Consider the following 56,779-nt stretch of genomic DNA (forward strand, 5'->3'; position numbering starts at 1 on the left):
CACGGTGGCGGCGACCTTGCTGCCCGGGTCGGTGCCGGTCAGCTTCTCCTCCATATGGTGGAAGAAGGCGTCCTCGGCGGGGCTGGTGGGGTGCGCACGGCCCGTACGGACGGTCCATCAACCCCGGCTGGAGCTTGCGGCATGCCCACCACCTTTCCGGACGTCACGATCAGCACGGAACGGCTGGTGCTGCGCCCCTTCGAGGACGCCGACCTCCCCGCGTACACCGAGATGGCAGCCGATGAACTCCTTGTCGCCTGGACCCCCGTACCCCACCCCTGCACCCCCGCCGACGCCGAGCGCTTCATCCACCGCACCGCCCCCGCCCAGCGCACCACCGGCCGCGGACTCGCCTTCGCCGTCACCGAGTTCCTCACCCAGCGCCTCGTCGGCACCGTCCAACTCAGCCGCACCGACTGGCACATCCGCGCCACCGAGATCAGCTACGCCACCGCCCCCTGGGCCCGCGGCGAGGGCTACGCCACCGAGTCCCTGCTCGCCACCGCCCAGTGGCTCTTCACCGACCAGCGCTTCGAACGCCTCGAACTGCGCACCGCCGCCGGCAACACCGCCGCCCAGCAGGTCGCCCAGAAGGCCGGCTGCCTCAGCGAGGGCGTGCTGCGCAACGCCTCCATAGCCCGCACCCGCACCGCGGACGGGGGCTGGACCGACATCCGCACCGACCTCATCGTCTGGAGCCTGCTCCCCGAGGACCTCGAAGGCAGCGACGACCCCATGGCCGAGGCCGGATATCCCTCCTACACCGAGTGGAACTGACACCACCGCCCCGCGCCCCGCCCCCCACCCGGTACGCTCACCGGACCCCCTCCCCACCACCCCCTTCCCACCACCAGGAGACACACGACGATGGCCGACCGGGTCACGGTGATCGGCTGGGACGGCTCACCCCTCACCGCTGCCGCCCGCTCCGCCCTCGCCGCCGCCACCCTGGTGGCCGGAGCCGGCCACCACCTGGCACTCCCCGAGATCCCGCCGACCGCCGAACGCGTCCGCCTCGGCAGCCTCGACCTCGCCGCCCGCCGCATCGCCGGCCACCGCGGCACCGCGGTCGTCCTCGCCGACGGCGACCCCGGCTTCTTCGGCATCGTCCGCACCCTGCGCGCCCCCGAACACGGCCTGGAAGTCGAGGTCGTCCCCGCCGTCTCCTCCGTCGCCGCCGCCTTCGCCCGCGCCGGAATGCCCTGGGACGACGCCCGGGTCGTGGTCGCCCACAGCCGCACCCTGCGCCGCGCCGTCAACGTCTGCCGCGCCCACCCCAAGGTCGCCGTGCTCACCTCACCCGGCGCCGGACCCGCCGAACTCGCCCTCCTGCTCGAAGGCGTCCACCGCACCTTCGTCATCTGCGAGGAACTGGGCACCGACCGCGAACAGGTCACCGTCCTCACCTCCGACAAGGCCGCCGACCACGTCTGGCGCGACCCCAACGTGGTCATCTCCATCGGCGGCGCCGGCCTCACCGAAGGCCCCGGCTGGCTGCTCGGCGCCGACCCCGGTCCGGTACGCGGCTGGGGCCTCGCCCCGCACGCCTACGGCGGCGCCCTCGGCACCGGCGAGGGCACCGCCCTGCGCACCGAGCAGCTGGCCCGCCTCGGCCCCCGCACCGGCGATCTCGTCTGGGACATCGGCTGCGGCGCCGGCGCGCTCTCCGTGGAGGCCGCCCGCTTCGGCGCCGCCGTCATCGCCGTGGACGCCGACCCGGCCGCCTGCGCCCGCACCGAGGCCGCCGCCCGGCACTTCGGCGTCCAGCTCCAGACCGTCACCGGCCGCGCCCCGCACATCCTGGAACGGCTCCCCGAACCCGACGTCGTCCGCATCGGCGGCGGCGGCCCCGAGACCGTCGCCGCCTGCGTGGACCGCCGCCCCGAGCGGATCACCACCCACGCGGCCACCCGCGACCAGGCCGAGGCCACCACCGCCGTGCTCGCCGCAGGCGGCTACACCACCGAGTGCGTCCTGCTCCAGACCGTGGACCTCGACCCGGCCACCTGGACGGAACGCGAACGCGCCACCGTCTTCCTGCTCACCGGCCGCCGCCCCGCCCCCGCCCCGTGACCACCCGGCTACGGCCCGCCGGGTAGGCTGGCCGACCGTCGTACCGCGGCCGCGGCCGCGGCGGCGCGACCGGGGGGTGCGCAACGTGGCGCAGTCCACAGCCCGCGGCGGCGCAACCCGCTGCCAACACGGAACGGGCCCGCGACAATACGTGAGGACGTGACGTCGGCGGGCCCTTTCCGCCGACGGGCGGAACGACGAGCACAACCGATGGGCGAGGGGTACGCATGACTGACACCGGCCAGGTCCCGGGCGACGGGCAGCCGCACGGCGCGGGCACGGTGGAGCAGCCGGGCACCCCCGCACCGGGCGCCTACACCTACCTCGACGCCGAGACCGCCCCCGAGGACGACGACCTGCTCCTCATGCCCGGCTCCCAGGGCGCCTGGAGCGAGCACCCCGCCCCCGAGCAGCCCCACCCCCGGCCCGCCTACGGCTACCCGCACCCCACCAGCCACGAGCAGCCGCTCCCGCCCCAGGCGTACGAGCAGCCCGCCCCGCAGCCGTACCAGCCGGCCGCCCACGAGACCGACGGCCGCGACTCCGGCGCCGTCGACCTGGGCGCCGTCCGCCTGCCCGAGCCGCCCCCCGCCCCGGCCCCGGCGGCCCCCCAGGCCCCCTCGGCCCCCCGCCGCCCCCTGCACCTGGGCCCGCCCGTGCCCGACCCCACCGCCGGCGTCGTCCGCTCCCTCGCCGACCGCGGCCCCGCCACCCCCGGCCCGGCCACCTCCGGCGGCCTGGAGTACCTCGACGTCCCCCGCGAGGACCCCCCGCACCCGGCCCCCCTCAGCGACCTCCCGCCCCCCAGCGCCGAACCCTGGTCCCCCGCGCCTCAGCCGGCCCAGGCGGCCCCCGCAGCAGAAACGGTCGTTCCCGACATCCCGGCCCCCGCCGCCGCACCGGAGTTCGTCCCCGTCGAAGGCACCGTCCCGGCCCCGCCCCACCTCGCCCCCGAGCCCTCCCCGGCCCCGGCGGCCCCCGAACCCCCGGCCGCCCCTGTGGTGGAGCCCCCCCTCCCCGACGCCACGTCCGCCACCCCCCTGCCCGCCGAAGCGGCCCCCTCGACCCCGGAGCCCCCGGCCGCCGAGCCCGTCGCCGAAACGGCCGCCGTCGAGGCGCCCGCCCCCGAGGTGACCGCCCCCGAGGTGACCGCCCCGGAGGCGACGGCTCCCGAGGTCGCCCCCGAGCAGGCCCCGCAGCCGGTGGCCCCCGAGCAGCTGCCGCCTGCGGCCGTCACCCCGGCCCAGGACCCCGCCCCCATCGCCGAACCGGCCCCCATCGCCGAACCGGCCCCCGTAGCCGAACCGGCCCCCGTAGCCGAGCAGGCCGTGGCCGCCGAGCCGACCCCCGTAGCCGAGCAGGCGGTGGCCGCCGAGCCCGCGACCGTACCGGCGCCCGCCACCGACCTCATCGAGCCGACCCCCCAGCCCACCGAGGCACCGACCGAGACCGCTCCCGCACCCGAGCCGGAATCCGTGCCCGTGTCCGAGTCCGTGTCCGAGTCCGAGCCCGCCCCCCAGGCCGAATCCGCCCCCGAACCGGCGACCGAACACATCCCCGCCCCCGCGCCCGAGGCAGAGCCCCTGCTCACCGCCGAGCAGCCGCACCCCGCCCCGGTGGAGTGGCCCGAGCCCGCCCCCGCCGACCCCGAGCCGGCGCCGGCGGCCACCGCCCCCGAGAACACGCCCCCCGCAGCGGTCACGCCCACCGAAGAGGCACCCACCGAAGAGGCACCCACCCACGAGGCACCCACCGAAGAGGCACCCACCCACGAGGTACCCACCGAAGAGGCACCCGCCGAAGAGACGGCGACCGTGGAACCCACCCCCTCAGCGGTCACCGAGGAGGTGCCCACCGATGAGGTGACCGCCCCCGAGTCCGAACCGGCCGAACCCGCCACATCGGTGGCCACCCCCGCCGCCCCGCCCTACGACGACGCCGAACGCGAGGCGATCCTCCGCGTCATGCGCGAGCGCCGCGACATCCGCAACGGCTTCCGCCCGGACCCCATCCCGCACGAGGTGCTGCTCCGCGTCCTGGAGGCCGCGCACACCGCGCCGAGCGTCGGCCACTCCCAGCCCTGGGACTTCGTGGTCATCCGCTCCGCCGAGACCCGGCGCACCATGCACGAACTGGCCCAGCGGCAGCGCGAGGCCTATGCCCGCTCCCTCCCCAAGGGCCGCGCCAAGCAGTTCAAGGAACTGAAGATCGAGGCCATCCTCGACACCCCGGTGAACATCGTCGTCACCGCCGACCCCACCCGCGGCGGCCGCCACACCCTCGGTCGGCACACCCAGCCGCAGATGGCGCCCTACTCCTCCGCCCTCGCGGTGGAGAACCTCTGGCTCGCGGCCCGCGCCGAAGGGCTCGGCGTCGGCTGGGTCAGCTTCTTCGACGAGCGCGAGATGGTCCGCAGCCTCGGCCTTCCCGACCACCTCGAAGTCGTCGCCTACCTCTGCGTCGGCTATGTCGACGAGTTCCCCGAGGAGCCCGAGCTCGCCCAGGCCGGCTGGTCCAAGCGGCGCCCGCTCTCCTGGGTGGTCCACGAGGAGACCTACGGCCGCCGGGTGCTGCCCGGCGCGGAACCGCACGACCTCCTCCAGGAGACCGTCGCCGGTATCCGCCCCCTCGACGCCAAGGCGCTCGGCGAGGCCTGGGAGCGCCAGAAGCGGATGACCAAGCCGGCCGGCGCGCTCGGCATGCTGGAGATCATCTCCGCGCAGCTCTCCGGGCTCTCCCGGATGTGCCCGCCGCCCATCCCGGAGCCCGCCGCCGTGGCGATCTTCGCCGGCGACCACGGGGTGCACGCCCAGGGCGTCACCGCCTGGCCGCAGGAGGTCACCTCCCAGATGGTCGCCAATTTCCTGGGCGGCGGCGCGGTGTGCAACGCCTTCGCCAACCAGGTCGGTGCCGAGGTGTGCGTGGTGGACGTCGGCGTGGCCTCCGAGCTCCCGGCCACCCCCGGACTGCTGCCGCGCAAGATCCGCCCCGGCACCTCCGATTTCACCACCGGTCCCGCGATGACCCGCGAAGAGGCGATGGCCGCCGTCGAGGTGGGCATCGAGACCGCCCGCGACCTGGTCGCCGCGGGCAACCGGGCGCTGCTCACCGGTGAGATGGGCATCGCCAACACCACCGCCTCCGCGGCCCTCATCTCCGTCTACACCGGCGCCGACCCCGCCGAGGTCACCGGCCGCGGCACCGGCATCAACGACGAGATGCACGCCCGCAAGGTCGACGTGGTCCGCCGCGCCCTGGACCTTCACCGCCCGGACCCGGCCGACCCGCTCGGCGTCCTCGCCGCGCTCGGCGGCCTGGAGCACGCCGCGCTCGTCGGCTTCATCCTGGGCGGCGCCTCCCTGCGTACCCCGGTCGTCCTCGACGGCGTCAGCGCCGGGGCGGCGGCCCTGGTGGCCCGCGCCATCGCCCCGGAGGCCCTGGCCGCCTGCATCGCCGGCCACCGCAGCGCCGAGCCCGGCCATGTCGCCGCGCTCAACAAGCTCGGCCTGCGCCCCCTGGTCGACCTCGACCTCCGCCTCGGCGAAGGCACCGGCGCCCTGCTGGCCCTCCCCGTCATCCAGAGCGCCGCCCGCGCCATGCACGAGGTAGCCACGTTCGACTCCGCCGGAGTCACCGAGAAGTAGCCGTGGGCGGCTGGCGCCGCCGGTGCCCGGGCCCGCCCGCCGCGTTCGCCGCCGCGGTCGGGCCCGTCCCGGTTGCGGTCCGCTAACCTCCCGCAGGCCCCTCGGTCGGTCCTGCTCTCCGGCGGGTGGGGGGCGTGGGCACTCCGGCCGACCAGTGCCCGTAGTTACCGCCTGGGCTGTTTCCCGGCCTATGGCCGGGCAGTCGTGCCACCGGGGGTGCAGTCGCCCTCCGGACGTTGGGTGGGGTATGCAGGGTCGCGCGCGCAGCCGACGAGCGTGATGAGGCGGTGCGTGTGACGTCTGACGGTGAGCGCGAGCGGCGAGCACGTGAGCCCGGAGTGCCCCGCCCCCCACCCACCGGGCAGAGTGCACACCCACCGAACCGGCAAACCGCCACCGGACCGCAACCACCGCAGACCCACCCGCGATGGGGGTACCCCCTGGACGGAGTCCTTGGGGGAGAGGCCACCGGCCAGACCGGGCCACTGGCGGCGCCAGCCGCCCCCACGGCTATCGTTGGCCAGAACGCCCCACCCCCTCCGACCAGCCCCGACCCCCCGACCAGCCGCTCCACCGCCGCAGCGGCCCACACCACCGCACCGCGCCCCGCGCTGCCCCGCAGCGCCCCCGCGCCCCGCCGAGGAGCCGCATCGAGCATGGCCGAGAACGCCGACCACCCCGCCTACCCCGTCGGACTGCGCCTGTCCGGGCGCCGCGTCGTCGTCATCGGCGGCGGCCAGGTCGCCCAGCGCCGGCTCCCGGCCCTGGTCGCCGCGGGCGCCGACGTCACCCTGGTGTCGCCCTCGGCCACCCCCTCCGTCGAGGCCATGGTCGAGGCCGGCGAGCTCCGCTGGGAGCGCCGCCGCTACGAGGAGGGCGACCTGGCCGGAGCCTGGTACGCCCTGATCACCGCGAGCGACCCGGCGGCCTGCGCCCGGGCCTCCGCCGAGGCCGAGCGGGAGCGCGTGTGGTGCGTGCGCTCCGACGACGCGGCCGCCGCCACCGCGTGGACCCCGGCGACCGGCCGTAGCGAGGGTGTCACGGTCGCCGTGCTCACCGGCCAGGACCCGCGCCGCAGCGCCGCCGTCCGGGACGCCATCGTGGAGGGCCTGCGCGAGGGCTCGATCGCCGCCCCGCACCACCGCGCCCGCACCCCCTTCGTCGCCCTCGTCGGCGGCGGCCCCGGCGACCCGGACCTGATCACCGTCCGGGGACGGCGGCTGCTCGCCGAGGCGGACGTGGTCATCGCCGACCGCCTCGGCCCCCGGGACCTGCTGGACGAGCTGCCGCCGCACGTCGAGGTGATCGACGCGGCGAAGATCCCGTACGGCCGCTTCATGGCCCAGGAGGCCATCAACAACGCGCTGATCCAGCATGCCAAGGCGGGTAGGTCGGTGGTCCGGCTGAAGGGCGGCGACCCGTTCGTCTTCGGCCGCGGCATGGAGGAGGCACAGGCACTCGCCGCGGAGGGCATCGCCTGCACGGTGGTGCCGGGCATCTCCAGCTCGATCAGCGTCCCGGGCGCGGCCGGCATCCCGGTGACCCACCGAGGGGTGGCCCATGAGTTCACCGTGGTCAGCGGGCATGTCGCGCCCGAGGACCCGCGCTCCCTGGTGGACTGGGCCGCGCTGGCCCGCCTCACCGGCACCCTGGTGATCCTGATGGGCGTCGACAAGATCGGCGCGATCGCCGCCGCGCTGGTCGCCCACGGCAAGGATCCCGCGACGCCGGTGGCACTGGTCCAGGAGGGCACCATGGCCGCCCAGCGCCGGGTGGACGCCACCCTGGCGACCGTGGGGGAGCGGGTGGCGGCCGAAGGCGTCCGCCCGCCGGCCGTGATCGTCGTCGGCGAGGTGGTCGCCGAGGGCCCCACCAAGCTCCCCGCCGAAGTGGTCACCGAAGGCCCCACCAAGCCCCCCGTCCAGGACGCCGACGGTCAGGAGGAGGCCCCCCGTGGCTGAACCCCTGCTCCTGGACGACCCCGCCGACCCGCGCCTGGGTGACTACACCGGCCTCACCGACGTGGAGCTGCGCCGCCGCAGGGAGCCGGCCGAGGGCCTGTTCATCGCCGAGGGCGAGAAGGTCATCCGCCGCGCGGTGCGGGCCGGGTACGGCATGCGCTCGATGCTGCTGTCGGCCAAGTGGGTCGAGGTGATGGCCGATGTGATCGCGGCGGCCGACTGCCCGGTGTACGTGGTGGAGCCGCGCCTCGCCGAGCAGGTCACCGGCTACCACGTGCACCGCGGGGCGCTCGCCTCGATGGGCCGCGAGCCGCTGCCGGAGGCGGCCGGGCTGCTGGCCGGGGCGCGGCGGGTGGCCGTGCTGGAGGGCGTCAACGACCACACCAACATCGGCGCCATCTTCCGCAGCGCCGCGGCACTCGGCATGGACGCGGTGCTGCTCTCGCCCGACTGCGCCGACCCGCTGTACCGCCGCTCGGTGAAGGTGTCGATGGGTGCGGTCTTCTCGGTGCCGTACGCCCGGCTCGACCCCTGGCCGGCCGGTCTTCAGACGGTACGGGAGGCGGGCTTCCGGCTCCTCGCCCTCACTCCGGCCGAGGGGGCCGTGGCCATGGACGAGGCGGCCCCGCACCGGCTGGAGCGGGCGGCGCTGATGCTCGGCGCGGAGGGCGAGGGGCTCAGCCGCCGGGCGCTGGCGGCGGCCGACACCCTGGTGCGCATCCCGATGGCCCACGGGGTGGACTCGCTGAACGTCGGCGCGGCGGCCGCGGTCGCCTTCTACGCGGTGACCACCGGCCGCCCCGAGCAGTAGCGAGCCCTACCCCTGGAGCGCCTGCGCCGCCGCGATGCCCAGCAGCACGATCAGGGTGACGACGACGAAGACGAACAGCCGCTGACGGAGCAGCCGGGGGTTGGCCGGGCGCAGCCCGCCCGTCCCGGTGCGCGAGCCGGACCCGGTCCGTGCGCCCGGGCCGGTCCGCGCCCCGGATCCGGTGCCGGGGCCGGTACGGGATCCGGAGCCGGTACGGGACCCGGTTCCGGGTCCGGTACGCGCCGGGGCCGCCCCACGCGCCGCGTCACCCCGCCCACCGGTACGGGCGGGACCGCGGGGCGGAGCCGGCCGGGCACCGCCCTGGGGCCCGCGGGGCGCCGGGGTGCCCTGCGCCCCGCGGCCCTGGGTGTCCTCCCGTTCCAGGCCCCGTTCACCGACCCGTTCCGCGCCCCGTTCACCGACCCGCTCGGCGGCGGCCCGTTCGACGGCCTGCTCGGGGTAGCGCTCGGTGAGCCGGCCGGTGGGGCGCTCGTCCGCCGCGCGGCGCGGCCGGGGGGTGGCGGGGCGGCCGCCCGACAGCCCCTGCGCCTCCCGCGCGGCGATCTCCTTGAGCCGCATGGACAGCTGGAGGGTGGAGGGCCGCTCCTCCGGTGTCTTGGCCAGGCAGGCCCGTACCAGGGGGGCGAGCGCGTCCGGGACGCCGTTCAGCTGCGGTTCCTCGTGCACCACCCGGTAGAGCATGACCTCGGAACTGCCGTGCCCGAAGGGCGAGTCCGCCATCGCCGCGTACGCGAGGGTGGCGCCCAGCGCGAAGACGTCGGTCGCCGGGGTGACCGCCGCCCCGCGCACCTGCTCGGGGGCGAGGAAGCCGGGGGAGCCCACGGCGGTGCCGACATGGGTGAGGGTGGAGGCGCCCGTCGCCCAGGCGATGCCGAAGTCGATGATCCGCGGGCCCTTGGGGGAGAGCAGGATGTTGGAGGGCTTCAGGTCCCGGTGGACGACCCCGGCCTCGTGCACGGCGACCAGTCCCTCGGAGAGCGCGGCCCCGATCGCCGCCACGTCCGCGGCGACCAGCGGACCCTCCTCGGCGACCTTGTCGTGCAACGAGGGCCCGGGCACGTACTGGGTGGCGAACCAGGGCCGGTCCGCCTCCAGGTCGGCCGCCACCAGCCTCGCGGTACAGCCGCCGCGGATGCGCCTCGCGGCCGACACCTCGCGGGCGAAACGGGACCGGAACTCCTGGTCCTCCGCCAGGTCGGGGCGGATCACCTTCAGGGCGACCCGCTGCCCCCGCCGGTCGGAGCCCAGATAGACGACCCCCATCCCGCCGGCCCCCAGCCGCCGGTGCAGCCTGAACGAGCCGACGACACGCGGGTCCTCGCGCCGGAGCCGCATCATCGCCATGTCCGTCCCCTACCTTCGGTGGGGAGCTGCCCCCACCCCCGCAGTCGCGGTAATCCGTTTGACTGGGCACAGCTTACGTATCCATGTCCCGGCGCGCTCATAGGCCGCGCCCTCCCGCGCGGACCGATTGGCGGGCCGGAAAGCGCATATGAGACGCGCTCAGCAAGCCGCATCCACGAGTGCCCCGCCCCCACCCGAACAACCCCGCTACTGCTCAACCTTTTTGACGCACCGTCTGATAAAGCTCCCCTCCCCACCGCCCCGGACTCGGCCGTCCCCTCCCGTCCGCACCGGACCCGCCCCGCGCGTCAACATCACGAACGCCGGGCGCCGAGCGCCGGCGAAGGCGTGAGACATGTCACCCGACCCTCCACCCCGCCCGCGCCACCCTCGTCGCCGCCTCGGGGAGTGCCCTCACGGCTTCCGGACGCACCCTCCGCAGGGCCCCGGAAGGCCTGCCCCCTCCGGGAAGACCCGCACTCCTCGGGGGACGTCTCCACCCAGGGGAGTACGCCGCCGGTCGTGGGCTCATCCTCGGGGAGGCCCGCCGATCGGTACGCGGGCATGACGACCAGAGGTGTTCGTTTCCCTAAGTTGGTAGGCAAGCGGCGGGCGACGCACTCGTCCCCCGAGGCAAGGACGCCCGCCGCTGCCAACTCGATGGGAGAGGGACCATGGCGGACACGGCAGCGCGAAGCATCAGCCGTACCCGGGCCGGCGAGGCGTTCGCCTCGTTCGGTGTCCGTCCGTCCGGTCGCCGGCATCCGCTGGCGGCGGCCGCCATGGTCCTCCCTCTGGCCGCCGTCCTGTTCGTCGTTTTCGGCGGCTGGGACCAGGTGGTCGCACAAGCGTCGTCCGTGGGCGTGATGCTGGGGCGCTGATCGGCGCTCCGGGTCCGGGAGAGCGGCCCGGGCCAAGGACATCCGGCCCGACCCCGTGGGGACGGGGGTGCGGCGGACGGCAGCGGTGGCCGGCAGCTGGGGAGCTGCCGGCCACCGCTTTTTCTCTGCCCTCACCCGCGCATGTCCGTTCCCGCACGGCGGCACGTAGGGTCGCCCCGTGCAGCAGGACTCCCACCCCCGCGACTCCCACCCCCGCGACTCCGACACCCTCCTCCGTACCCTCGCCGGGGTCGCCCGGTCCGCCGCGCATCCGCCCCGCCCCCGCACCCCCTGCGCCGCCTGCGGCGCCCTGCCCGTCGCCCCGGGCCGGGGCGACCCCGCCGCCGGGGTGCTCGCCGACCGGCCCGACGGCACCGTGGTCCGGCACGGCCGCGCGGTGGCCAAGGCGCACGCACCGGGCGCCGGTTCGCCCGAGCACCGGGCCCGTCTCGCGGTGGCGGCCCATCCGCTGCTGACCGGCATCCTGCTGCCGCCGCTGCCGGTCGCCCTGGACGAGGTGCGGGGGCGGCCGGTGTCGGCGTGGCCGTACGGGGTGCCGGTCGACCCGGAGGACCCGGCGGCGGCGCCCTGGGAGGAGGCGGCCGTCCTGCTGGCCCGGCTGCACCGCACACCGCTCACCGCGCTGGGACCGCTGCCGCCGATGCGCGGTCCCGCCAAGGCGGCGCTGGCGGTGGAGCGGATGCGCGCGGTGGGCCCGCATCCGGCCGCCGCCCCGGTGGAGGCGGCCTGGCGGCGGCTGCCGCCCTGGGCCCGGGGCGGCACGGCCGCCCCGCTGCCCGCCGCAGGGCGGCCCGCCCTCTGCCACGGCGATCTCCATCTGGGCCAACTGGTGCGCCACCCGGTGCCCGAGGGGGCGTGGCTGCTCATCGACGTGGACGACCTCGGCACCGGTGATCCGGCCTGGGACCTGGCCCGCCCGGCCGCCTGGTTCGCGGCCGGGCTGCTGGCCCCGGACATCTGGGAGCGGTTCCTCGGCGCGTACCGGGCGGCCGCCGGCCCGGCCGTACCGGCGGACGGCGATCCCTGGCCCCGGCTGGACGTTCCGGCCCGCGCCCTGACCGTGCAGACGGCGGCCCTGGCGATCGCCAAGAGCACGGCCGAGGGGCGGGAGTTGGACGAGGTCGAGTCGGAAGTCGTCGCGGCCTGCGCCCGGATGGCCGCCCTCCCTCCCCCTCAGGGCGAACCCGCCCCGGCGTAGGGTGGACGCACCATCGAACGGCGGGGGGAGAACCGGGGTGGGCCGCGTCAGCGTCCTCCCCGGGGAGAGCCCGCGACGGCGAGGGGCTGTCAGTACCGGCCCTGAGGGAGTGAACCGAGCATGCAGTGTCCCAAGTGCCATGCGCCCATGCACACGTACAACCGCAACGGCGTCCAGATCGAGCAGTGCAGCGGCTGCCGGGGGATCTTCCTGGACTACGGGGAGCTGGAGGCGCTGACCCGGCTGGAGTCCCAGTGGACGCAGCAGGCACCGCCCGCCCCGCCCGCGCCGCCGGCCCCGCAGGCGTACCCGGCCGCGCACGCCCCCGCCTGGGGCGCCCCGCACCACGGGCACGGGCACCACAGCCACCACCGCGGCTTCGGCCGGATGCTCTTCTCCTCCTGAGCCCGCCCGCGCCCGCTGCCCCGTCCCGGGCGGCGGGCGCGCCGCGTCTTCCGCTCCCTCCCCCCGAGCGGCCGCACGACAAAGCCCCGGCCGCGAACGCGACCGGGGCTTTGTCACAGTGTGGACGATACTGGGATTGAACCAGTGACCTCTTCCGTGTCAGGGAAGCGCTCTCCCGCTGAGCTAATCGTCCTCGGGACCGCGACCCGAGGGCCGCTGGTGATGCGTGCGCGATACTGGGATTGAACCAGTGACCTCTTCCGTGTCAGGGAAGCGCTCTCCCGCTGAGCTAATCGCGCGGGGCCCTCGCGGGCCAGTGGACGATACTGGGATTGAACCAGTGACCTCTTCCGTGTCAGGGAAGCGCTCTCCCGCTGAGCTAATCGTCCTTGGAGGTGGAGACGGGATTTGAACCCGTGTAGACGGCTTTGCAGGCCGTTGCCTCGCCTCTCGGCCACTCCACCAGGAGCTGTAGGGGTCCGGGAAGATCCCCCACGTCGAGCGGACGACGAGATTCGAACTCGCGACCCTCACCTTGGCAAGGTGATGCTCTACCAACTGAGCCACGTCCGCCTGTCGGATCCGGACCGCTTCCGCGTCCCGGCGACGTGTTGAACTCTAGCGGATTCCCGGGCCAGTACAAAAACGCGTTTGCGCAGCGTGCTGCCCTGACCTCGGCGCGCGGCGGCCGCGGACGCCCGCTCCGCACCCCCGGCCCGTTCGACCTCGGGGGGTGCGGCGAGGCGCCGACGACCAGGAGCAGGGAGGCGGCGAGAACCGTGGATCAGCCCCCCGACCAGCGCCGTACCCCGCCCCGCGCCCCACTCCCCACCCCGCCTCGCAACCCCGCCCGGGAAGCAGCCCCGTCCCCCGCCCGGGAAGCAGCCCCGTCTCCCACCCGGGAGGCAGACCTGTCCCCCGCCCCCTCCCCGGACCAGGGCCGTGCCCCGCCCCGGCGGTCCGCACCCGGGCCGCGCCATAGACTCGCCCCCGTGCACCCGCTCGCCCCCCTGGCCCGCTTCGGCGGCCTGCTCGCCACCGATCTGCGCGATGTCACCCGCGACCCCGAGGCCCTGGACTCGACCGGTTTCTGGGCGGTCTGCGCGGACTTCGAGGGCCGGCTGACCTGTGCCCGGTTCGGCGACGTCCGCCCGGCCCCGGTGCCGGAGCCGGTCCCCGGCGCCTGGCGCGGCCCGATGGCCGGCGACTGGACGTCCTCGCTCGACCGCGCCGCGTACACCGCCGGCGTCCGCCGGATCAGGGAGCACATCGCGGCGGGCGAGGTGTACCAGGCCAATCTCTGCCGGGTGCTGTCCGCCCCGCTGCCCGACCCGGCCGCGGCCGATGTGGACGCGCTCACCGCGCTGCTGGCCCGCGGCAACCCGGCCCCGTACGCCGGAACGATTCGCCTGCCCGCACACGGCGTGGAGGTCGCCACCGCCTCCCCCGAGCTGTTCCTGCGGCGCAGCGGCGGGACGGTGGAGTCCGGGCCGATCAAGGGCACCGGGCGGACCGCCGCCGATCTGCTGGACAAGGACCGCGCCGAGAACATCATGATCGTCGACCTGGTCCGCAACGACCTGGGCCGGGTCTGCGCCACCGGGACGGTCACGGTGCCCGAGCTGTGCGCCGTGGAGCCGCACCCGGGCCTGGTCCACCTGGTCTCCACCGTGCGCGGCGAACTCGCGCCCTCGGCCGGCTGGACCGAACTGCTGGCCGCCGCCTTCCCGCCCGGCTCGGTCACCGGGGCGCCCAAGTCCAGCGCGCTGCGGATCATCGACGCCCTGGAGACGGCGCCCCGGGGCCCGTACTGCGGTGGGATCGGCTGGGTGGACGCGGACCGCGGCACCGGAGTGCTGGCGGTGGGCATCCGCACCTTCTGGATCGACCGGCCGCAGGGTGTGCTGCGCTTCGGCACCGGGGCCGGGATCACCTGGGACTCCGACCCGGAGCGGGAGTGGGCGGAGACCGAGCTGAAGGCGTCGAGGCTGCTGGCGGTAGCGTCGGGAGCGTACGAGGCGAGCGGAAGGACAGCCGGAACATGAAACTCTGGGTCGACGGCGGGCTGCGCGAGGCGGAAACCGCGCGGGTGTCGGTGCTGGACCACGGACTGACCGTGGGCGACGGCGTCTTCGAGACCATCAAGGCGGTCCATGGCCGGCCCTTCGCGCTCCCTCCCCATCTGGACCGGCTGACCCGCTCCGCCCGCGGCCTCGGGCTGCCCGACCCGGATCTGGACGAGGTCCGCCGCGCCTGCGCCGCCGTGCTGGAGGCCAACCCGCTGCCGCTCGGCCGGCTGCGGATCACCTACACCGGCGGCCCCTCCCCGCTCGGCTCGGACCGCGGCGACGCGGGCCCGACCCTGGTCGTCGCCGTCGGCGAGGCCGCGCCCCGCCCCGAGACGACGGCGGTGATCACCGTCCCGTGGACCCGCAACGAGCGCGGTGCGCTGACCGGGCTGAAGACCACCTCGTACGCGGAGAACGTGGTCGCCCTGGCCCGGGCGCACGAGCGGGGCGCCTCCGAGGCGCTGTTCGGCAACACGGTCGGGCGGCTCTGCGAGGGCACCGGCTCCAATGTCTTCGTGGTCCTCGACGGCCGGCTGCACACCCCGCCGGTCGCCTCCGGCTGCCTGGCCGGGATCACCCGCGCCCTGGTCGCCGAGTGGTCCGGTGCCGAGGAGACCGACCTGCCGCTGGAGGCGCTGGACGACGCGGAGGAGGTCTTCCTGACCTCCACCCTCCGCGACGTCCAGGCGGTGAGCCGCATCGACGCCCGCCAACTGCCGGACGCCCCGGGCCCGGTGACCGCCAAGGCGATGAGCGTCTTCGCCGAGCGCGCCGAACGGATGCTCGCCGCGGACGGCGCCTGAGCGGAGAGCGAATCCCCGGCGGACGACCCACCCGCGGCCACCGGGCCGTCGGGCCGAGGCCAGACGGCCGGTGGCTCGCGCCCGGTGTGCCCCACTGGGCGGTGATGGCCACGTCCGCCGGGCGGATGGTCACCCCGGTGGACTGACTTCAGGTGGACGGTGACGGCCGCATCGATCAGGCTCCAGCCGGGTCGGCCCCGGGCCGGTCGGGCCGACATCCGGTGGACGGTGCTGGCCGCGGCTTACAGGTCAGCCGGGCGCTCCGGGTGACTCGGGCCGCCCCTGGGCCAACCGATCGACCTGGCTCGGTTGGGCCGACGCTCGGGCCGGTCGGGTCGGCCCCGGGTCCGTCGAGCCGGGACCCGGGCGAGCCAGGGCGACATGCGGCCCAGCCGCGCCGAGCCCAGGCCGACCGGAGCCGCTGCTCTGACCACCGGGCCAAGGCCGGGCGCCCCTCGGGGCCGGCCCGTGATTCCCGGCCCCGAGCCGACCTCCCCGGGGCCTGCCGGGCCGGCGTGCGGGCGAGCCGAGCCGCGCCACGTCCGGCCGCCAGCCGAGCCGTGGCCAACGGTCCGCTACCCGTTCGGTCAGGCGAGGTGATCAATTCCCAAGTGTGCCTGGGGTGGGCGTCGAGGCCGCCGCGAGCCGGTCAGGCGTCAGGGTCGACTTCGGGGTGCGTGAACCGCACGGGCTTGCCCAGCGACCGGGCATAGGCGATTTCGGCTCGGGTGCTGTCTCCGATGTAGTCGCCGACCACGAGCACCTCATCGGCGAGCCGGATCTTCGCTCGGTGCAGATCGTCGAGCCGAACCTTCAGCGCCTTGGCCTCGACAGGGTCGGACCGAAGTTCGCGCGGCGACTTCATGTCACAGCCCGGCTTGACGACGATCTTTCCGGCTTTGGTCTCTCGTAGATCGGCCTCGTTCATCTCGGTCATGAAACGGGTGGAGCCGCAGATCGCGACGGTACGCGGGATGCCCAACAGCTTCTTCGCGTCGGCGAGCTTCTCCTCAGGGGTGAGCAGTTTCAGGGGGTATGACACTGGTTCTCCTCCTGGTGGTGTGGCCCAAGGGGTGCGACATGCTCAAGGACCAGGAGCATCCCGACCTGGCGCCGGGGCACCCACGGTCGGCATGACGACCCTAGGCCCGATCGCCCGATCGCCCGATCGCCCGATCGCCCGATCGCCCGATCGCCCGATCGCCCGATCGCCCGATCGCCCGGCCGCCCCCCAGGCCGACCCGACCCCCATACCCCCGCGCCCGGTAGCGGCGGAACCGGCTGAGGGAAGACGGATGACAGGGGCCCGGCCGGTGGGTAGAACACCGGTGATGACCACCACCCTGCGGCCGACCGGGCCGCTCCAGCAGTCCGACGACGGCACCCGGGCCCGCCGCTACGAGGTGTGTGTCAACAGCCGCCCGGTCGGGGTGATCGAGCTCGGGACCTCGGCCCGCTTCGGCCCGGCGGCCGGGGAGATCCGCTCGTTGCGCATCGACCCGCCCGACCGGGGCCGGGGGCGCGGCACGGTGGCCGCGCTGGCCGCCGAGGAGGTGCTGCGGGGCTGGCGCTGCACCAGCGTCCAGGCCGCCGTGCCGGCCGGGGCGGAGGCGGCCCGCTCGCTGGCGGCGGCCCTGGGGTACCTGGAGCGCGGACGCGATCTGCTGAAGGCGCTCCCCGAGGAGCCGGGGCCGGCCCCGGAGATCGCCGTACGCCCCATGACGGAACCGGAGTTCGCCGCGTATCTGAGCACCGCCCGCGAGGAGTACGCGCGGGAGTGGGCGTCCCGGGGGGTGCCGGAGGACCGGGCCCGGGAGCTGTCCGAGCGCGGCCACCGCGAGCTGCTGCCGGACGGCCTGGCCACCGAGGGCGCCGGGCTGTTCGTGGCCGTGGACGAGGACGGCGGGACCGCCGGCCGGCTGTGGACCGGCCGGTGCGCCCTCGACTCCGGCGAGGTAGCGGGCTATGTCTGGGACATCCAGGTGGCCGAGGAGCGGCGGGGCCGCGGGCTCGGGCGGGCGCTGATGGGCGTGGCCGAGCGGGTCGTACGGGAGGACGGCCGGCGGCGGCTGGGGCTGCACGTCTTCGCGGACAACGCCCCGGCGCTGCGGCTGTACACCTCGCTGGGGTACGAGACGGTACGGCTGCGGCTGTACAAGCCGCTGCTGTAGCCGCCCCGGGCCCGGTAGGGGTCAGTCCTCGGCGAGCAGCCGGTCGGCGATCTCCTCGATCCGGGCGCGCAGCCCCTCCTGGCTCTGCCCGCCGTCCAGCCGCTCACCGCCGATGACATAGGTGGGCGTCCCGGTGACCCCGATGGCCCGGCCCTCGGCCTGGTCGGCGTCGACCGCCAGCAGATGGCGCCCGTCGATCAGCGCGGTGTCGAACTCCTCGCCGTCCAGGCCCAGTCGGTCCGCGGTCCGGACGAGGAAGGGCGTGCCGCCCGATGCCAGCTCCTCGGTCGCCCCGAGCACCGCCTCGGTGTACGCCCAGCCCTTGCCCTGGGTGAACGCCTCCTCGGCGGCCTGCGCGGCGGCGTAGGCGTGCTTGTGCTTCTCCAGGGGGAAGTGGCGCAACCGCACCTCCAGCCGGTCGCCGTAGCGCTCACGCAGAGCGCCCAGATCGGCGAGGGCGCTGCGGCAGTCGGGGCACTGGAGCTCGCACCAGAAGTCGAGCACCGCGGGGGAGGCGGGGGAGGCGGGGGAGTGGTCCATGGATCAAGTCTCTCATCGGGCGACCTGGGGACGAGCCGCCCCGGAGGCCACCCGGAGATCACCCTGAGACCACCCCGGAGATCTCCCTGAGGGGGCCGGCAGGCATGGCCCGGGGCGTGCGGTCCGGTGCACGATGGAGGGGACGTATGCCCGCCGCCGTCTGGAGGACCGGATGCTTGCCGAGACGATCTGCTCCGCGGTGTCCGCGGCCGGGCTGGGGCTCGCCGCCATCACCGCCTACCGCAAGCGGTTCCGTACCGCCGCCCGGATCGCGGGCTACGCACTGGTGCCGCTGGGCCTGGTGATGACCGGTGCGGTGGCCTGGCTGGCCCGTACCGCCTTCTCCCCGGTGGCCTGGGCGGGCTTCGGCGTGCTGGGCCTGGCCTGGCTGCTGTTCGCCACCACCCGGGCCGTCGAGCGGCGGCGCGGTCCGGGCACCCGCGAGGAGCGCCGGGCCGCCCGGCGCCAGGCCGAGGCGCCCGCCGCCTCGACCCCGGCCGCGGTGACCGGCCCGGCCGAGCGCCCCGCCGGCCGGCCGGCGCCGAAGCGGGCCGGGGCCGGCTCCGGCCGAGGCGGCGAGGACGACTTCAGCGATATCGAGGCGATTCTGAAGAAGCACGGGATCTGAGCCGTATCCCGGGCTCGCGCGGTTGCCGGCTTCCGGTCCCGCGCGGTGGGGGTACGCCGTTATCACGGCAGGACGGGCGCAGCCGGGTGGAATCCGGTCGCAAACCACAAGATGGGATGAACGGCAGGCCGGATGGGGCCGTTTCGGTGATCACGGGTCCGGCGGGCGGGCCATGATGCGGCCGAGATGCTCGATACCTCGCGGGAGCACACCCCCGCCACCGCCGACGCCGCGTCCGACGAACCGCGCGGCTGCCTGTTCGCCCTCTCCCAGCCGCCGCTGCTGATCTTCCTCACGGTGATCGGCTGCCTGCTGCTGATGGGCGCCGTCCATGATCTGTTCCTGCTGTGAGGGCCCCGGTGAGAGGTTGTCCGTGGGGAGCCGTCCGCGCGCCGTGTCCGGCTCAGCCGGTCGCCGCCTCCTTGCGGCGGGCCCGGTAGGCGGCGACATGCAAGCGGTTGCCGCAGGTGCGGCTGTCGCAGTAGCGGCGGGAGCGGTTGCGGGACAGGTCCACGAAGGCCCGCCCGCAGTCCGGGGCCTCGCAGCGGCGCAGCCGCTCCCGCTCGCCGGCCACCACGATGAAGGCCAGCGCCATGCCGCAGTCCGCCGCCAGGTGGTCGCCGACCGAGGCGCCCGGGGCGAAGTAGTGGACGTGCCAGTCGTAGCCGTCGTGGTCGGTGAGCTGCGGGGTGGTGCCGGCCGCGGCGACCAGCTGGTTGATCAGCTCGGCCGCGGTACGGGCGTCGGGGGCCGCGAACACCTCGGTGAACCGTCCCCGTACCGCCTGGACGGCCCTGAGGTCCCGGTCGGTCAGCTCCTCCACGCCGCTGACGCGGTGGTCGCGGACGAAGGCGTACAGCGCCGTGAGGTCCCCGAGCCCGTCGCCCCGTCCGCCCTCCGGTGCGCTGTTCACCAGGTCGACGACCGTGTCGAGCGCGATGCGGGTGTCGTGGGGGATGAGCACGGTTCACTCCCTGGCCGGCCGCGGGCGGGCGCCCGCCGATGTGGGGGCCGACTCTAGTCGCTCGCTCCGGGAGCGGGGCGGGTAGACGGTCGCGGGCCCGGGCGGGAAGGCCGGGAGCATGTGCACGGCCGCACACGCGTGGGCGCCGCCACCGCGGTGTCTCTCCGCGGTGGCGGCGCCCGATGGCGGCCGGTGTCGCCGGGTGCGGCCCGGCACGGCCGCGCGAGGTGTCCGCGCGGCGCCGTCGCCCCGAGTCGGACGGCGCCGTGCGGCGTTCGGCCTGGCCCTAGTTCTCGGCCAGGATGTGGGAGAGCTCCGTGTCGAGGTCGAAGTGTCGGTGCTCGGTGCCGGGCGGCACGGCCGCGTCGGTCCGCTTCAGGAACGACTCCAGGGCGCGCGCCGGGGCCTCCAGGAGGGCTTCCCCCTCCGGGGAGCTCAGCGCGATGCAGACGACGCCCTGACCGTGGCTGCGGGACGGCCAGACCCGGACGTCGCCGGTGCCGGTGGGGCGGTGGAGTCCTTCGGCGAGCAGGTCGCGGGCGAACACCCACTCGACCGTCTCCTCGGCTCCGGTGTGGAAGGTGGCGTGCACGGCATACGGATCGGCCGTGTCATACCGCAGGCCCGCCGGTACAGGCAGTGAGGACTCGCTCGATACAACGAGGCGCAGGTGCAGCTCGCAGCTGACCGTGGTGTTCATAAGCGCCAGGGCCTTTCGCTCAGTGTGCGCTCGGGGATTCGCACGTCGGCGAATTCGACATGCCACCTACGGTGCCGTTGTAAACCCCTCTGTCTGTTTTGTGCGGCTTGGGTTACCTCGGATGGCGGTATGCAACCGGGCGTTATGCAGCCATTCCGGTGGTGTGGCGGAGTCGGGTAGGTTGGCGTCATGAAAGCGGAGAGTGACGAGCGGAGCGTGAGCGCCGGTACCGCACCGGTGACCACCGCGCCCGCGACGGGGGACGTGACGGCACCGGAGCCTCAGGAGCGGGTACTCGGTTCCCGGGCGCCCGAATTCATCAAGGCACGCCGGTCCCTCCACCTGAGCTGGCAGGTGGGGGTCTTCGTGGTCGGCCTCGCGGTGGTCGCCGCGGGCGCGGCCATGCTAGTGCTGCCAGGACCGGGCTGGGTGGTGATCTTCGCCGGTCTGGCGATCTGGGCCACCGAGTTCGTCTGGGCCCAGCTGGTGCTGCACTGGACCAAGCGCAAGGTCACCGAGGCGGCCCAGCGCGCGCTCGACCCGAAGGTCCGGCGGCGCAACATCATCCTGACCTCCATCGGCCTGGTGATCATGGGCGCGCTGGTCGGCTTCTACCTGTGGAAGTACGGGCTGGTCATGCCCTGGAAGATCGGCAAGTGACCGCCGCCACCGGTGGTCGGCGCACCCGCTGACATGCGGTAATGTTTGCGGTGCGCCCGGGCGATTAGCTCAGCGGGAGAGCGCTTCGTTCACACCGAAGAGGTCACTGGTTCGATCCCAGTATCGCCCACCAGCCCGGACGTCAGGCCCCGAGATCACACCGATGATCTCGGGGCCTGACGCGTTTCCGACGCTCTGCCCGGCCCGTCCTCAGCCCATCCGGCGCAGCGCCTGGCGCATCCGGCGCACCTCCCCGAGCCGCCGCTCGTAGGTCGCGCCCACCGCCAGCAGCAGCGCGCCCGCCAGCGCCGGCGGCACCCAGCGCGGCAGCACCCCGACCGCCTGCACCACATACGGCGCCAGCTCGTGCAGCGCGGTCAGCGCCAGCACCGCCCCACCCAGCACCAGCGGCGCCACCAGCCGCAGCCGCGCCCCGGCCAGGGTCACCGCCAGCGTCGCGGCACCCAGCAGCAGCGGGCGCAGCGCACCGCCCTCGCCCCACACCGCCACCAGCCCCGGCAGCAGCCCCAGGGCCAGACCCGGTCCGTACGCCGCCCAGGACGAGGCCGCCGGATCACGCCGCCGCCGCAGCGCGCCCACCGCCAGCGCCGGGACGGCCACCGGCAGGGTGTACGCCTCCGGCACCGACACCCCCCACACCGCCAGCCGCACCCAGACCGCCGCCACCAGCAGCGCCGCCGCCGCGTACCCGGCCACCGGCCGCCGCTCCGGCCGTACCGCCGTCGCCGCGGCGACCACCCCGGCCAGCCCCAGCGCGAGCGCCAGCGCCGCACCCTCGGTCGCCGCGCAGCCCAGCGCCACCACAGCCACCCCGGCCCCCACCGCCTCCACCACGACCGCCACCGGACGGCGCCGCAGCAGCGCCCCCACCCCCGCCGTGGCCGCCGGCACCAGCAGCAGCGCCAGGCCGGTCAGATGCGCTGGCAACTCGGCCGCCCGGGCACCCGCCGCCACCGCGCCGGCCGCCGCCAGCACCGCCACCCCGGCCGCCACCGACTGCCTGCCACCGGGCCCCTGCAGCATGGCCGCCCCCGCGAACAGCCCGGTCAGCGCCGTCAGCGCCGTCAGCGCCACCACCGCGCCCACCTGCGACGGCACCGCGGCCCACACCGCCACCAGCGCCGCCCCGACCGCCAGGGCCAGCGCGGCCGTGCCCAGCACCCACTCCGGCGTACGGGGCGCCCACCAGGGCGCCGCACCGCCGGGCACCGGCTCCTCCACCCGTACGCCGTACCGGGGCCACCCCGGGCGTACCGCCCCCGCCAGGAACACCGCCACCACCCCGAGCCACCCCGCCAGCGCCGCCCACAGGGACAGGCCCGCCGCCGAGGGGAGCGCGACCAGTGCCAGCCAGCCCACCGCCAGCGCCCCGAGCCGGGTCTCCAGCGAGCGGCCCACCGCGGCCGCGGCGGCCACGGTGACCAGCACCGCCACCGCCGCCCACGGCACCTGGGCGCCCAGCCCGGTCAACCCGGCCGCCACCAGTGGCAGCGCCCACACCCCCACCAGCAGCGCCTGCACCCCGGCCGCCGCCCAGCAGAGCCCCCGGGCCACCGCGCGCGGCAGCCCACCGCGTACCGCCACCGCGGCCAGCGCCAGCGCGGGCGGCAGCCAGGCCGCGACCGCCCAGCCCTGCGGCGCGACCAGCCGCAGCAGGACCCCCGCGCCCGCCACCAGCAGCACCCCGGCCGGCACCGCCCAGCCGGTCCGCCCCCACAGCGCCCGCCACGCCCCGGCCAGCGCCAGCCCGCCGGCGGCCAGCAGCAGCGCCCCCGGCTCGGCACCCGCACCCACCACCGCGTAGCCGCCCGCCAGCAGCACCGCCCAGCCACCGGTGGCACAGGCCCCCGCGCACGCCGCCACCCGCACCGCCATCGGCAGCCGTCCGGCCAGCGCCAGCCCGGTGTTCACCGCCGCCGTGGTCAGCAGCGCCCACGCCACGGTCAGCGGCCGCGGATCCACCGTCGCGGCGAACAGCGGCAACGGCAGCTGAGCCGCCGCCACCGCGGCCGGCAGCGGCGCCCGCAACGCGCCCAGCGCCGCCCCGTACCCAGCCCAGCCCGCCGCCAGCACCGCCGAGGCGGCCGCCGCGTAGCCGAGCGCGCCCACCTCCAAGTCGGTCACCTGGCGCAGCGCGTAGGCGTCCAGCACCGTCAGCACCAGGCCCACCGCGCCGACCGCCTCCGCCGTCGCCCGCAGACCGCGGCGCAGCAGCAGTACGGGCGACCCCAGCGCCCCGGCGGTCACCACGGCCAGCACCGCCGTCCGGCCCCCGACGCCCAGCCGGCCCCAGCCGACCACCGTGAACGCCACCGCCGCCACCGCCAGCAGCACCCCGCCCAGCGTCAGCAGCACATCCCGCACCCCGCGCGGAGACGTTTCGCCACCACCGCCGCCCGCCCCCGGCGGCCCACCGGCCGCCCACGCCCGCGCGGGACCGGCGACAGGACCGGCCGCCTCAGCCATCGCCCCGACCATCGGGCCGCGCACCACGCCGAGCAGCCACGCCCGCCGCGCCAGCAGGTGCGTCCGCCGGGTGTCCAGCCACGCCAGCTCCCGGTCCAGGAGCGCCAGTTCCTCATGAGGGGAGGGCACATTCACCATGGATCGGAGTCTGCGCCGCGCCGTGCCGCACGGCCTGAGTACCCGTACTCACCCCGCTACCCGAGTCATCCGGACGCGCAGGCGGGGCAGACTCGTCCCCATGGACCGGCACCACTACCGCTTCACCAGCCTGTGGCGGCTGCCCGCCCCGCCCGACCGGGTGCACGCCGTGCTCGCACGCCCCGAGGACTACCCGCGCTGGTGGCCGCAGGTCCGCGCGGTCGCCCGCCGCGACGAGCGCACCGGCACCGCGCACATCCGCTCCGCCCTGCCGTACACCCTCCGCGTCACCCTCACCGAACGCCGCAACGATCCGATGGCGCGAGTCCTGGCGAGCGGCATCGGCGGAGACATGGACGGCCACGCGCGCTGGACTGTCGTCCCCGACGGCAGGGGTGGCAGCCTCGCCGCCTATGAACAGGAGGTGGTGGTGCGCCGGAAACTGCTGCGGCGGCTGGCCGTCCCCGCCCGGCCGCTGCTGCGGGCCAACCACGCCTGGATGATGCGCTGCGGGGAGCGCGGCCTCACCGCCTGGCTGCGGCGGCCCCCGCAGGCGCCCTGAGGGAAGCGGTTTGAACGAGGGGCGGCCGGACCTGTATGGTTCAGTCCGTTCCCGGGCGATTAGCTCAGCGGGAGAGCGCTTCGTTCACACCGAAGAGGTCACTGGTTCGATCCCAGTATCGCCCACCGGAGCAAGGCCGGTCCGCTGTCAGGCGGGCCGGCCTTCGCCATGTCGGGACGCCTCCGCGCCGCCCTACGCCGCGGCGGCCGGGAGCTCCGGGCGGAGCGGCCAGGCCGGGTCCACCGTCTCCGGGGTGCCGTTGCGGGTGAACCAGGCCTGGAGCCCGCGTGCCTGGGCGGCGTGCCAGCCCCCCTGCAGGGTGTGCAGCTCGCTCGGCGACAGCCGCTCCAGCCGGGCGGCGAACCGGCGGCCCACCGCCCGTACCACCTCCAGCGCCGCGAACGCGTCGGCCGCCGCGTCATGCGCGCCGTCCAGCTCCACCTCGTAGAGCGCGCACAGATCGGCCAGGGTCCGCCGGCCCTTGCGGTACCGGTCCAGATGGCGGTCCAGCACCCGCGGGTCGAGCACGCTCAGCGGCGCCCCGTCCAGATAGCGGTCCAGCGACGAGGCCCGGTGGCGCTTCAACTCCCGGTCCAGCAGCGTCAGATCGAACGGCGCGTTCATCACCACCAGCGGACGCCCCACCGCGCACTGCGCGGCCAGCGTCCGGGCTATCTCCTCCACCACCGGCGACGGCCAGCGGCCGTTGCGCTGGAGGTGGTCCTCCGTCAGGCCGTGGACGGCGGTGGCGCCGGCCGGCACCGGCACCCCCGGGTTCACCAGCCAGCGGGTGGTGCGCACCCGCCCGCCGACGGCGTCCTGGACGACGACGGCCGCCGACACGATGCGGTCGTGCTCGACGTCGACTCCTGTTGTCTCTGTGTCAAATGCGGCCAGCGGGCCGTCAAACCAGAGCGTCATGCCCCGAACTCCTCGCTCCTGCCCGGCAGATGGCCTGATCCTCCTGCCCGATTCGGTGATACCCGGGCTGTTTGCGGCATACGCCAGGCGGCGACAACACAGATGAGAACGCCGGTCCGGCGGCGCATCCTCCGGAACGGCACTCCTCGGGAAGGCGCGGGAGCATGTCGCTCACTCGGCCCGAACAGGGCCACACCCCCCTCGACGCGGTCCCGTCGGCGCCGCTGCGCGGATCGCTCGCCACCACCGCCTGTATGGAGACCCTTCAGGTGGGCTATCTGCACGCGGTCGCGGCCGCCGCCGGATGCTCGCTGTCCCAGCCCTTTCCCGACAACGGCGTGGACTGGCACCTCAGTCACGGCTCGCCCGCGCACACCATCGATGACGAAGTGACCGTCAAGGTGCAGCTGAAGTGCACCTACCAGCTCCCGCCGAACCCGCCGGGCGCCAGCTTCCCCTTCACCCTGGACAACGAGCACCTGGTGAAACTGGCCCGCACCCCGGTCGCCGTACCGAAGATCCTGGTGGTGATGATCGCGCCGCGCACCCAGGACGACTGGCTCCGCGCCGGACACGACGGCCTCGATCTACGGCACTGCTGCTACTGGACCGACCTCGCCGGCCACCCGGTCACCGGCCGGCGCCGCACCACCGTCCGCATCCCCACCCACCGGATCTTCGACGACCGGGCGCTGTGCGAGATCATGACCCGCGTCGGGGCAGGAGGAAGACCGTGACCCACCGTCCGGCCGGCGAACCCGCACCCGTGGACCACCGCACTCTCGACCCCGCCGCCGTCGACCCCCGGGTCCTCGGCGCCCTGCTCGGCCGGCACGGCTGGCGCCGGCGCGGCGGCGCCCCCGGACGGTACGGCCGCTGGACGCCGCCCGCACCCGGCGCCGGACCCGCCAGCCTCCTCGTACCGGAGAGCCGCGCCTTCCCCGACTGCGCCGACCTGCTCGGCGAGGCCCTGACCGCGCTCGCCCGCAGCGCCGAGCCCGCCGCCCGCGAGGTGCTGGCCGGACTCGCCGTCCCCAGCGACGAGGTCCGCTGGTGGCGCGAGACCCCGCAGGGCCCCCTCGGCACCACCTCCTGGACCGAGCAGGAACGGCTCCGCTCCGCCGCCCGGCAGGTGCTGCTCGCCGCCGCCCTCGCCACCCGGGCCCCGGCCGGCTACCACGGCACCCGGCACCGCCGGCACGCCCAGGCCGCGCTGGACGGCGTCCTGCTCGGCACCGGACCGGGCGGCGAACCGGGCCGCGGCGGGCTCACCGCCTTCCTCCCGGTCGACACCGGCCGCGCCGTCGCCGTCCGCCTCCACCACGCCCTGCACGCCGCCCGCGAGGCGGTGGACTACCGGCGCGCCACCGGCTCACCCGCCGCCTTCGACACGGCGGTACGGGCCGGGGTCAGCCGCGAGCTGACCGAGGCACTGGTCTCCCTGGTCCGCGGCACCGAGGGTGCCGGGATCGCCCTCGCCTGGTCACCCGCCGCCGGGGTGCCCGAGGGCTGCGCCGCCCGGCCCGAGCCGGTGGAGTTCTCCCCGGGCGACCTGCCCGCGCTCCGCGAGGCCGCCGCCCGCTACCTCCAGGGCGAGCCCTCCGTCCCGGTCCGGATCACCGGGGCCGTGGTGCGGATGCGGCGCTCCGGACCGCGCGGCGAGGGGACGGTACGGCTGCGGGTGCTGGCCGGCGCGGAGGTGCCGCACATCCGGGTGGTGCTGGACGAGGAGGCGTACCGCACCGCCGGTCAGGCCCATCTGGCCGGGCTGCCGCTGCGGGTCGCCGGGCGCCTGGAGAGCCGCGGTGGCTTCCGCCGCCTCACCGGCGCCACCGAGGTGGCCGCCGTGCCGGTGGACGACGCCGAGCGCGACCGGCTGATGAAGGCCGCCCACGAGGACTCCGACTACCTCGGCGAGACGAGCCCGGCACCGGGGGCCTGAGCAGAGGGGCGGGCGGGGCACCGAGGGCGCGTACGGGGACGGGTGCGGCGCCTGGTCGCGGGCGCCGGGCGGGGTGCGCATGCCCCGGCTTCGGGCAGGCCGGGCCCCGAGGACCGGAAACGCGTTTCGCGGGGGCCAGGGGCGGCTGGCTAACATGGCCTCTCGCGCGCCATGCGTCCATGGCCGCCCCTTGAGCGCCTGCCCTGGCGCAGTCGGAAGCCTTCAGTCAGGAGAGACCGGTGTCAGACGTCCGTGTGATCATCCAACGCGATTCCGAGCGGGAAGAGCGCGTGGTGACGACGGGCACTACCGCCGCCGACCTCTTCCCCGGCGAGCGCACCGTGGTCGCGGCCCGGGTCGCGGGCGAGCTGAAGGATCTCGCGTACCAGGTCGCCGACGGCGAGACCGTCGAGCCGGTGGAGATCTCCTCCGAGGACGGCCTGAACATCCTGCGCCACTCCACCGCGCATGTCATGGCCCAGGCCGTGCAGGAGCTGTTCCCGGAGGCCAAGCTTGGCATCGGCCCGCCGGTGCGGGACGGCTTCTACTACGACTTCGACGTGGAGCGGCCCTTCACCCCCGAGGACCTCAAGGCCGTCGAGAAGCGGATGCAGGAGATCCAGAAGCGCGGCCAGCGCTTCTCCCGCCGGGTCGTCACCGACGAGGCCGCCCGCGCGGAGCTGGCCGACGAGCCGTACAAGCTGGAGCTGATCGGGCTCAAGGGCTCCGCCTCCAGCGAGGACGGCGCCGATGTCGAGGTGGGCGGCGGCGAGCTGACCATCTACGACAACCTGGACGCCAAGACCGGTGAGCTCTGCTGGAAGGACCTCTGCCGGGGGCCGCACCTGCCGACCACCCGCACCATCCCGGCCTTCAAGCTGATGCGCAACGCCGCCGCCTACTGGCGCGGCAGCGAGAAGAACCCCATGCTCCAGCGGATCTACGGGACCGCCTGGCCGTCCAAGGACGAGCTGAAGGCGCACCTGGACTTCCTCGCCGAGGCCGAGAAGCGCGACCACCGCAAGCTCGGTGCCGAGCTGGACCTGTTCTCCATCCCCGAGCAGATCGGCTCCGGCCTCGCGGTCTTCCACCCCAAGGGCGGCATCATCCGCCGGGTCATGGAGGACTACTCGCGCCGCCGGCACGAGGAGGAGGGGTACGAGTTCGTCTACACCCCGCACGCCACCAAGGGGAAGCTCTTCGAGACCTCCGGGCATCTCGACTGGTACGCCGACGGCATGTACCCGCCCATGCAGCTCGACGAGGGCGTGGACTACTACCTCAAGCCCATGAACTGCCCGATGCACAACCTGGTCTTCGACGCGCGCGGCCGCTCGTACCGCGAACTGCCGCTGAGGCTCTTCGAGTTCGGCACGGTGTACCGGTACGAGAAGTCCGGCGTGGTGCACGGGCTGACCCGGGCCCGCGGCTTCACCCAGGACGACGCGCACATCTACTGCACCAAGGGGCAGATGGCGGAGGAGCTGGACCGCACCCTCACCTTCGTGCTCAACCTGCTGCGCGACTACGGCCTCAACGACTTCTATCTGGAGCTCTCCACCAAGGATCCCGAGAAGTTCGTCGGCTCGGACGAGGTGTGGGAGGAGGCCACCGAGACCCTGCGGGCGGTCGCCGAGAAGCAGGGTCTTGAGCTGGTCGCCGACCCGGGCGGCGCGGCCTTCTACGGCCCGAAGATCTCGGTGCAGGCGAAGGACGCCATCGGCCGGACCTGGCAGATGTCCACCGTGCAGCTGGACTTCAACCTGCCCGAGCGCTTCGGCCTGGAGTACACCGCGGCCGACGGCTCCAAGCAGCAGCCGGTGATGATCCACCGCGCCCTGTTCGGCTCCATCGAGCGGTTCTTCGCGGTGCTGCTGGAGCACTACGCGGGCGCCATGCCGCCCTGGCTGGCCCCGGTCCAGGCGGTCGGCATCCCGGTCGGCGACGCGCATGTGGAGTATCTGCGGGAGTTCGCCGCCGAGGCCAAGCGCAAGGGCCTGCGGGTGGAGGTGGACGCCTCCTCGGACCGGATGCAGAAGAAGATCCGCAACCAGCAGAAGCAGAAGGTCCCGTTCATGATCATCGTCGGGGACGACGACATGAGCGGCGGCACGGTCTCCTTCCGCTACCGCGACGGTTCGCAGGAGAACGGCATCCCGCGTGACCAGGCGCTGGAGAAGCTGGTGGACGTGGTGGAGCGCCGCGTCCAGGTCTGATCGCCAGGCGCTCTACGAGACGGAGGGGCGGTCCCATTTCCCGGGGCCGCCCCTCCGCCGCACCCACCGGCGACCGGCGCATATGCTGGCTCGCATGACGACTGAGCCGGAGCAGCAGATCGGAGTCGGGTCGCCCGACGCGTTCCAGCGGTTGTGGACGCCGCACCGCATGGCGTACATCCAGGGCGAGAACAAGCCGAGCGGCCCCGGGGCCGACGACGGCTGCCCCTTCTGCTCCCTCCCCGCGAAGTCCGACGAGGACGGCCTGATCGTCGCGCGCGGCGAGTCGGTGTACGCGGTGCTCAACCTCTACCCGTACAACGGCGGCCATCTGATGGTCGTCCCGTTCCGCCATGTCGCCGACTACACCGAGCTGGACGAGGCGGAGACCGCCGAACTCGCGGTGTTCACCAAGCGGGCGATGACCGCGTTGCGGGCCGCGTCCGGGGCGCACGGCTTCAACATCGGGATGAACCAGGGCGGGGCCGCAGGCGCCGGGATCGCCGCCCACCTCCACCAGCATGTGGTGCCGCGCTGGGGCGGGGACACCAACTTCATGCCGGTGATCGGCCACACCAAGGTGCTGCCGCAGCTCCTCGGCGACACCCGGGCCATGCTCGCCGCGGTCTGGCCGGGCGGCGCGTGACGGCGAGGAGCCGGTGCCCCGACCGGGACACCGGCTCCCCGTACCGCCCACTCGGGCCGCTCAGGCGTCGTAGGTGTCGGCCTTCTTCGGCGCCGCGTCCTGTACCACGCCGCTGAGCACCATCGAGCGGTTGGTGAACCGCTCGGTGTTCACCTCGTGCTCCTCCAGGAACTTGATGGTCGCCGCGTGCACCGCCCGCATCACCGGGGTGGCCGCGCGGATGGCGTCGTCGGCCATGAAGCGGTGCCGCCAGGGCTGCTCCGCCCAGGCGTGCCGCAGACCGAACGGCTCCGGCAGCACCAGCCGTCCGCCCAGGAAGTCCAGCACCGCCGGGAACCAGGTCAGCGGGGCGCGCACCGCGAGCCGTACCACCTCGTCGGTCTCCACCAGCGGCAGCGAGATCTCCTTGGTCTCCCAGAAGCGGACCGTCTTGGACACGGTCTTGGTCTTCGGCGCCGGGGGAGTGGTGAACAGCGAGTGCACCGGGCCCAGGGCGTGCCCGGTCACCTCGATCCGCAGGGTGTGCAGCAGCGCCGTGACGGTCACCATCATGGTCAGCACCAGCTGCCCGTCCCAGAGCACGAACTGCACGCCCAGATAGTGGCGGTTGCCCTTGCCGAACTGGCTCTCGTTGCAGATGCGCTGTATCTCGTGCGGCTTGACCTGGTACGCGACGATGGTGTCGCCCTCCGGCCGGACGACGCCCGCCGCGCCCTCGCCGACCGGGGAGACGATCCAGTGGTTCACCGACGGGGTCGGGAAGCCGGTCTTCAGGGTGCCGCGCTCCAGCAGCTTCAGCTGGTCGTGGATCGGCCGGATCACGTCCCAGCTGCGGAAGGCGTGGATCTCCTTGCCCTCGTGCGGCACCAGCTCCTCGGCCAGATGCCAGCTGCCCCACCGGGTGCCCATGCCCAGTATCCCCTTGGGCCCCGCGTAGAAGACCATGTTGGAGCGCTGCTCGGCGGTCAGCTTCTCCAGCGACTGCCGTAGCTCCTCGGCGGCCGTCTCGTTGGGGTCCTGCGGCACCGCCTCGGGGATCTTGGCGGCCACCCCGCCGCCGGCCAGCAGTCCCGCCCAGCGGTCCTTGAGGTCCCGTGCGGTGGCCTCGCAGACCCGCTTGGCCAGGAACCAGCCCACCACCGGGGCGAGGAACATCAGCCGCAGATAGAGCCCGGGCAGCCCGGTGAACGGCACCTTCCACAGGAACAGCACGATCAGGATGCCGACGCCGGCCAGCAGCGCCGTGCCCATCGCCCCGGCCGTCCCGGTCCGCCCCGCCAGCCCGCGCCGCAGATAGAACACCAGCATCCAGACCAGCAGGCCGGGCAGGAACAGCACCCCGCAGACCAGGGTGATCACGGTGAGCAAGGTGTCACGGCGCTTGCGGATGTTCGTCGCCGCCAGGCAGTGCTCCACGATCGGCTGTGGCTCGGTGCCGAAGGACTGGATCAGCGGGGCCCGCGCGCCGCCCAGCATCCGCACCTGCACGGCCCGGGAGAACGCCTCGCCCAGGTTCGGCCGGAACATCCTGGACATCCGGCCGGGCTTCACCTCCGACTTGTGCCACTCGTTGTCGGCCTTGAGGATCTCCTCGACCGGAACGTCCCGGTAGGCGGCCGACGCCAGCGCGTTCATCGCCACCGTCTGCGCGCCGACTCCCTGGAGCGGAACCTGCGCCCCGGGACCGTACCCGTCCATCGCCACTGCCGCCCCCATCGCCGCGTAGTGCTTCCGGCGCGCGTACCGCCCACGGCGTCCGCACGACCCGGCCACCGCAGGCGTCCGCCCGCCCCTGCGGCCTCTTCCCGACCGCGGTGCGGCGCACACCTGCCGAGCAGGGCACCCCAGCCTAACGGGCACTCAGCCGCACCGGGGCGGGACGGCGCAAACCCGCCGCCCCGCGCCCCGGTTCACGCCGTCAGGTGCCGGCGGCCTCCCGCAACTTCTCGGCCACCTGGGGCGGCATCGGCTCGTGCCGGGCGTAGCAGCGGTCGAAACGGCCGGTGCCGTGCGACAGGGAGCGCAGCTCCACCGCGTACCGCCCGATCTCGATCTCCGGAACGTCCGCCCGCACCACGGTCCGGCCCCCGCCGGCCTGCTCGGTGCCGACCACCCGGCCGCGGCGCCCGGACAGGTCGCTCATCACCGCGCCCACATACTCGTCGGGGACCATCACCTGCACCTCGGCGACCGGTTCCAGCAGGTTGATCCGGGTGTCCGCGGCCGCCTCCCGCAGCGCCAGCGCGCCCGCGGTCTGGAACGCGGCGTCCGAGGAGTCCACCGAGTGCGCCTTGCCGTCGAGCAGGGTCACTCGCACGTCCACCAGCGGGAAACCGGACAGCACCCCGCGGGCCGCCTGCGCCCGTACGCCCTTCTCCACCGAGGGAATGAACTGGCGCGGCACCGCCCCGCCCACCACCTTGTCCACGAACTCGATCCCGGACCCCGGTGGCAGCGGCTCCACCTCGATCTCGCAGATCGCGAACTGGCCGTGCCCACCGGACTGCTTGACGTGCCGGCCGCGCCCGCCGGCCCGGTTGCCGAAGGTCTCCCGCAGCGGCACCTTGTGCGGCACCACGTCCACCTGCACCCCGTACCGGTGGCGCAGCCGCTCCAGCGCCACGTCCCGGTGTGCCTCGCCCAGGCACCACAGCACCACCTGGTGGGTGTCCTGGTTCTGCTCCAGCCGCATCGTGGGGTCCTCGGCGACCAGCCGGGAGAGCCCCTGAGACAGCTTGTCCTCGTCGGCCTTGCTGTGCGCCTCGATGGCCAGCGGCAGCAGCGGGTCCGGCATCCGCCAGGGCTCCATCAGCAGCGGGTCGTCCTTGGCGGACAGGGTGTCCCCGGTCTCGGCCCGGGTCAGCTTCGCCACACAGGCGATATCGCCCGCGATACAGGCGCCCAGCTGCCGCTGCTGCTTGCCGAACGGCGCGGTCAGCGCCCCCACCCGCTCGTCCACGTCATGATCCTCGTGCCCCCGGTCGGCCAGCCCGTGCCCCGACACATGCACCGTCTCGTCCGGCCGCAGCGTGCCCGAGAACACCCGCACCAGTGACATCCGCCCCACATACGGGTCCGAGGAGGTCTTCACCACCTCCGCGGCCAGCGGTCCGTCCGGGTCGCAGACCAGCGCAGGACGCGGGACGCCCTCCGGGGTGGTCACCGCGGGCAGCTCCCGCTCCAGCGGGGTGGGGAAACCGCGGGTGATCAGCTCCAGCAGCTCCACCGTGCCGAGCCCCTGCTTCCCGCCAGGCGCGGCCGGGGCGGCCGCCAGCACCGGGTGGAAGGAGCCCCGGGCCACCGCCTTCTCCAGATCCGCGATCAGCGTGCCCACGTCGATCGCCTCACCGCCCACATAGCGGTCCATCAGCGACTCGTCCTCGCTCTCGGCGATGATCCCCTCGATCAGCCGGTCCCGGGCCGAGGCCACCAGCGGCCGCTGCGCCTCGTCCGGCGGGTGCGCGGTCCGCTCCCCGGAGGCGTAGTCGAAGATCCGCTCGGTGAGCAGCCCCACCAGCCCGGTCGCCGGCGCGTGCCCGTCCGGCTGCGGGGCGCCCAGCACCGGTACGTACAGCGGCAGGATCGCGTCCGGGTCGTCCCCGCCGAAGATCCGCGCCAGCACCGCCGTCAGCCCGTCGAAGTCGACCCGGGCGGTGTCCAGGTGGGTCACCACGATGGCCCGGGGCATGCCGACGGCCGCGCACTCCTCCCACACCGCGCGGCAGGACCCGGCGACCGCGTCGGCCTCCTGGGCGGCCGAGACGACGAAGAGGGCCGCGTCCGCGGCGCGCAGACCGGCCCGCAGCTCCCCGACGAAGTCGGCGTACCCCGGGGTGTCCAGCAGATTGATCTTGCAGCCGTCCCACTCCAGCGGGACCAGGGAGAGCTGTACGGAGCGCTGCTGGCGGTGCTCGATCTCGTCGTAGTCCGAGACCGTCCCGCCGTCCTCGACGCGGCCGGCCCGGTTGACCGCGCCCGCGGTCAGCGCCAGGGCCTCCACCAGCGTCGTCTTGCCGGATCCGCTGTGGCCGACCAGCACCACGTTCCGTACCGATGAGGGCTGGCCGGCCGTTATCGCCCTGCCGGCGGCCCCGGGGTGTGTGTTCGCCTTGTCGCCCATGGCTTTCCTCCTGATCGCGGGTGCACCGGCAGTGGGTGCACGGGGAGGTGGGGGCGCGGGCGCGGGGGAGCGGCCGAGCTCGGGCGGCTCCGGCGGTGCCCGCGGTCGTCTTTCGAGCTTTCCACTCAGGCCAGGTTGCGTCCATACGTCCGTCACCGCGACGCGGGGCGCCGCCGGGGCCCCGGCCGACGGGGGCGTCCGCGGCGAGAGGCACCGGAGCCTGTGACTACGATGGGTCGGCGCCGCCGGCCGTAGGGGCCGGGCGGCCACCGACCGTCGGGAAGGCCATGCTGAACAAGTACGCGCGTGCGTTCTTCACGCGTGTCCTCACACCGTTCGCCGCGTTTCTGCTCCGCCGCGGGGTGAGTCCCGACGCCGTGACCCTCGTCGGCACGGCCGGGGTGATGGCCGGGGCGCTGGTCTTCTTCCCGCGCGGCGAGTTCTTCTGGGGCACCATCGTCATCACCCTCTTCGTCTTCTCCGACCTGGTGGACGGCAACATGGCCCGCCAGGCGGGCATCTCCAGCCGCTGGGGCGCCTTCCTGGACTCCACCCTGGACCGGGTCGCCGACGGCGCCATCTTCGGCGGCTTCGCCCTCTGGTACGCGGGCCGGGGCGACGACAACGTGCTCTGCGCGGTCGCCATCTTCTGCCTCGCCAGCGGCCAGGTCGTCTCCTACACCAAGGCCCGCGGCGAGTCCATCGGCCTTCCGGTCGCCGTCAACGGCCTGGTCGAACGCGCCGAGCGGCTGGTCATCTCCCTCGTCGCGGCCGGCCTCGCCGGACTGCACGGCTTCGGCGTCCCGGGCATCCAGATCCTGCTGCCGATCGCCCTCTGGGTGGTCGCCGCGGGCAGCGCGGTGACCCTGGGGCAGCGGGTGGTGACGGTACGGCGCGAGTCCGCCGAGGCCGAGGCGGCGGAGGCGGGCGCGGTGGCGGCCGGGTCGGCCGCGGTCCAGGCGGGCCGTGGGACCGGCCCCGGCCCCGGCCCCGGCCCCGGCACCGTCTCCGGCACCGGACCGGCCGGCCAGGACGATCCGGGGGCCGCCCCCGGCACAAGGGGGAGTGGGGCATGAGCACCGCCAGCGAGCGGCTCACCGACAGCCTGTACGGGCTCGGCTGGGGCGCGGTGAAGAAGCTGCCCGAGCCGGTGGCCGCCGGCCTCGGCCGCCGGATCGCCGACACCGCGTGGAAGCGCCGGGGCAAGGGCGTCCTCCGACTGGAGGCCAATCTCGCCCGGGTCGTCCCGGACGCCTCCCCGGCCCGCCTCGCCGCCCTCTCCCGGGCCGGGATGCGCTCCTATATGCGCTACTGGATGGAGTCCTTCCGGCTGCCCGCCTGGAGCGCGGACCGGGTCCGAACGTCCTTCGAGGTCAAGGACCTCCACCACCTCACCGACGGGCTCGACGCCGGCCGCGGCGTCATCCTCGCCCTGCCCCACCTGGCCAACTGGGACCTCGCCGGGGTCTGGGTCACCCGGGTCCTCGGCGTCCCCTTCACCACCGTCGCCGAACGCCTCAAACCGGAGAGCCTCTACGACCGGTTCGTCGCCTACCGCGAGTCGCTCGGCATGGAGGTCCTGCCGCACGCCGGCGGCTCCGCCTTCGGCACCCTCGCCCGCCGCCTGCGCGCCGGCGGCCTGATCTGCCTGGTCGCCGACCGCGACCTGTCCTCCTCCGGTGTGGAGGTCGACTTCTTCGGCGAGCAGGCCCGGATGCCGGCCGGCCCGGCGATGCTCGCCCAGCAGACCGGGGCGGTGCTGCTCCCGGTCACCCTCTGGTACGACACCGCCTCCATGCGGGGCCGGGTCCACCCGCCCGTGGACATCCCCGCCGAGGGCACCCGCGCCGAGAAGAGCGCGCTGATGACCCAGTCCCTCGCCGACGCCTTCGCCGAGGGCATCGCCGAGCATCCTGAGGACTGGCACATGCTCCAGCGCCTCTGGCTCGCCGACCTCGACCCCGCCCGGGTGGCGCTGTGAGAATCGGCATCGTCTGCCCCTACTCCTGGGACGTCCCCGGCGGGGTGCAGTTCCACATCCGCGACCTCGCCGACCACCTGATCCGCCTGGGCCACTCCGTCTCCGTCCTGGCCCCCGCCGACGACGACACCCCCCTCCCGCCCTACGTCGTCTCGGCCGGCCGCGCCGTCCCCGTCCCCTACAACGGCTCGGTCGCCCGCCTCAACTTCGGCTTCCTCTCCGCCGCGAGGGTGCGCCGCTGGCTGCACGAGGGCACCTTCGACGTCATCCACATCCACGAGCCCGCCTCGCCCTCCCTGGGGCTGCTCTCCTGCTGGGCCGCGCGCGGCCCGATCGTGGCCACCTTCCATACCTCCAACCCGCGCTCCCGCGCCATGATCGCCGCGTACCCGATCCTCCAGCCCGCGCTGGAGAAGATCAGCGCCCGGATCGCGGTCAGCGAGTACGCCCGGCGCACCCTGGTGGAGCACCTGGGCGGCGACGCCGTCGTCATCCCCAACGGGGTCGACGTCGACTTCTTCGCCAAGGCCGAGCCGCGCCCCGAGTGGCAGGGCGGCACCCTCGGCTTCATCGGCCGCATCGACGAACCCCGCAAGGGGCTGCCCGTCCTGATGAGGGCCTTCCCCCACATCCTCGCCGCCTGCCCCGACACCCGCCTCCTGGTCGCGGGCCGCGGCGACGAGGAGGAGGCCGTCGCCTCCCTCCCCGCCGAGATGCGCTCCCGGGTCGAGTTCCTGGGCATGGTCAGCGACGAGGACAAGGCGCGGCTGCTGCGCAGCGTGGACGTGTACGTGGCCCCCAACACCGGCGGTGAGAGCTTCGGCATCATTCTGGTCGAGGCCATGTCCGCGGGCGCCCCGGTCCTCGCCGCCGACCTGGACGCCTTCGCCCAGGTCCTGGACCAGGGCGCGGCGGGCGAGCTCTTCGCCAACGAGGACGCCGAGGCGCTGGCCAAGGCCGCGATCAACCTCCTCGGCGACCCGCTCCGCCGCGCCGAACTCCGCGACCGGGGCAGCGCGCATGTGCGGCGCTTCGACTGGTCCACGGTCGGCGCGGACATTCTGGCGGTGTACGAGACGGTCACGGCGGGAGCGGCGGCGGTGGACGCGGACGAGCGTCTGGGTCTGCGGGGGCGGTGGCTTGCACGGCCTTAGCCGTGCTTGCGGGTGTTCGGCCGTCGGCCGGTGGCCTCGCTGACGCGTCTGCGTCTGCTTCGGATCCGTCCGGTGGCGGTTGGCCGGTTCGGTGGGTGTGCACTCTGCCCGGTGGGTGGGGGGCGGGGCACTCCGGGCTCACGTGCTCGCCGCTCGCGCTCACCGTCAGACGTCACACGCACCGCCTCATTACGCTCGTCGGTCCCCCAAGGACTTCGTCCAGGGGGTGCCCCCACCGCGCGCGACCCTGCATACCCCACCCAACGTCCGGAGGGCGAGTGCACCCCCGGTGACACGACCCCGGCCGATGGCCGGGAAACAGCCGGGCGGCAGGCTGCGGTACGGGCCCCAGGCCGGAAAGGGGCCGCAGCCGGTTGTACGGGCCGGGGGGCCGTATATCCCGCCGGGCGGTGGCGTCCGACCCATGCGGGCCCTCGGCCCGGGGATCGTCAGCCACCGCGAAGGAGGCAGTCGCCCCACTGGTCGGGCGGGTCCGGACGAGATGGTGCGGGCCATCGTCTCGGTGGGACTCGTGCGTCAGGGCACACAGCCCCGGGCGGCGGTACGGGGTCGGGGCCGGAAAGTTTGCACCCGGTCGTACGGGCCCTGGGCCCGGTGGGCCGTATCTACCGCCGGGCAGTTAGCGTCCGACCGGGTGCGGGCCCTCGGCCCGGGGATCGTCAGCCGCCGAGAAGGGGTCAGCCACCCCACCAGTCGGGTGGGTACGTGCGAGTGGCGGCAGGACCCGTATGCGGGGACACGGCCCTGGCGGACGGTACAAGGCAGGGGCCCGGTGTGGCCGTGTCACCCGCCGGGCGGTGGCGTCCGACTGATTCGGGCCCTTGGCCCGGGATGTGGTCATCAGCCACGGCGAAACGGGTCAGTCGGCCGCCGGTCGGGTGGGGGTACGCAGGGTCGCGCGCGCTGGGGGCACCCCCTGGACGAAGTCCTTGGGGGACCGCCGAGCGTAATGTGGCGGTCGCTTGAGCGTCGAACGGTGCGCGCGAGCGGCGAGCACGTGAGCCCGGAGTGCCCACGCCCCCACCCACCGGACCGCAGACCCGACCGCCGGACCTGCGAGAGGCCACCGAACCGCAACCGGAACAGACCCCACCGCGTCAGCGGGACCACCGGGCGCAACCCTCAGGCCCACAGGGGCGGTTCGTTAGCGTGGGGGCATGACGACCACCGTTCACCGGCTGGACTACGGGCACTTCCTGCGGCCTGCTGAGGAGGCGGGGCTGCCTCATGCGCGGGCCGAGGCGTTGCTGGGGTATCTGGTGCGGCACCCGGGAGGGACGTTGCTGTTCGACACGGGGATGGGGGCCGACCCGGAGACGGATGCGCACTACCGGCCGACCAGGAGGGAGTTGGACGTCGCGCTCGCGGACGTGGGGGCGCGGCGGGGGGAGGTGGACGTGGTGGTCAACTGCCATCTGCACTTCGACCACTGCGGGGGTAATCCGTTGTTCCTGGGCGTCCCGGTGCTGGCGCAGCGGAAGGAGCTGCTGGCGGCGCGGGCGGTGGTGGACTACACGCTGGGGGAGCTGATCGAGGCCCCGGGGGTGCGGTACGAGGAGCTGGAGGGGGAGGCGGAGGTGTGGCCCGGGGTGCGGGTGGTGCCGACGCCGGGGCATACGGAGGGGCACCAGTCGCTGGTGGTGGAGGGGGTGGAGGGGGCCACGGTGCTGGCGGGGCAGGCGTTCGACACGGCCTCGGAGTTCGCGGCGGCGGAGATGTCGCGGCGGGCCGGAGGAGCCGGCGGGCCCTGGCCGGGGTGGCTGGATCGGTTCGCTGAGCTGGGCGCGCGACGGGTGCTGTTCGCGCATGACCGGTCGGTGTGGGAGGGCCCGTAGGCGCGCCCGATAGCCTTCGGGGGTGATCGAGACCCTTATTTACGTGGCCGTGGGCCTGTTCGCGATCGGGCTGTATCTGAGCTGGACCGCCGGGCGGCTGGACCGGTTGCATGCCCGGATCGACGCGGCGCGCGCCGCGTTGGACGCGCAGTTGGTGCGCCGCGCGTCGGTGGCGCAGGAGCTGGCGACGAGCGGGGTGCTCGACCCGGCGGCCTCGATCGTGCTGTACGAGGCGGCGCACGCGGCCCGGCAGGCGGAGGAGGAGCAGCGCGAGGTGGCCGAAAGTGAGCTGAGCCAGGCGCTGCGCGCGGTGTTCGGGGAGACCGAGCAGGTGGAGGAGGTCCGGGAGGCACCGGGCGGTGAGGAGGCCGCCGGGGAGCTCGCGGCGGCGGTGCGGCGGGTGCCGATGGCCCGGCGGTTCCACAACGACGCGGTGCGCGCGGCGAGGGCGCTGCGGCGGCACCGTACGGTGCGCTGGTTCCGGCTGGCGGGGCACGCCCCGTTCCCGCTGGCGTTCGAGATGGACGACGAGCCACCGGTGGCCCTGGCCGATCGGGGGTAGGTGGGGGGCGCACGGGCGCCCCGCGACGAGCCTGGTCCGGGGCCGCGCCCCGTGGGGCGTCCACGCCCACGACGAGTCCATCCGGGACCCGCGCCCCGTGGGGCGCCCCGGCGTCCACGTCCACGACGAGTCCATCCGGGACCCGCGCCCCGTGGGGCGCCCCGGCGCCCACGTCCACGACGAGCCCCGGTCCGGCCCCGCGCCACGCGGGCCGCGCGGCCCGGAAAACGAGCCACCGGGTAGACATTGGCCCTTGCCCGGCCCCCCGTGGCCCCGGTTTCCTCGGGGGAGTCGTACACCCCGTTCTTCCCGAGTGAGGTCCATCCGTGTCCAGCACCACCACCCCGCAGTCCCCCGAGACCGGCACCGCGCGCGTCAAGCGCGGGATGGCCGAGCAGCTCAAGGGCGGCGTGATCATGGACGTCGTCACGCCGGAGCAGGCCAAGATCGCCGAGGACGCGGGCGCCGTCGCCGTCATGGCGCTGGAGCGGGTGCCGGCCGACATCCGCAAGGACGGCGGGGTGGCCCGGATGTCCGACCCGGACATGATCGAGGGCATCATCGAGGCCGTCTCCATTCCGGTCATGGCCAAGTCGCGGATCGGGCACTTCGTCGAGGCGCAGGTGCTCCAGTCGCTGGGCGTGGACTACATCGATGAGTCCGAGGTGCTGACCCCCGCCGACGAGGTGAACCACTCGGACAAGTTCGCGTTCACCACCCCGTTCGTGTGCGGCGCCACCAACCTGGGCGAGGCCCTGCGCCGGATCGCCGAGGGCGCGGCGATGATCCGCTCCAAGGGCGAGGCCGGCACCGGCAATGTGGTGGAGGCGGTGCGCCACCTGCGCCAGATCAAGAACGAGATCGCCAAGCTGCGCGGCTTCGACAACAACGAGCTGTACGCCGCGGCGAAGGACCTGCGCGCCCCGTACGAGCTGGTCAAGGAGACCGCCGAGCTGGGCAAGCTGCCGGTGGTGCTGTTCTCCGCCGGTGGCGTGGCCACCCCGGCCGACGCCGCGCTGATGCGTCAGCTGGGCGCCGAGGGCGTCTTCGTGGGCTCGGGCATCTTCAAGTCCGGCGACCCGGCCAAGCGCGCCGCCGCCATCGTCAAGGCGACCACCTTCTACGACGACCCGAAGATCATCGCGGACGCCTCCCGGAACCTGGGCGAGGCCATGGTCGGCATCAACTGCGACACCCTGCCCGAGGCCGAGCGCTACGCCAACCGGGGCTGGTGATGACCTCTCCGGTGATCGGCGTCCTGGCGCTCCAGGGCGACGTCCGCGAGCACCTGACCGCCCTGGCCGTGGCGGACGCCGTGGCCAGGCCGGTCCGGCGGCCGGAGGAGCTGGCCGAGGTGGACGGCCTGGTACTGCCGGGCGGTGAGTCCACCACCATCTCCAAGCTGGCGAACCTGTTCGGCATGGCCGGGCCGCTGCGTGAGCGGATCGCGGCCGGGATGCCGGTGTACGGGACCTGCGCCGGGATGATCATGCTGGCGGAGAAGATCCTCGACCCGCGGTCCGGGCAGGAGACCTTCGGCGGCATCGACATGATCGTGCGGCGGAACGCCTTCGGGCGGCAGAACGAGTCCTTCGAGGCGGCCGTCGAAGTCGCCGGGGTCCGGGGCGGGGCGGTGGAGGGGGTCTTCATCCGCGCGCCGTGGGTGGAGTCCGTGGGCGCCCAGGTCGAGGTGCTCGCCGAGCACGGCGGTCATATCGTCGCGGTGCGCCAGGGCAACGCGCTGGCCACCTCCTTCCACCCCGAGCTGACCGGGGACCACCGGGTGCACGCCCTGTTCACCGAGATGGTGCGCACGGCGGGGTGACGCGACCCCGGTAGGATCCAGGTTCGTTCAGTGCAGGGTTACGCGAAGGAGACAGGCAGATGTCCGGCCACTCTAAATGGGCTACGACGAAGCACAAGAAGGCCGTGATCGACGCCAAGCGCGGCAAGCTCTTCGCGAAGCTCATCAAGAACATCGAGGTCGCGGCCCGGACCGGCGGTGCCGACCCCGAGGGCAACCCGACACTCTTCGACGCCATCCAGAAGGCCAAGAAGCAGTCGGTGCCCAACAAGAACATCGACTCCGCGGTCAAGCGCGGCGGCGGTCTCGAAGGCGGCGGCGTCGACTACGAGACGATCATGTACGAGGGCTACGGCCCCAACGGCGTCGCGGTGCTCATCGAGTGCCTCACCGACAACCGCAACCGCGCCGCCTCCGACGTACGGGTGGCCATGACCCGCAACGGCGGTTCGATGGCCGACCCGGGCTCGGTGTCGTACCTGTTCCACCGCAAGGGCGTCGTCATCGTCCCCAAGGGCGAGCTGGGCGAGGACGATGTGCTGGCCGCGGTGCTGGACGCCGGTGCCGAGGAAGTGAACGACCTCGGTGAGAGCTTCGAGGTGCTGAGCGAGGCCACCGACCTGGTCGCGGTCCGCACCGCCCTGGTGGACGCCGGGATCGACTACGACTCGGCCGACGCCAACTTCGTCCCGACCATGCAGGTCGAGCTGGACGAGGAGGGCGCGCGCAAGATCTTCAAGCTGATCGACGCGCTGGAGGACAGCGACGACGTGCAGAACGTCTTCGCCAACTTCGACGTCTCGGACGAGGTCATGGAGAAGGTCGACGCCTGATTTCCCTGTCGCGCCATGGGCCGGCGGGCACACCGGAGACGGTCGTGCCCGCCGGCCCTTGGCGTTGCTGCGCGGTGTTGTCGGTGGTGGCCGATAGCCTGCGACAAACAGATGTACGGATGGCGGGAGAGGGAGGGGGCGGGGGCTGTGCGCGTGCTCGGGGTGGACCCGGGGCTGACCCGGCTCGGGGTCGGCGTCGTGGAGGGTGTGGCGGGCAGGCCGCTGGCCATGCGCGGGGTCGGCGTGGTGCGCACCCCGGCCGACGCGGACACCGCGGTGCGGCTGGTCGCGGTCGAGCGGGGCGTGGAGGAGTGGCTGGACGCCCACCGCCCGGACGTGGTCGCCGTGGAGCGGGTCTTCAGCCAGCACAATGTGCGTACGGTGATGGGCACCGCCCAGGCCAGCGCGGTCGCCATGCTCTGCGCGGCCCGCCGGGGGCTGCCGGTGGTGCTGCACACCCCCAGCGAGGTGAAGGCCGCGGTGACGGGGTCGGGACGGGCGGACAAGGCGCAGGTGGGGGCCATGGTCACCCGGCTGCTCCGGCTGGACGCCCCGCCCAAGCCGGCCGACGCCGCGGACGCCCTGGCGCTCGCCATCTGCCATATCTGGCGGGCCCCCGCCACCAACCGCCTCCAGCAGGCGGTCGCCGCCCAAGTCGCCGCCCAACGAGCCGGGAAGGGCCGTTGAACATGATCGCCTTCGTCACCGGGCCGGTCGCGGCCCTCGCCCCGACCACCGCCGTCATCGAGGTCGGCGGGGTCGGGATGGCCGTGCAGTGCACCCCGGACACCCTCTCCACGCTGCGGATCGGCCAGGAGGCCCGGCTCGCCACCTCGCTGGTGGTCCGGGAGGACTCGCTGACCCTGTACGGCTTCGCCGACGACGACGAGCGGCAGGTCTTCGAGCTGCTCCAGACCGCCAGCGGCGTCGGCCCCCGGCTGGCCCAGGCGATGCTGGCGGTGCACCGCCCGGACGCGCTGCGCCGGGCGGTGGCCACCGGGGACGAGAAGGCGCTGACCGCCGTGCCCGGCATCGGCAAGAAGGGCGCCCAGAAGCTGCTGCTTGAGCTGAAGGACCGGCTCGGGGCGCCGCTGGGCACCGGCAGGGGCGCCCCGATCGCGGCCGGGCCCGCCTCCTGGCGGGACCAGCTGCACACCGCCCTGGTCGGCCTCGGGTACGCCACCCGGGAGGCCGAGGAGGCGGTGGAGGCCGTCGCCCCGCAGGCCGAGGCAGCGGGTGGCGACCCGCAGATCGGGCAGCTGCTCAAGGCCGCCCTGCAGGGCCTGAACCGCACCCGCTGACCCGGGGCCCCGCGTCCGTACACCGACGGACCGGCCCCACCCCCGTACCGCAATCCGCCGAACCGCGAGGCTGACGCACACCGTGAACTGGGACGACGACACCGCACAAGCCGACCAGGCCGCCGACCGGCTGGTCGGGGCCTCCGCCGACGGCGAGGACCAGGCCGTCGAGGCGGCCCTGCGCCCCAAGTCGCTGGCCGAGTTCGTCGGCCAGGAGCGGGTGCGCGAACAGCTCGACCTGGTGCTGAAGGCCGCGCTGGCCCGTGGCGCCACCGCCGACCACGTCCTGCTCTCCGGCGCGCCCGGGCTCGGCAAGACCACCCTGTCGATGATCATCGCCGCCGAGATGGGCGCCCCGATCCGGATCACCTCCGGCCCCGCCATCCAGCACGCCGGCGACCTGGCCGCGATCCTCTCCTCGCTCCAGGAGGGCGAGGTGCTCTTCCTCGACGAGATCCACCGGATGTCCCGGCCCGCCGAGGAGATGCTCTACATGGCGATGGAGGACTTCCGGGTGGACGTGGTCGTCGGCAAGGGCCCCGGCGCCACCGCCATCCCGTTGGAGCTGCCACCGTTCACCCTGGTCGGCGCCACCACCCGGGCCGGACTGCTGCCGCCGCCGCTGCGCGACCGCTTCGGCTTCACCGCGCATATGGAGTTCTACGGGCCGGCCGAGCTGGAGCGGGTGATCCACCGCTCCGCCCAGCTGTTGGACGTGCCGATCGACACCGCGGGCGCCGCCGAGATCGCCGGGCGCTCCCGGGGCACCCCCCGGATCGCCAACCGGCTGCTGCGCCGGGTCCGGGACTACGCCCAGGTCAAGGCGGACGGCCTGATCACCCAGGAGATCGCGGGCACCGCGCTCAAGGTGTACGAGGTGGACGACCGGGGCCTGGACCGGCTGGACCGGGCGGTGCTCTCGGCGCTGTTGAAGCTCTTCGGCGGCGGCCCGGTGGGGCTGTCCACGCTGGCCGTGGCGGTGGGGGAGGAGCGGGAGACCGTCGAGGAGGTGGCCGAGCCCTTCCTCGTACGGGAAGGCCTGCTGGCCCGTACACCGCGCGGCCGGGTGGCCACCCCCGCGGCCTGGGCGCACCTCGGCCTCGTACCGCCGCAGGCAGCTCCGGGCGGTCAGCAGGGGCTCTTCGGGCCGTGAGGGTGAGCCCCGAGCGGAAGGGCTCCCTCCGGGCTGACCGGGGCGGGAACCTCTGGAGCAGGGGGGCGGGGGGCGGCGCGGGCGGGTCGTGACGGCGGGGAGACTCGCACGACCAGGAACCGCGGTGCCATGCTGGGCGTTGTTCCAGTGATGCGGACTCGCCTAGACTCCGCCGATGCCGACCTCTCCAGGACCGGCGTACCCACCCCCCGAAGACCAGGCCGCGGGCGACCGCGACCGTGCGAAGGATTTGTTGTCCCGTGGGCCTCATGACTCTCCTCCCGTTCGTCGTCCTCATCGGGGCCATGTTCCTGATGACGCGCTCCGCCAAGAAGAAGCAGCAGCAGGCGGTGCAGATGCGCAACCAGATGCAGCCCGGCAGCGGGGTGCGGACCATCGGGGGGATGTACGCCACCGTCAAGGAGGTCGGTGACGACACCGTCCACCTGGAGGTGGCGCCCGGCGTGCACGCCATCTACGCCAAGAACGCCATCGGCGCCGTCCTGGAGGACGACGAGTACAACCGCATCGTCCACGGTGACGGTGAGGCGAGCGACACCCCCGTCGTGCCGGACGACGCCAGCACGTTGACCGCCGCCGACGAGGACGCCGACGCCGACCGGGTCGACCTGGGCAAGAAGGACGCGGCGATCGACCTCGGCAAGAAGGACGCGGCCGGGGACGAGACCCCCGCCGCCACCGACAAGACCGACAAGCGCGACGGCGACACCGACGCCAAGTAGGGCGCGGGCACGGACCGCGGCGCCGCAGCGGCGTACGCGGTCCGTGCCGTGCCGACACCCGCGGGGGCACCCCCACACCATTCGTGGCCGCCACGGCGCCTGACCGGCGCGCGGCGGTTGGACAGGGAGAAACGAGAAGGTGGCAGCAGCCAAGAAGGGCCGCAGGCCGGCGACGGGGGGGCAGGGCAAGCCGGGGCGCACCCTGGCCCTGATCCTGATCGCCATGGTGGGCCTGGTCGGCGGCATGTTCTGGTCGGGGCACACCACCCCGCGCCTGGGCATCGACCTGGCCGGCGGTACGAGCATCACGCTGCGGGCGGAGAACCAGCCCGGCAAGCCGAACGCCATCAACAACGCCAACATGCAGACCGCGATCGACATCATCGAGCGTCGCGTCAACGGTCTGGGCGTGTCGGAGGCCGAGGTCCAGCAGCAGGGCGACCGGCACATCATCGTCAACATCCCCCGTGCCACGGACTCGGAGAAGGCGAAGAAGCAGGTCGGCACCACCGCCCAGCTGTACTTCCGGCCTGTGCTCGCGGCCGCCGGCAGTCAGCCGATGCCCGAGCCGTCCGCGAGCGGTGAGCCGAGCGGGAAGCCCAGCGGAAAGCCGAGCACCAAGCCCAGCGGCCAGCCCTCGGCCGGCGAAGGCTCCCCCTCGCCGAAGCCCAGTGCCACCACCCAGGGCCGGGCCGCCGCCGGCGCGCTGAAGGCGCCGACGCCCAGCCCGACCCCGCCCGCCCCCAGTGGAGCCCCGACGCCCAACCCGCAGCCCAGCGGCACCGGCGACGCCGCCCTCCAGCAGCTCGGCGACCAGTTCGCCAAGCTGGACTGCGCGCGCGACCCCAAGACCAAGAAGATCGCCAACCCGGCGGTCAACTCCGAGCCGTCCAAGCCGACGCTGGCCTGCTCCACCGAGGGCGACGCCAAGTACATCCTCGGCCCGGCCGAGGTGGCCGGCACCGACGTCGACGAGGCCAAGGGCACCCTCGACCCGCAGCGCGGCATGTGGATCGTCCAGCTCGGCTTCACCGACGGCGGAGCCAAGAAGTTCGCCGCCACCACCGGCAAGCTCGCCTCCCAGCAGCAGCCGCAGAACCAGTTCGCGATCACCCTGGACGGCCAGGTCGTCTCCGCGCCCTCGGTCAGCAGCGCCATCGCCGGCGGCAGCGCCGAGATCTCCGGCAGCTTCAACCAGGAGTCCGCCACCGAACTGGCGAACATCCTGTCCTACGGCGCCCTGCCGCTCTCCTTCGAGCAGGAGAGCACCACCACCGTCACCGCCGCCCTCGGCGGCGAGCAGCTGAAGGCCGGCCTGATCGCCGGTGCCATCGGCCTGGCGCTGGTCATCGTCTACCTGGTGGTCTACTACCGGGGCCTGTCGCTCATCGCGATCGCCAGCCTCGGTGTCTCCGCGGTGCTCACCTACTCGCTGATGGCGCTGCTCGGCCCGGCCATCGGCTTCGCGCTCAACCTGCCCGCCGTCTGCGGCGCCATCGTGGCCATCGGCATCACCGCCGACTCGTTCATCGTCTACTTCGAACGGGTCCGCGACGAGATCCGCGAGGGCCGCACCCTGCGCCCCGCCGTGGAACGCGGCTGGCCGCGCGCCCGCCGCACCATCCTGGTCTCCGACTTCGTGTCGTTCCTGGCCGCCGCTGTGCTGTTCATCGTCACCGTCGGCAAGGTGCAGGGCTTCGCCTTCACCCTGGGCCTGACCACCCTGCTCGACGTCGTCGTGGTGTTCCTCTTCACCAAGCCGCTGATGTCGCTGCTGGCCCGGACGAAGTTCTTCGGCGGCGGACACCCCTGGTCGGGTCTCGACCCCAAGCGCCTGGGTGCCAAGCCCCCGCTGCGCCGCGCGCGCCGCACCTCCGCCCCCACCGACCCGAAGGAGGCGTGAGATGTCACGGCTCGGCAGCATCGGCGCCCGCCTGTACCGCGGCGAGGTCGGCTACGACTTCGTCGGCAAGCGGAAGCTCTGGTACGGCGTCTCCATCCTGATCACCATCACGGCCATCCTCGGCCTGGTGGTGCAGGGCCTCAACATGGGCATCGAGTTCAAGGGCGGCCTGGTCGTCACCACGCCCAAGACCTCGGTCTCCGCCGAGCAGGCCCGCGAGGTCGCCGAGGACGTCTCCGGCCATCTGCCGATCGTGCAGGAGCTGGGCACCGGCGGTCTGCGCATCCAGATCTCCGACGTCGGCACCGGCGAGGCCGACCGCATCACCGGTGAGCTGGCCCAGGAGCTGAAGGTCCCCGCGGGCGACCTCAACGCCGACATCGTCGGCCCCAGCTGGGGCGAGCAGATCGCCAACAAGGCGTGGATGGGCCTCGGCATCTTCATGGTGCTGGTGGTGGTCTACCTGGCCATCGCCTTCGAGTGGCGGATGGCGCTGGCCGCGCTGGTCGCCCTCATCCACGACATCACCATCACCGTCGGCATCTACGCCCTGGTGGGCTTCGAGGTCACCCCCGGTACGGTGATCGGCCTGCTCACCATCCTCGGCTACTCGCTCTACGACACGGTCGTGGTCTTCGACAGCCTCAAGGAGAGCTCGCGGGGCATCACCAAGCAGACCCGGTGGACCTACAGCGAGGTCGCCAACCGCTCCATCAACGGCACCCTGGTCCGCTCCATCAACACCACCGTGGTGGCGCTGCTGCCGGTGGCGGGCCTGCTGTTCATCGGCGGCGGTGTCCTGGGCGCCGGCATGCTCAACGACATCTCGCTGTCGCTCTTCGTCGGCCTCGCCGCCGGTGCGTACTCCTCGATCTTCATCGCCACCCCGCTGGTCGCCGACCTCAAGGAGCGCGAGCCGCAGATGAAGGCCCTGCGCAAGCGGGTCCTCGCCAAGCGCGCCCAGGCGGCCGCCAAGGGCGAGAGCGGCGAGGAGACCGCGGTGGACGACGAGGGCCACGGCCCCGAGGACGAGCCGGAGGACGCGGCCCCGGCCGGAGCGGTCGTCGGACCGCGCCGCCAGCCCGCCCGCGGCCGGGGCAAGCGCCGATGAGCGCGAGCACCGCCGAGCTGCTGCTCAGCCGCATCCGCGACGTCCCCGACTACCCCGTCGAGGGCGTGGTCTTCAAGGACATCACGCCCCTGCTGGCCGACCCGGAGGCGTTCGCCGCGCTCACCGCCGAGCTGGCCGAGCTGGCGGTCCGGTACGGCGCCACCAAGATCGTCGGCCTGGAGGCGCGCGGGTTCATCCTCGCCGCCCCGGTCGCCGTCTCCGCCAAGCTGGGCTTCATCCCGGTCCGCAAGGCCGGCAAGCTGCCCGGCGCCACCCTGAAGCAGGGGTACGAGCTGGAGTACGGCACCGCGGAGATCGAGGTGCACGCCGAGGACCTGGCCCCCGGCGACCGGGTCCTGGTCATCGACGACGTACTGGCCACCGGCGGCACCGCCGAGGCGTCCCTGGCGCTGGTCCGCCGGGCCGGCGCCGAGGTCGCGGGGGTCGCGGTGCTGATGGAGCTCGGCTTCCTCGGCGGCCGAGCCCGGCTGGAGCCCGCCCTCGGCGGCGCCCCGCTCCAGGCCCTGATCACCCTCTGAGCCTCCGCGTCAGCGCACACACGGCGGGCGTCCGGAACAACGGACGCCCGCCGTGGCGTTGTCCGGCCAGGACATTGGCCGAAAAGGCGGCCTTGCCCCGGCCCCGAGGTCCCGGGGCGAGGAGGCCGCCCGAGGTCAGTACCATGGGATTCCGGGCCTGACCGGGGGACCCGGACCCCGCACGAGGAGCGCTCTTGCCAGACGAGGCCCAGCCACTCTCCGCCGCGAAGCCCGACCAGCACGCCGAGAAGGCCGCGGCGCCCCCCGCCACGTCCCCGAACAAGGCGGCCGACCGCCTCTCGGAGTCGGTGCGCCACTCGGCGGGGCCCGCCCCCGTCTCGACGCCCAAGCCCACGCCGCCCGCCCCCGGTCGCAGCGGCGGCTCCTCCAATCGCGTGCGGGCCCGCCTCGCCCGGCTCGGCGTCCAGCGCTCCTCCCCGTACAACCCGGTCCTGGAACCGCTGCTGCGCATCGTCCGGGGCAACGACCCCAAGACCGAGACCTCGGTCCTGCGCCAGATCGAGAGCGCCTACCAGGTCGCCGAGCGCTGGCACCGGGGCCAGAAGCGCAAGAGCGGCGACCCGTACATCACCCACCCGCTGGCCGTCACCACCATCCTCGCCGAGCTGGGCATGGACCCGGCGACCCTGATGGCCGGGCTGCTGCACGACACCGTCGAGGACACCGAGTACGGGCTCGACACCCTCCGCAAGGACTTCGGCGACCAGGTCGCCCTGCTGGTCGACGGCGTCACCAAGCTGGACAAGGTCAAGTTCGGCGAGGCCGCGCAGGCCGAGACCGTCCGCAAGATGGTCGTCGCCATGGCCAAGGACCCCCGGGTCCTGGTCATCAAGCTCGCCGACCGGCTGCACAACATGCGCACCATGCGCTACCTCAAGCGGGAGAAGCAGGAGAAGAAGGCCCGCGAGACGCTGGAGATCTACGCCCCGCTGGCGCACCGGCTGGGCATGAACACCATCAAGTGGGAGCTGGAGGACCTCGCCTTCGCGATCCTCTACCCCAAGATGTACGACGAGATCGTCAGGCTCGTCGCCGAGCGCGCCCCCAAGCGGGACGAGTACCTGGCCATAGTGACCGACGAGGTCCAGTCCGATCTGCGCTCCGCCCGGATCAAGGCCACCGTCACCGGCCGCCCCAAGCACTACTACAGCGTCTACCAGAAGATGATCGTCCGCGGGCGGGACTTCGCGGAGATCTACGACCTGGTCGGCATCCGGGTGCTGGTGGACACGGTCCGCGACTGCTACGCCGCCCTCGGCACCGTCCACGCGCGATGGAACCCGGTCCCCGGCCGGTTCAAGGACTACATCGCGATGCCCAAGTTCAACATGTACCAGTCGCTGCACACCACGGTGATCGGCCCCAACGGCAAGCCCGTCGAGCTCCAGATCCGCACCTTCGACATGCACCGCCGCGCCGAGTACGGCATCGCCGCGCACTGGAAGTACAAGCAGGAGGCCGTGGCCGGCGCCTCCAAGGTCCGCACCGACGTGCCCCGCCGGGCCGGCGGCAAGGACGACCACGTCAACGACATGGCGTGGCTGCGCCAGCTGCTGGACTGGCAGAAGGAGACCGAGGACCCGGGCGAGTTCCTGGAGTCGCTGCGCTTCGACCTCTCCCGCAACGAGGTCTTCGTCTTCACCCCCAAGGGCGACGTGATAGCGCTGCCCGCCGGCGCCACCCCCGTCGACTTCGCCTACGCGGTGCACACCGAGGTCGGCCACCGCACCATAGGGGCCCGGGTCAACGGCCGGCTGGTCCCGCTGGAGTCCACCCTGGACAACGGCGACCTGGTGGAGGTCTTCACCTCCAAGGCGGTCGGCGCCGGCCCCTCCCGGGACTGGCTCGGCTTCGTCAAGTCGCCGCGGGCCCGCAACAAGATCCGCGCCTGGTTCTCCAAGGAGCGCCGGGACGAGGCGATCGAGCACGGCAAGGACGCCATCGCCCGCGCCATGCGCAAACAGAACCTGCCCATCCAGCGGATCCTCACCGGCGACTCCCTGGTCACCCTCGCCCACGAGATGCGCTACCCCGACATCTCCTCGCTCTACGCGGCGATCGGCGAGGGCCATGTCACCGCGCAGAGCGTGGTGCAGAAGCTGGTGCAGGCGCTCGGCGGCGAGGAGGCCGCCAGCGAGGACATCGCCGAGTCCGCGCCGCCCTCCCGCGGCCGCTCCAAGCGGCGCGCCAAGGGCGACCCGGGCGTGGTCGTCAAGGGTGTCGAGGACGTCTGGGTCAAACTGGCCCGCTGCTGCACCCCGGTGCCCGGCGACCCGATCATCGGCTTCGTCACCCGCGGCAGCGGCGTCTCGGTCCACCGGGCCGACTGCGTCAACGTCGACTCGCTCTCCCAGCAGCCCGAGCGGATGCTGGACGTCGAGTGGGCGCCCACCCAGTCCTCGGTCTTCCTGGTCGCCATCCAGGTCGAGGCGCTGGACCGCTCCCGGCTGCTCTCCGACGTCACCCGGGTCCTGTCCGACCAGCATGTCAACATCCTGTCGGCGGCCGTGCAGACCTCCCGCGACCGGGTCGCCACCTCCCGCTTCACCTTCGAGATGGGCGACCCCAAGCACCTGGGCCACGTCCTGAAGGCGGTACGCGGGGTGGAGGGCGTCTACGACGTCTACCGGGTCACCTCGGCCCGGCGCCCGTAGCCCGCCCGGTACGCGTGACCTCGGCCCGGCGCCCGTAGCCCTCCCGGCATACGGAAGGGGCCTCCCGACCACGGGAGGCCCCTTCGCCGTACGCGGACGGGGGGAGATCAGCCGCCGAACTCCTGGAGCCCCTTGAGCGCCTGGTCCAGCAGCGCCTGCCGGCCCTCCAGCTCACGGGCCAGCTTGTCGGCCTTGGCGTCGTTGCCCGCCGCCCGGGCCGCGTCGATCTGCTTCTGCAGCTTGTCCACCGCGTCCTGGAGCTGACCGGTCAGACCCGCCGCGCGGGCCCGGGCCTCCGGGTTGGTGCGGCGCCACTCGGCCTCCTCGGCCTCCTGGAGCGCCCGCTCCACCGCCTGCATCCGGCCCTCGACCTTCGGCCGGGCGTCCCGCGGGACATGGCCGACGGCCTCCCAGCGCTCGTTGACCGCCCGGAACGCGGCCCGGGCCGCCTTCAGGTCCGTCACCGGCACCAGCCGCTCGGCCTCGGTCGCCAGCTCCTCCTTGAGCTTGAGGTTCTCCGACTGCTCCGCGTCCCGCTCGGCGAAGACCTCGCCACGGGCCGCGAAGAAGACGTCCTGGGCGCCGCGGAAGCGGTTCCACAGATCGTCCTCGTGCTCGCGCTGGGCGCGGCCCGCGGCCTTCCAGTCGGTCATCAGCTCCCGGTAGCGGGCCGCGGTGGCGGCCCAGTCCGTGGAACCCGACAGCGACTCGGCCTCGGCGACCAGCTTCTCCTTGGCCTTGCGGGCCTCCTCGCGCTGCGCGTCCAGCGAGGCGAAGTGCGCCTTGCGCCGCTTGGAGAACGCCGAGCGGGCGTGCGAGAAGCGGTGCCACAGCTCGTCGTCGGACTTGCGGTCCAGCCGGGGCAGCCCCTTCCAGGTGTCCACCAGCGCCCGCAGCCGCTCACCGGCCGACCGCCACTGCTCGCTGGCCGCCAGCTCCTCGGCCTCGGCGACCAGCTTCTCCTTGGCCTCCCGGGCCTCACCGGCCTGCTTCGCCTTGGCGACCTTGCGCTCCTCACGGCGCTTGTCGACCGTCTCCACCAGCGCGTCCAGCCGCTTGCGCAGCGCGTCCAGGTCGCCCACCGCGTGGTGCTCGTCCACCTGCGTGCGGATGTGGTCGATCGCCACCGTCGCGTCCTTCGCGGACAGGTCGGTGGTCTTCACCCGCTTCTCCAGGAGGCCGATCTCCACGACCAGCCCCTCGTACTTGCGCTCGAAGTAGGCCAGGGCCTCCTCGGGAGAACCGGCCTGCCACGATCCGACGACCTGCTCACCGTCGGCTGTCCGCACGTACACGGTGCCCGTCTCGTCGACGCGGCCCCACGGGTCGCTGCTCACAGCGCCTCCTCCACCTGATGCCGCGGGTGGTCGCCCGCCGGCATCGTCCACAGTTTCCTCGGGCGGGCACGGCCCGCCCTGCACAACGCCAATCTAGGCGACCGGCCGCCCGGCTGTCCGCACCGAGACGGACCGAATTCGCCGGTTCACCAGCGGCCGGCCGCCCCGGTTCACGCCTTGCTCACGGTCGCCTTCTCCACGGTGACGGCCGTCTTCGGCGCGCCGTCCCCCGTAGTGCCCTCGGCCCCGCCCTCGGCGATCTTCCGCACCGCCTTCAGCCCGGCCGCGTCCATGGTCCCGAACGGGGTGTACGCGGGCGGCAACTTGGTGTCCTCGTACACCAGGAAGAACTGGCTGCCGCCGGAGTCCGGCTGCCCGGTGTTGGCCATCGCCACCGTGCCGGCCTTGAACAGCGCCTTGCCGTCCTTGCCCGGCTTGCCCAGCGAGGCCAGGTTCTCGTCCGGGATGGTGTAGCCCGGGCCGCCGTCCGGGGCGCCCTTCGGCGAGCCGCACTGGAGCACGAAGATGCCCTTGGTGGTGAGCCGGTGGCAGGGCGAGCCGTCGAAGAACTTCTTCCCGGCGAGGTGCTGGAAGGAGTTCACCGTGCGCGGGGTCTTCGCCGCCTCCATGGCGATGGAGATGTCCCCCTGGTTGGTCGCCAGCTTCATGGTGTACGCGGCCTTGGTGTCCACCGCGAGCTCGGGCTCCGGCGAGGACGACTCGCTGGGCGCGGGGCTGTCCGAGGCGGCCGGCGGTTGGGTGGCCCGGTCGTCCTCGTCGCCGCCCACCGCGCTCACCGCGTACGCGGTCGCCCCCGCGGCCACCACCACGGCCAGCGCGGCGGCGATCACCGCGTTGCGGCGCTTGGCCTTGCGCCGGGCCGCCTCCCGGCGCTGCCGCTGCCGCTCGTACTTCTCCCTGGCGAGCTGCCGCCGCCGCTGCTCGTTGCTGACCACCGGGTCACTCCTTCTCGGTCACCTGTTCCCGTCCTGGCCGGGTGTGTCCGTACGGTATATGGGTTCGCTGTGCGATGAGCGGCGCCGGTAGGCTTTCCTCCCGCGGCGTCCTTACCAGACCGGACGCGCCCCGGCACCGCCCGGGACCGGAACCGACGACCACCGAGGACGCCATCGTGCTCATTGCCGGCTTCCCCGCCGGGGCCTGGGGGACCAACTGCTATCTGGTCGCCCCCGCCGCGGGCGAGGAGTGCGTGATCATCGACCCGGGCCACCAGGCCGCCCAGGGCGTCGAGGAAGCACTCGCCAAGCACCGGCTCAAGCCCGTCGCCGTCGTCCTCACCCACGGCCACATCGACCATGTGGCCTCCGTCGTCCCCGTCTGCGGCGCCCACGACGTGCCCGCGTGGATCCACCCCGCCGACCGGTACATGATGAGCGACCCGGAGAAGGCCCTCGGCCGCTCCATCGGCATGCCGCTCATGGGCGAGCTGACGGTCGGCGAACCGGACGACGTCCACGAGCTGACCGACGGCGCCGCGCTGAAGCTGGCCGGCATGGAGCTCACCGTCGCGCACGCCCCCGGCCATACCAAGGGGTCGGTGACCTTCGGGATGCCCGAAGCGGCGGACATCCCGCCGCTGCTCTTCTCGGGCGACCTGCTCTTCGCCGGCTCCATCGGACGCACCGACCTGCCCGGCGGTGACATGGACGAGATGCTCGCGTCGCTGGCCCGTGTGTGCCTGCCGCTCGACGACTCGACCGTGGTGCTGTCCGGACACGGTCCCCAGACGACCATCGGCCGTGAGCGCGCCGCCAACCCGTATCTCCGCGAGGTGGCGACCGGCCAGGGAGGCCCGCTCGGCACTCCCCGACGAGGAATGTGACGGAAAGACCCACCCGTGAGCACCTTCAAGGCCCCCAAGGGCACCTACGACCTGCTGCCGCCCGACTCCGCGGCCTACCTCGCCGTCCGCGAGGCCATCGCCGCCCCGCTGCGCGCCTCCGGCTACGGCTACATCGAGACCCCCGGCTTCGAGAACGTCGAGCTGTTCGCCCGCGGCGTCGGCGAGTCCACCGACATCGTCACCAAGGAGATGTACGCCTTCGAGACCAAGGGCGGCGACCGCCTCGCCCTGCGCCCCGAGGGCACCGCCTCCGTGCTCCGCGCGGCCCTGGAGGGCAACCTCCACAAGGCCGGCAACCTGCCGGTGAAGCTCTGGTACTCCGGCTCGTACTACCGCTACGAGCGCCCGCAGAAGGGCCGCTACCGCCACTTCTCGCAGGTCGGCGCCGAGGCCATCGGCACCGAGGACCCGGCGCTCGACGCCGAGCTGATCATCCTCGCCGACCAGGCGTACCGCTCGCTGGGCCTGCGGCAGTTCCGCATCCTGCTGAACTCGCTGGGCGACCAGGAGTGCCGCCCGGTCTACCGGGACGCCCTCCAGTCCTTCCTGCGCGGCCTCGACCTGGACGAGGACACCCGCCGCCGGATCGAGATCAACCCGCTGCGGGTCCTCGACGACAAGCGGGCCGAGGTCCAGAAGCAGCTGACCGGCGCCCCGGTGCTGCGCGACTACCTGTGCGACGCCTGCACGGCGTACCACGAGGAGGTCCGCGCGCTGCTGACCGCGGCGGGCGTGGTCTACGAGGACGACGAGCGCCTCGTCCGCGGGCTGGACTACTACACCCGCACCACCTTCGAGTTCGTCCACGACGGCCTGGGCTCCCAGTCCGCGGTGGGCGGCGGCGGCCGCTACGACGGGCTGTCGGAGATGATCGGCGGCCCCGCGCTGCCGTCCGTCGGCTGGGCGCTCGGCGTGGACCGCACGGTGCTCGCGCTGGAGGCCGAGGGCATCACCCTCGACCTGCCCGCCGCCACCAGCGTCTACGCGGTCCCGCTCGGCGAGGAGGCCCGCCGGGTGCTCTTCGGCCTCGTCAACGAGCTGCGCCGGGCCGGGGTCTCCGCCGACTTCGCCTACGGGGCCAAGGGCCTCAAGGGCGCCATGAAGAACGCCAACCGCAGCGGCGCCCGCTACACCCTGGTCGCCGGGGAGCGGGATCTCGCCGAAGGTGTCGTCCAGCTCAAGGACATGGAGTCCGGCGAGCAGCAGGCCATCGCCCTGGCCGAGGTCGTGGACCGGCTGCGCCAGACGGTCTGAGCGGTACGAGGAGGGGCCCGGGGCGCACGCGGTACCGCGCACCCGGGCCCCTGTCCGTAAACGGCCGTACGGGCCGTGCCCAGGCCCATGCTTATGTCCACCGAACGGCGGACGGCCGCCGCTCTGCGGCAGAATGACCGGAGCCGAAGCCGGAGCCGCGACCGGCCCCGTACACCCTCCCGTACGCCCTTCCGTACGCCCGCAGTGAGGACACCCGCGAGATGACCACAGCCACGGTCGACGACCAGTCCACCGACCCCGTCCCGGCGACCGTCGGTGCCGGGCGGGCGTTCGCCTGGATGCTGGTGGTGACCGGGGCGGCCGGATTGCTGGCGGCGTGGGTGATCACGCTCGACAAGTTCAAGCTCCTCGAAGACCCGGGTTTCACACCCGGTTGCAGCCTCAACCCGGTGGTCTCCTGCGGCAGTGTGATGCAGAGCGACCAGGCCACGGTCTTCGGCTTCCCCAACCCCATGCTCGGCCTGGCCACCTACGCGGTGGTCATGGGCATCGGCTTCGCCCTCCTGGCCGGCGCCCGCTTCCGCCGCTGGTTCTGGCTCGGTTTCAACGCCGGGACCCTGTTCGGGGTGGGTTTCTGCGCCTGGCTGACCTACCAGTCGCTGTACGAGATCAACGCGCTATGCCTGTGGTGCTCGCTGGCCTGGGTCGCCACCATCGTGATGTTCTGGTACGTCACCTCGCACAACATCCGGCACGGGCTGCTGCCCGCTCCGGCCGGGGTGCGGTCGTTCGTCGGCGAGTTCACCTGGGTGCTGCCGGTGC

Annotated in this window: 49 protein-coding genes and 7 tRNA genes (1 of these 56 cut by a window edge); 40 read left to right on the plus strand and 16 right to left on the minus strand. The window is 73.8% G+C overall.

Features of this window, described 5'->3' with window-relative positions; translation table 11 throughout:
• The first annotated feature begins 141 nt into the window (after positions 1–141).
• From ABZ945_RS27365 to ABZ945_RS27385, 5 genes are all read left to right on the plus strand, one after another.
• Positions 142–777 carry a GNAT family N-acetyltransferase gene (locus ABZ945_RS27365; protein ID WP_361274656.1) on the plus strand — a complete coding sequence of 212 codons (636 nt, stop codon included), beginning with the start codon at positions 142–144 and terminating at the stop codon, positions 775–777.
• A gap of 90 nt (positions 778–867) precedes the next feature.
• Positions 868–2,073, plus strand: coding sequence for a precorrin-6y C5,15-methyltransferase (decarboxylating) subunit CbiE (gene cbiE / locus ABZ945_RS27370; RefSeq protein WP_361274659.1), 1,206 nt, complete (start codon positions 868–870; stop codon positions 2,071–2,073).
• A 227-nt stretch (positions 2,074–2,300) separates the two neighbouring features.
• Entirely contained in the window at positions 2,301–5,717 is a 3,417-nt protein-coding gene (cobT, locus tag ABZ945_RS27375) for a nicotinate-nucleotide--dimethylbenzimidazole phosphoribosyltransferase (protein ID WP_361274662.1), read from the plus strand.
• Between the two features lie 656 nt (positions 5,718–6,373).
• Entirely contained in the window at positions 6,374–7,678 is a 1,305-nt protein-coding gene (gene cobA, locus ABZ945_RS27380; protein ID WP_361274665.1) for a uroporphyrinogen-III C-methyltransferase, read from the plus strand.
• Entirely contained in the window at positions 7,671–8,489 is an 819-nt protein-coding gene (locus tag ABZ945_RS27385) for an RNA methyltransferase (protein WP_361274667.1), read from the plus strand. Before cobA ends, ABZ945_RS27385 begins: the two co-directional genes overlap by 8 nt.
• A gap of 6 nt (positions 8,490–8,495) precedes the next feature.
• Here the strand turns inward: ABZ945_RS27385 and ABZ945_RS27390 are convergent, their stop codons facing one another.
• Entirely contained in the window at positions 8,496–9,854 is a 1,359-nt protein-coding gene (locus ABZ945_RS27390) for a protein kinase (RefSeq protein ID WP_361274670.1), read from the minus strand.
• Between the two features lie 674 nt (positions 9,855–10,528).
• On the opposite strand from ABZ945_RS27390, the gene ABZ945_RS27395 reads away from it, so the two are divergent.
• From ABZ945_RS27395 to ABZ945_RS27405, 3 genes are all read left to right on the plus strand, one after another.
• Positions 10,529–10,735, plus strand: a complete 207-nt coding sequence (locus ABZ945_RS27395; RefSeq protein ID WP_361274672.1) for a hypothetical protein — start codon at positions 10,529–10,531, stop codon at positions 10,733–10,735.
• Between the two features lie 178 nt (positions 10,736–10,913).
• Positions 10,914–11,954, plus strand: coding sequence for an aminoglycoside phosphotransferase family protein (locus ABZ945_RS27400; protein ID WP_361274675.1), 1,041 nt, complete (start codon positions 10,914–10,916; stop codon positions 11,952–11,954).
• A 120-nt stretch (positions 11,955–12,074) separates the two neighbouring features.
• Positions 12,075–12,359, plus strand: coding sequence for a zf-TFIIB domain-containing protein (locus ABZ945_RS27405; RefSeq protein ID WP_361274677.1), 285 nt, complete (start codon positions 12,075–12,077; stop codon positions 12,357–12,359).
• Between the two features lie 121 nt (positions 12,360–12,480).
• On the opposite strand, the gene ABZ945_RS27410 is transcribed toward ABZ945_RS27405, so the two are convergent.
• From ABZ945_RS27410 to ABZ945_RS27430, 5 genes are all read right to left on the minus strand, one after another.
• Positions 12,481–12,552, minus strand: a tRNA-Val gene (locus tag ABZ945_RS27410).
• Between the two features lie 34 nt (positions 12,553–12,586).
• A tRNA-Val gene (locus ABZ945_RS27415) sits at positions 12,587–12,658 on the minus strand.
• 18 nt (positions 12,659–12,676) lie between these two features.
• Positions 12,677–12,748, minus strand: a tRNA-Val gene (locus ABZ945_RS27420).
• 1 nt (position 12,749) lies between these two features.
• Positions 12,750–12,823 (minus strand) — tRNA-Cys (locus ABZ945_RS27425).
• A gap of 36 nt (positions 12,824–12,859) precedes the next feature.
• Positions 12,860–12,932: transfer RNA gene (locus ABZ945_RS27430), tRNA-Gly, on the minus strand.
• 419 nt (positions 12,933–13,351) lie between these two features.
• Here ABZ945_RS27430 and ABZ945_RS27435 point away from each other — a divergent pair.
• Positions 13,352–14,404, plus strand: a complete 1,053-nt coding sequence (locus ABZ945_RS27435) for a chorismate-binding protein (protein WP_361274680.1) — start codon at positions 13,352–13,354, stop codon at positions 14,402–14,404.
• Entirely contained in the window at positions 14,401–15,231 is an 831-nt protein-coding gene (locus ABZ945_RS27440) for an aminodeoxychorismate lyase (RefSeq protein WP_361274682.1), read from the plus strand. Before ABZ945_RS27435 ends, ABZ945_RS27440 begins: the two co-directional genes overlap by 4 nt.
• A gap of 649 nt (positions 15,232–15,880) precedes the next feature.
• Here ABZ945_RS27440 and ABZ945_RS27445 read toward each other — a convergent pair.
• Positions 15,881–16,273 (minus strand): hypothetical protein, encoded by a 393-nt coding sequence (locus tag ABZ945_RS27445; RefSeq protein WP_361274684.1) that lies wholly within the window; start codon positions 16,271–16,273, stop codon positions 15,881–15,883.
• Positions 16,274–16,562: 289 nt separating this feature from the next.
• Between ABZ945_RS27445 and ABZ945_RS27450 the strand changes: the two genes are divergently transcribed.
• Complete coding sequence (locus tag ABZ945_RS27450; protein ID WP_361274686.1) at positions 16,563–17,402, plus strand: GNAT family N-acetyltransferase; 840 nt, start codon at positions 16,563–16,565, stop codon at positions 17,400–17,402.
• 21 nt (positions 17,403–17,423) lie between these two features.
• Here ABZ945_RS27450 and ABZ945_RS27455 read toward each other — a convergent pair whose 3' ends face one another.
• On the minus strand, positions 17,424–17,942 hold the full coding sequence (locus ABZ945_RS27455) for a DsbA family protein (RefSeq protein ID WP_361274689.1): 519 nt from the start codon (positions 17,940–17,942) through the stop codon (positions 17,424–17,426).
• Positions 17,943–18,114: 172 nt separating this feature from the next.
• On the opposite strand from ABZ945_RS27455, the gene ABZ945_RS27460 reads away from it, so the two are divergent.
• Both ABZ945_RS27460 and ABZ945_RS27465 read left to right on the plus strand, forming a co-directional pair.
• Positions 18,115–18,570, plus strand: a complete 456-nt coding sequence (locus ABZ945_RS27460) for a transglutaminaseTgpA domain-containing protein (RefSeq protein WP_361274691.1) — start codon at positions 18,115–18,117, stop codon at positions 18,568–18,570.
• 186 nt (positions 18,571–18,756) lie between these two features.
• Positions 18,757–18,921, plus strand: coding sequence for a hypothetical protein (locus ABZ945_RS27465; protein ID WP_248636693.1), 165 nt, complete (start codon positions 18,757–18,759; stop codon positions 18,919–18,921).
• Positions 18,922–18,973: 52 nt separating this feature from the next.
• On the opposite strand, the gene ABZ945_RS27470 is transcribed toward ABZ945_RS27465, so the two are convergent.
• Together ABZ945_RS27470 and ABZ945_RS27475 are read right to left on the minus strand one after the other, a co-directional pair.
• On the minus strand, positions 18,974–19,534 hold the full coding sequence (locus ABZ945_RS27470) for a CGNR zinc finger domain-containing protein (protein WP_361274693.1): 561 nt from the start codon (positions 19,532–19,534) through the stop codon (positions 18,974–18,976).
• Positions 19,535–19,820: 286 nt separating this feature from the next.
• Positions 19,821–20,234: an SsgA family sporulation/cell division regulator gene (locus ABZ945_RS27475; protein WP_003987206.1), complete on the minus strand. Its 414-nt coding sequence runs from the start codon at positions 20,232–20,234 to the stop codon at positions 19,821–19,823.
• Between the two features lie 189 nt (positions 20,235–20,423).
• Here ABZ945_RS27475 and ABZ945_RS27480 point away from each other — a divergent pair, with 189 nt between their 5' ends.
• Both ABZ945_RS27480 and ABZ945_RS27485 read left to right on the plus strand, forming a co-directional pair.
• Positions 20,424–20,894: a TIGR02611 family protein gene (locus ABZ945_RS27480; protein ID WP_361274696.1), complete on the plus strand. Its 471-nt coding sequence runs from the start codon at positions 20,424–20,426 to the stop codon at positions 20,892–20,894.
• 58 nt (positions 20,895–20,952) lie between these two features.
• A tRNA-Val gene (locus tag ABZ945_RS27485) sits at positions 20,953–21,027 on the plus strand.
• A gap of 77 nt (positions 21,028–21,104) precedes the next feature.
• Here ABZ945_RS27485 and ABZ945_RS27490 read toward each other — a convergent pair.
• Positions 21,105–23,519 (minus strand): hypothetical protein, encoded by a 2,415-nt coding sequence (locus ABZ945_RS27490; RefSeq protein WP_361274698.1) that lies wholly within the window; start codon positions 23,517–23,519, stop codon positions 21,105–21,107.
• Between the two features lie 100 nt (positions 23,520–23,619).
• On the opposite strand from ABZ945_RS27490, the gene ABZ945_RS27495 reads away from it, so the two are divergent.
• Positions 23,620–24,081 (plus strand): SRPBCC family protein, encoded by a 462-nt coding sequence (locus ABZ945_RS27495; RefSeq protein ID WP_361274700.1) that lies wholly within the window; start codon positions 23,620–23,622, stop codon positions 24,079–24,081.
• Between the two features lie 53 nt (positions 24,082–24,134).
• Positions 24,135–24,206: transfer RNA gene (locus ABZ945_RS27500), tRNA-Val, on the plus strand.
• Between the two features lie 67 nt (positions 24,207–24,273).
• Here ABZ945_RS27500 and ABZ945_RS27505 read toward each other — a convergent pair.
• The gene (locus ABZ945_RS27505; RefSeq protein ID WP_361274702.1) at positions 24,274–25,002 is read right to left on the minus strand and encodes a 3'-5' exonuclease; all 729 of its coding nucleotides are present in this window, start codon (positions 25,000–25,002) and stop codon (positions 24,274–24,276) included.
• A gap of 164 nt (positions 25,003–25,166) precedes the next feature.
• Here ABZ945_RS27505 and ABZ945_RS27510 point away from each other — a divergent pair, with 164 nt between their 5' ends.
• From ABZ945_RS27510 to ABZ945_RS27525, 4 genes are all read left to right on the plus strand, one after another.
• A complete protein-coding gene (locus tag ABZ945_RS27510) occupies positions 25,167–25,739 on the plus strand; it encodes a DUF4365 domain-containing protein (RefSeq protein WP_361274705.1) in 573 nt (190 codons plus the stop codon).
• Positions 25,736–26,944: a hypothetical protein gene (locus ABZ945_RS27515; protein ID WP_361274707.1), complete on the plus strand. Its 1,209-nt coding sequence runs from the start codon at positions 25,736–25,738 to the stop codon at positions 26,942–26,944. Before ABZ945_RS27510 ends, ABZ945_RS27515 begins: the two co-directional genes overlap by 4 nt.
• Before the next feature lie 239 nt (positions 26,945–27,183).
• On the plus strand, positions 27,184–29,160 hold the full coding sequence (gene thrS / locus ABZ945_RS27520; RefSeq protein ID WP_361274709.1) for a threonine--tRNA ligase: 1,977 nt from the start codon (positions 27,184–27,186) through the stop codon (positions 29,158–29,160).
• 82 nt (positions 29,161–29,242) lie between these two features.
• Positions 29,243–29,806 carry an HIT domain-containing protein gene (locus ABZ945_RS27525; RefSeq protein WP_361274712.1) on the plus strand — a complete coding sequence of 188 codons (564 nt, stop codon included), beginning with the start codon at positions 29,243–29,245 and terminating at the stop codon, positions 29,804–29,806.
• 60 nt (positions 29,807–29,866) lie between these two features.
• On the opposite strand, the gene ABZ945_RS27530 is transcribed toward ABZ945_RS27525, so the two are convergent.
• Positions 29,867–31,522 (minus strand): hypothetical protein, encoded by a 1,656-nt coding sequence (locus ABZ945_RS27530; protein ID WP_361274714.1) that lies wholly within the window; start codon positions 31,520–31,522, stop codon positions 29,867–29,869.
• 202 nt (positions 31,523–31,724) lie between these two features.
• The gene (locus tag ABZ945_RS27535) at positions 31,725–33,926 is read right to left on the minus strand and encodes an elongation factor G-like protein EF-G2 (RefSeq protein WP_361274717.1); all 2,202 of its coding nucleotides are present in this window, start codon (positions 33,924–33,926) and stop codon (positions 31,725–31,727) included.
• A 287-nt stretch (positions 33,927–34,213) separates the two neighbouring features.
• Between ABZ945_RS27535 and pgsA the strand changes: the two genes are divergently transcribed.
• The 16 genes from pgsA to ABZ945_RS27615 all read left to right on the plus strand — a co-directional run bounded on the left by pgsA (position 34,214) and on the right by ABZ945_RS27615 (position 51,541).
• Positions 34,214–35,002 (plus strand): phosphatidylinositol phosphate synthase, encoded by a 789-nt coding sequence (gene pgsA / locus ABZ945_RS27540; protein WP_361274719.1) that lies wholly within the window; start codon positions 34,214–34,216, stop codon positions 35,000–35,002.
• Positions 34,999–35,907: a phosphatidylinositol mannoside acyltransferase gene (locus ABZ945_RS27545; RefSeq protein ID WP_361274722.1), complete on the plus strand. Its 909-nt coding sequence runs from the start codon at positions 34,999–35,001 to the stop codon at positions 35,905–35,907. The genes pgsA and ABZ945_RS27545 overlap by 4 nt, the downstream gene beginning before the upstream one ends.
• Positions 35,904–37,061, plus strand: coding sequence for a glycosyltransferase family 4 protein (locus ABZ945_RS27550; RefSeq protein WP_361274725.1), 1,158 nt, complete (start codon positions 35,904–35,906; stop codon positions 37,059–37,061). Before ABZ945_RS27545 ends, ABZ945_RS27550 begins: the two co-directional genes overlap by 4 nt.
• A gap of 1,178 nt (positions 37,062–38,239) precedes the next feature.
• The gene (locus ABZ945_RS27555; RefSeq protein ID WP_361274728.1) at positions 38,240–38,917 is read left to right on the plus strand and encodes an MBL fold metallo-hydrolase; all 678 of its coding nucleotides are present in this window, start codon (positions 38,240–38,242) and stop codon (positions 38,915–38,917) included.
• 22 nt (positions 38,918–38,939) lie between these two features.
• Complete coding sequence (locus tag ABZ945_RS27560; protein ID WP_361274731.1) at positions 38,940–39,479, plus strand: hypothetical protein; 540 nt, start codon at positions 38,940–38,942, stop codon at positions 39,477–39,479.
• 326 nt (positions 39,480–39,805) lie between these two features.
• Entirely contained in the window at positions 39,806–40,714 is a 909-nt protein-coding gene (gene pdxS, locus ABZ945_RS27565; RefSeq protein WP_361274734.1) for a pyridoxal 5'-phosphate synthase lyase subunit PdxS, read from the plus strand.
• Entirely contained in the window at positions 40,711–41,304 is a 594-nt protein-coding gene (gene pdxT, locus ABZ945_RS27570) for a pyridoxal 5'-phosphate synthase glutaminase subunit PdxT (RefSeq protein ID WP_361274736.1), read from the plus strand. Before pdxS ends, pdxT begins: the two co-directional genes overlap by 4 nt.
• A gap of 59 nt (positions 41,305–41,363) precedes the next feature.
• Positions 41,364–42,116 carry a YebC/PmpR family DNA-binding transcriptional regulator gene (locus ABZ945_RS27575; protein WP_361274739.1) on the plus strand — a complete coding sequence of 251 codons (753 nt, stop codon included), beginning with the start codon at positions 41,364–41,366 and terminating at the stop codon, positions 42,114–42,116.
• 147 nt (positions 42,117–42,263) lie between these two features.
• The gene (ruvC, locus tag ABZ945_RS27580) at positions 42,264–42,803 is read left to right on the plus strand and encodes a crossover junction endodeoxyribonuclease RuvC (RefSeq protein WP_361274742.1); all 540 of its coding nucleotides are present in this window, start codon (positions 42,264–42,266) and stop codon (positions 42,801–42,803) included.
• A gap of 2 nt (positions 42,804–42,805) precedes the next feature.
• Positions 42,806–43,417, plus strand: a complete 612-nt coding sequence (ruvA, locus tag ABZ945_RS27585) for a Holliday junction branch migration protein RuvA (protein ID WP_361274745.1) — start codon at positions 42,806–42,808, stop codon at positions 43,415–43,417.
• A gap of 82 nt (positions 43,418–43,499) precedes the next feature.
• On the plus strand, positions 43,500–44,570 hold the full coding sequence (gene ruvB / locus ABZ945_RS27590; protein WP_361274748.1) for a Holliday junction branch migration DNA helicase RuvB: 1,071 nt from the start codon (positions 43,500–43,502) through the stop codon (positions 44,568–44,570).
• A gap of 260 nt (positions 44,571–44,830) precedes the next feature.
• Entirely contained in the window at positions 44,831–45,313 is a 483-nt protein-coding gene (gene yajC / locus ABZ945_RS27595; protein WP_361274750.1) for a preprotein translocase subunit YajC, read from the plus strand.
• Positions 45,314–45,452: 139 nt separating this feature from the next.
• The gene (secD, locus tag ABZ945_RS27600) at positions 45,453–47,216 is read left to right on the plus strand and encodes a protein translocase subunit SecD (protein WP_361274753.1); all 1,764 of its coding nucleotides are present in this window, start codon (positions 45,453–45,455) and stop codon (positions 47,214–47,216) included.
• A gap of 1 nt (position 47,217) precedes the next feature.
• Entirely contained in the window at positions 47,218–48,327 is a 1,110-nt protein-coding gene (secF, locus tag ABZ945_RS27605; protein ID WP_361274756.1) for a protein translocase subunit SecF, read from the plus strand.
• Positions 48,324–48,866, plus strand: a complete 543-nt coding sequence (locus ABZ945_RS27610) for an adenine phosphoribosyltransferase (RefSeq protein ID WP_361274759.1) — start codon at positions 48,324–48,326, stop codon at positions 48,864–48,866. Before secF ends, ABZ945_RS27610 begins: the two co-directional genes overlap by 4 nt.
• Before the next feature lie 194 nt (positions 48,867–49,060).
• Positions 49,061–51,541 (plus strand): RelA/SpoT family protein, encoded by a 2,481-nt coding sequence (locus ABZ945_RS27615; protein ID WP_361274762.1) that lies wholly within the window; start codon positions 49,061–49,063, stop codon positions 51,539–51,541.
• A gap of 107 nt (positions 51,542–51,648) precedes the next feature.
• Here ABZ945_RS27615 and ABZ945_RS27620 read toward each other — a convergent pair whose 3' ends face one another.
• Both ABZ945_RS27620 and ABZ945_RS27625 read right to left on the minus strand, forming a co-directional pair.
• Complete coding sequence (locus tag ABZ945_RS27620) at positions 51,649–52,878, minus strand: DUF349 domain-containing protein (RefSeq protein ID WP_361274765.1); 1,230 nt, start codon at positions 52,876–52,878, stop codon at positions 51,649–51,651.
• 170 nt (positions 52,879–53,048) lie between these two features.
• The gene (locus ABZ945_RS27625) at positions 53,049–53,834 is read right to left on the minus strand and encodes a peptidylprolyl isomerase (RefSeq protein ID WP_361274768.1); all 786 of its coding nucleotides are present in this window, start codon (positions 53,832–53,834) and stop codon (positions 53,049–53,051) included.
• 176 nt (positions 53,835–54,010) lie between these two features.
• On the opposite strand from ABZ945_RS27625, the gene ABZ945_RS27630 reads away from it, so the two are divergent.
• From ABZ945_RS27630 to ABZ945_RS27640, 3 genes are all read left to right on the plus strand, one after another.
• The gene (locus ABZ945_RS27630; protein ID WP_256106333.1) at positions 54,011–54,721 is read left to right on the plus strand and encodes an MBL fold metallo-hydrolase; all 711 of its coding nucleotides are present in this window, start codon (positions 54,011–54,013) and stop codon (positions 54,719–54,721) included.
• Between the two features lie 15 nt (positions 54,722–54,736).
• The gene (gene hisS / locus ABZ945_RS27635) at positions 54,737–55,996 is read left to right on the plus strand and encodes a histidine--tRNA ligase (RefSeq protein WP_361274770.1); all 1,260 of its coding nucleotides are present in this window, start codon (positions 54,737–54,739) and stop codon (positions 55,994–55,996) included.
• A gap of 221 nt (positions 55,997–56,217) precedes the next feature.
• On the plus strand, positions 56,218–56,779 hold the 5' portion of the coding sequence (locus ABZ945_RS27640; RefSeq protein WP_361274773.1) for a vitamin K epoxide reductase family protein. Its footprint extends 62 nt past the window's final position; 562 of the gene's 624 nt are visible here — the first part of the coding sequence; the start codon lies at positions 56,218–56,220; the stop codon falls past the right edge of the window.

The organism is Streptomyces sp. NPDC046887, from assembly GCF_040644755.1.
In the GTDB taxonomy this organism is placed as follows: Bacteria; Actinomycetota; Actinomycetes; order Streptomycetales; family Streptomycetaceae; genus Streptomyces; species Streptomyces lichenis.

What these genes read in the sequence shown, in the direction of transcription:
- ABZ945_RS27390 (WP_361274670.1), bottom strand. Translation starts at nt 9,854, where the DNA reads ATGGCGATGATGCGGCTCCGGCGCGAGGACCCGCGTGTCGTCGGCTCG.
- ABZ945_RS27495 (WP_361274700.1), top strand. Translation starts at nt 23,620, where the DNA reads ATGGACCGGCACCACTACCGCTTCACCAGCCTGTGGCGGCTGCCCGCC.
- ABZ945_RS27460 (WP_361274691.1), top strand. Translation starts at nt 18,115, where the DNA reads ATGCTTGCCGAGACGATCTGCTCCGCGGTGTCCGCGGCCGGGCTGGGG.
- ABZ945_RS27405 (WP_361274677.1), top strand. Translation starts at nt 12,075, where the DNA reads ATGCAGTGTCCCAAGTGCCATGCGCCCATGCACACGTACAACCGCAAC.
- ABZ945_RS27525 (WP_361274712.1), top strand. Translation starts at nt 29,243, where the DNA reads ATGCTGGCTCGCATGACGACTGAGCCGGAGCAGCAGATCGGAGTCGGG.
- ABZ945_RS27555 (WP_361274728.1), top strand. Translation starts at nt 38,240, where the DNA reads ATGACGACCACCGTTCACCGGCTGGACTACGGGCACTTCCTGCGGCCT.
- secF (WP_361274756.1), top strand. Translation starts at nt 47,218, where the DNA reads ATGTCACGGCTCGGCAGCATCGGCGCCCGCCTGTACCGCGGCGAGGTC.
- ABZ945_RS27450 (WP_361274686.1), top strand. Translation starts at nt 16,563, where the DNA reads ATGACCACCACCCTGCGGCCGACCGGGCCGCTCCAGCAGTCCGACGAC.
- ABZ945_RS27455 (WP_361274689.1), bottom strand. Translation starts at nt 17,942, where the DNA reads ATGGACCACTCCCCCGCCTCCCCCGCCTCCCCCGCGGTGCTCGACTTC.
- ABZ945_RS27490 (WP_361274698.1), bottom strand. Translation starts at nt 23,519, where the DNA reads ATGGTGAATGTGCCCTCCCCTCATGAGGAACTGGCGCTCCTGGACCGG.
- pgsA (WP_361274719.1), top strand. Translation starts at nt 34,214, where the DNA reads ATGCTGAACAAGTACGCGCGTGCGTTCTTCACGCGTGTCCTCACACCG.
- cobT (WP_361274662.1), top strand. Translation starts at nt 2,301, where the DNA reads ATGACTGACACCGGCCAGGTCCCGGGCGACGGGCAGCCGCACGGCGCG.
- ABZ945_RS27480 (WP_361274696.1), top strand. Translation starts at nt 20,424, where the DNA reads ATGAAAGCGGAGAGTGACGAGCGGAGCGTGAGCGCCGGTACCGCACCG.
- ABZ945_RS27535 (WP_361274717.1), bottom strand. Translation starts at nt 33,926, where the DNA reads ATGGGCGACAAGGCGAACACACACCCCGGGGCCGCCGGCAGGGCGATA.
- ruvA (WP_361274745.1), top strand. Translation starts at nt 42,806, where the DNA reads ATGATCGCCTTCGTCACCGGGCCGGTCGCGGCCCTCGCCCCGACCACC.
- ABZ945_RS27465 (WP_248636693.1), top strand. Translation starts at nt 18,757, where the DNA reads ATGCTCGATACCTCGCGGGAGCACACCCCCGCCACCGCCGACGCCGCG.
- ABZ945_RS27610 (WP_361274759.1), top strand. Translation starts at nt 48,324, where the DNA reads ATGAGCGCGAGCACCGCCGAGCTGCTGCTCAGCCGCATCCGCGACGTC.
- ABZ945_RS27505 (WP_361274702.1), bottom strand. Translation starts at nt 25,002, where the DNA reads ATGACGCTCTGGTTTGACGGCCCGCTGGCCGCATTTGACACAGAGACA.
- ABZ945_RS27575 (WP_361274739.1), top strand. Translation starts at nt 41,364, where the DNA reads ATGTCCGGCCACTCTAAATGGGCTACGACGAAGCACAAGAAGGCCGTG.
- ABZ945_RS27440 (WP_361274682.1), top strand. Translation starts at nt 14,401, where the DNA reads ATGAAACTCTGGGTCGACGGCGGGCTGCGCGAGGCGGAAACCGCGCGG.
- cbiE (WP_361274659.1), top strand. Translation starts at nt 868, where the DNA reads ATGGCCGACCGGGTCACGGTGATCGGCTGGGACGGCTCACCCCTCACC.
- ABZ945_RS27530 (WP_361274714.1), bottom strand. Translation starts at nt 31,522, where the DNA reads ATGGGGGCGGCAGTGGCGATGGACGGGTACGGTCCCGGGGCGCAGGTT.
- ABZ945_RS27545 (WP_361274722.1), top strand. Translation starts at nt 34,999, where the DNA reads ATGAGCACCGCCAGCGAGCGGCTCACCGACAGCCTGTACGGGCTCGGC.
- ABZ945_RS27475 (WP_003987206.1), bottom strand. Translation starts at nt 20,234, where the DNA reads ATGAACACCACGGTCAGCTGCGAGCTGCACCTGCGCCTCGTTGTATCG.
- ABZ945_RS27395 (WP_361274672.1), top strand. Translation starts at nt 10,529, where the DNA reads ATGGCGGACACGGCAGCGCGAAGCATCAGCCGTACCCGGGCCGGCGAG.
- cobA (WP_361274665.1), top strand. Translation starts at nt 6,374, where the DNA reads ATGGCCGAGAACGCCGACCACCCCGCCTACCCCGTCGGACTGCGCCTG.
- ABZ945_RS27510 (WP_361274705.1), top strand. Translation starts at nt 25,167, where the DNA reads ATGTCGCTCACTCGGCCCGAACAGGGCCACACCCCCCTCGACGCGGTC.
- ABZ945_RS27365 (WP_361274656.1), top strand. Translation starts at nt 142, where the DNA reads ATGCCCACCACCTTTCCGGACGTCACGATCAGCACGGAACGGCTGGTG.